At 36.8% G+C, this 50,000-nt stretch carries 50 protein-coding genes, 2 tRNA genes and 3 rRNA genes (2 of these 55 running past the window's edge); 1 reads left to right on the forward strand and 54 read right to left on the reverse strand.

Features of this window, described 5'->3' with window-relative positions:
- The 43 genes from LMD38_RS25840 to metG all read right to left on the reverse strand — a co-directional run.
- A 16S ribosomal RNA gene (locus LMD38_RS25840) occupies positions 1–341 on the reverse strand (it extends 1,210 nt beyond the left edge of the window).
- A 368-nt stretch (positions 342–709) separates the two neighbouring features.
- Positions 710–2,209, reverse strand: coding sequence for a lysine--tRNA ligase (lysS, locus tag LMD38_RS25845; RefSeq protein ID WP_016716244.1), 1,500 nt, complete (start codon positions 2,207–2,209; stop codon positions 710–712).
- A gap of 159 nt (positions 2,210–2,368) precedes the next feature.
- Positions 2,369–3,367 carry a tRNA dihydrouridine synthase DusB gene (gene dusB, locus LMD38_RS25850; protein ID WP_000912258.1) on the reverse strand — a complete coding sequence of 333 codons (999 nt, stop codon included), beginning with the start codon at positions 3,365–3,367 and terminating at the stop codon, positions 2,369–2,371.
- 23 nt (positions 3,368–3,390) lie between these two features.
- Positions 3,391–3,594 (reverse strand): helix-turn-helix domain-containing protein, encoded by a 204-nt coding sequence (locus LMD38_RS25855; protein ID WP_000387027.1) that lies wholly within the window; start codon positions 3,592–3,594, stop codon positions 3,391–3,393.
- Positions 3,546–4,061 (reverse strand): 2-amino-4-hydroxy-6-hydroxymethyldihydropteridine diphosphokinase, encoded by a 516-nt coding sequence (folK, locus tag LMD38_RS25860; protein WP_001059445.1) that lies wholly within the window; start codon positions 4,059–4,061, stop codon positions 3,546–3,548. Before folK ends, LMD38_RS25855 begins: the two co-directional genes overlap by 49 nt.
- Entirely contained in the window at positions 4,058–4,420 is a 363-nt protein-coding gene (folB, locus tag LMD38_RS25865) for a dihydroneopterin aldolase (protein WP_000358059.1), read from the reverse strand. Before folB ends, folK begins: the two co-directional genes overlap by 4 nt.
- A complete protein-coding gene (gene folP / locus LMD38_RS25870; protein WP_016716243.1) occupies positions 4,421–5,281 on the reverse strand; it encodes a dihydropteroate synthase in 861 nt (286 codons plus the stop codon).
- Positions 5,256–6,128: an aminodeoxychorismate lyase gene (gene pabC, locus LMD38_RS25875; protein WP_000909878.1), complete on the reverse strand. Its 873-nt coding sequence runs from the start codon at positions 6,126–6,128 to the stop codon at positions 5,256–5,258. The genes folP and pabC overlap by 26 nt, the downstream gene beginning before the upstream one ends.
- Complete coding sequence (pabA, locus tag LMD38_RS25880) at positions 6,122–6,709, reverse strand: aminodeoxychorismate/anthranilate synthase component II (RefSeq protein ID WP_000602301.1); 588 nt, start codon at positions 6,707–6,709, stop codon at positions 6,122–6,124. Before pabA ends, pabC begins: the two co-directional genes overlap by 7 nt.
- Positions 6,710–6,714: 5 nt before the next feature.
- Positions 6,715–8,112, reverse strand: coding sequence for an aminodeoxychorismate synthase component I (gene pabB, locus LMD38_RS25885; RefSeq protein WP_227585632.1), 1,398 nt, complete (start codon positions 8,110–8,112; stop codon positions 6,715–6,717).
- A gap of 222 nt (positions 8,113–8,334) precedes the next feature.
- Entirely contained in the window at positions 8,335–9,258 is a 924-nt protein-coding gene (gene cysK, locus LMD38_RS25890) for a cysteine synthase A (protein ID WP_001261701.1), read from the reverse strand.
- 104 nt (positions 9,259–9,362) lie between these two features.
- Positions 9,363–10,238, reverse strand: a complete 876-nt coding sequence (gene hslO, locus LMD38_RS25895; RefSeq protein WP_000656366.1) for a redox-regulated molecular chaperone HslO — start codon at positions 10,236–10,238, stop codon at positions 9,363–9,365.
- 6 nt (positions 10,239–10,244) lie between these two features.
- Complete coding sequence (locus LMD38_RS25900; protein ID WP_000578367.1) at positions 10,245–11,033, reverse strand: type III pantothenate kinase; 789 nt, start codon at positions 11,031–11,033, stop codon at positions 10,245–10,247.
- A gap of 226 nt (positions 11,034–11,259) precedes the next feature.
- Positions 11,260–13,161, reverse strand: coding sequence for an ATP-dependent zinc metalloprotease FtsH (gene ftsH, locus LMD38_RS25905; RefSeq protein ID WP_001079658.1), 1,902 nt, complete (start codon positions 13,159–13,161; stop codon positions 11,260–11,262).
- An 85-nt stretch (positions 13,162–13,246) separates the two neighbouring features.
- Entirely contained in the window at positions 13,247–13,789 is a 543-nt protein-coding gene (gene hpt / locus LMD38_RS25910) for a hypoxanthine phosphoribosyltransferase (protein WP_000981838.1), read from the reverse strand.
- Entirely contained in the window at positions 13,786–15,216 is a 1,431-nt protein-coding gene (gene tilS, locus LMD38_RS25915; protein WP_000655455.1) for a tRNA lysidine(34) synthetase TilS, read from the reverse strand. Before tilS ends, hpt begins: the two co-directional genes overlap by 4 nt.
- 224 nt (positions 15,217–15,440) lie before the next feature.
- Entirely contained in the window at positions 15,441–17,912 is a 2,472-nt protein-coding gene (spoIIE, locus tag LMD38_RS25920; RefSeq protein ID WP_001123528.1) for a stage II sporulation protein E, read from the reverse strand.
- 259 nt (positions 17,913–18,171) lie between these two features.
- Positions 18,172–18,243: transfer RNA gene (locus LMD38_RS25925), tRNA-Glu, on the reverse strand.
- 13 nt (positions 18,244–18,256) lie between these two features.
- A tRNA-Met gene (locus LMD38_RS25930) sits at positions 18,257–18,330 on the reverse strand.
- 160 nt (positions 18,331–18,490) lie between these two features.
- The gene (locus tag LMD38_RS25935) at positions 18,491–18,973 is read right to left on the reverse strand and encodes a S1 domain-containing RNA-binding protein (protein WP_000021452.1); all 483 of its coding nucleotides are present in this window, start codon (positions 18,971–18,973) and stop codon (positions 18,491–18,493) included.
- Positions 18,974–19,060: 87 nt separating this feature from the next.
- Positions 19,061–19,420, reverse strand: a complete 360-nt coding sequence (gene divIC / locus LMD38_RS25940) for a cell division protein DivIC (protein ID WP_001208736.1) — start codon at positions 19,418–19,420, stop codon at positions 19,061–19,063.
- Positions 19,417–20,070, reverse strand: a complete 654-nt coding sequence (gene yabQ, locus LMD38_RS25945; RefSeq protein ID WP_000059762.1) for a spore cortex biosynthesis protein YabQ — start codon at positions 20,068–20,070, stop codon at positions 19,417–19,419. The genes divIC and yabQ overlap by 4 nt, the downstream gene beginning before the upstream one ends.
- The gene (yabP, locus tag LMD38_RS25950; RefSeq protein WP_001059101.1) at positions 20,067–20,375 is read right to left on the reverse strand and encodes a sporulation protein YabP; all 309 of its coding nucleotides are present in this window, start codon (positions 20,373–20,375) and stop codon (positions 20,067–20,069) included. The genes yabQ and yabP overlap by 4 nt, the downstream gene beginning before the upstream one ends.
- A gap of 58 nt (positions 20,376–20,433) precedes the next feature.
- Positions 20,434–20,709, reverse strand: coding sequence for an RNA-binding S4 domain-containing protein (locus LMD38_RS25955; protein WP_001234876.1), 276 nt, complete (start codon positions 20,707–20,709; stop codon positions 20,434–20,436).
- Between the two features lie 14 nt (positions 20,710–20,723).
- Positions 20,724–22,184 (reverse strand): bifunctional methyltransferase/pyrophosphohydrolase YabN, encoded by a 1,461-nt coding sequence (gene yabN / locus LMD38_RS25960; protein ID WP_000014256.1) that lies wholly within the window; start codon positions 22,182–22,184, stop codon positions 20,724–20,726.
- Positions 22,185–22,196: 12 nt separating this feature from the next.
- Positions 22,197–23,798: a putative polysaccharide biosynthesis protein gene (locus tag LMD38_RS25965; RefSeq protein ID WP_000444152.1), complete on the reverse strand. Its 1,602-nt coding sequence runs from the start codon at positions 23,796–23,798 to the stop codon at positions 22,197–22,199.
- A gap of 230 nt (positions 23,799–24,028) precedes the next feature.
- The gene (gene spoVT, locus LMD38_RS25970) at positions 24,029–24,565 is read right to left on the reverse strand and encodes a stage V sporulation protein T (protein WP_000648302.1); all 537 of its coding nucleotides are present in this window, start codon (positions 24,563–24,565) and stop codon (positions 24,029–24,031) included.
- Positions 24,566–24,701: 136 nt separating this feature from the next.
- Entirely contained in the window at positions 24,702–28,232 is a 3,531-nt protein-coding gene (gene mfd, locus LMD38_RS25975; protein WP_000579716.1) for a transcription-repair coupling factor, read from the reverse strand.
- A gap of 106 nt (positions 28,233–28,338) precedes the next feature.
- On the reverse strand, positions 28,339–28,563 hold the full coding sequence (locus LMD38_RS25980; protein WP_000399440.1) for an anti-sigma-F factor Fin: 225 nt from the start codon (positions 28,561–28,563) through the stop codon (positions 28,339–28,341).
- 70 nt (positions 28,564–28,633) lie between these two features.
- Positions 28,634–29,194, reverse strand: a complete 561-nt coding sequence (gene pth / locus LMD38_RS25985) for an aminoacyl-tRNA hydrolase (RefSeq protein WP_001979768.1) — start codon at positions 29,192–29,194, stop codon at positions 28,634–28,636.
- A 72-nt stretch (positions 29,195–29,266) separates the two neighbouring features.
- Positions 29,267–30,220: a ribose-phosphate diphosphokinase gene (locus LMD38_RS25990; RefSeq protein ID WP_000107420.1), complete on the reverse strand. Its 954-nt coding sequence runs from the start codon at positions 30,218–30,220 to the stop codon at positions 29,267–29,269.
- Between the two features lie 18 nt (positions 30,221–30,238).
- On the reverse strand, positions 30,239–31,618 hold the full coding sequence (gene glmU / locus LMD38_RS25995) for a bifunctional UDP-N-acetylglucosamine diphosphorylase/glucosamine-1-phosphate N-acetyltransferase GlmU (RefSeq protein ID WP_000071036.1): 1,380 nt from the start codon (positions 31,616–31,618) through the stop codon (positions 30,239–30,241).
- 321 nt (positions 31,619–31,939) lie between these two features.
- Positions 31,940–32,233: a septation regulator SpoVG gene (gene spoVG / locus LMD38_RS26000; RefSeq protein ID WP_000454041.1), complete on the reverse strand. Its 294-nt coding sequence runs from the start codon at positions 32,231–32,233 to the stop codon at positions 31,940–31,942.
- A gap of 152 nt (positions 32,234–32,385) precedes the next feature.
- Positions 32,386–32,760 (reverse strand): RidA family protein, encoded by a 375-nt coding sequence (locus LMD38_RS26005; protein WP_000869804.1) that lies wholly within the window; start codon positions 32,758–32,760, stop codon positions 32,386–32,388.
- Between the two features lie 122 nt (positions 32,761–32,882).
- Positions 32,883–33,731, reverse strand: a complete 849-nt coding sequence (gene purR, locus LMD38_RS26010; RefSeq protein ID WP_000702474.1) for a pur operon repressor — start codon at positions 33,729–33,731, stop codon at positions 32,883–32,885.
- A gap of 54 nt (positions 33,732–33,785) precedes the next feature.
- The gene (gene ispE / locus LMD38_RS26015) at positions 33,786–34,655 is read right to left on the reverse strand and encodes a 4-(cytidine 5'-diphospho)-2-C-methyl-D-erythritol kinase (protein WP_000772094.1); all 870 of its coding nucleotides are present in this window, start codon (positions 34,653–34,655) and stop codon (positions 33,786–33,788) included.
- Positions 34,656–34,851: 196 nt separating this feature from the next.
- Positions 34,852–35,031, reverse strand: coding sequence for an acid-soluble spore protein SspF (sspF, locus tag LMD38_RS26020; RefSeq protein ID WP_001985066.1), 180 nt, complete (start codon positions 35,029–35,031; stop codon positions 34,852–34,854).
- Between the two features lie 91 nt (positions 35,032–35,122).
- Complete coding sequence (gene veg / locus LMD38_RS26025) at positions 35,123–35,383, reverse strand: biofilm formation stimulator Veg (RefSeq protein ID WP_000044349.1); 261 nt, start codon at positions 35,381–35,383, stop codon at positions 35,123–35,125.
- Between the two features lie 238 nt (positions 35,384–35,621).
- Positions 35,622–36,485, reverse strand: a complete 864-nt coding sequence (gene yabG / locus LMD38_RS26030) for a sporulation peptidase YabG (RefSeq protein WP_001173738.1) — start codon at positions 36,483–36,485, stop codon at positions 35,622–35,624.
- A 110-nt stretch (positions 36,486–36,595) separates the two neighbouring features.
- On the reverse strand, positions 36,596–37,474 hold the full coding sequence (gene rsmA, locus LMD38_RS26035) for a 16S rRNA (adenine(1518)-N(6)/adenine(1519)-N(6))-dimethyltransferase RsmA (protein WP_227585631.1): 879 nt from the start codon (positions 37,472–37,474) through the stop codon (positions 36,596–36,598).
- A complete protein-coding gene (gene rnmV / locus LMD38_RS26040; protein WP_000692830.1) occupies positions 37,471–38,028 on the reverse strand; it encodes a ribonuclease M5 in 558 nt (185 codons plus the stop codon). Before rnmV ends, rsmA begins: the two co-directional genes overlap by 4 nt.
- A gap of 213 nt (positions 38,029–38,241) precedes the next feature.
- Positions 38,242–39,009, reverse strand: coding sequence for a TatD family hydrolase (locus LMD38_RS26045; protein ID WP_061183155.1), 768 nt, complete (start codon positions 39,007–39,009; stop codon positions 38,242–38,244).
- A 165-nt stretch (positions 39,010–39,174) separates the two neighbouring features.
- Positions 39,175–41,157, reverse strand: a complete 1,983-nt coding sequence (gene metG / locus LMD38_RS26050; RefSeq protein ID WP_000159677.1) for a methionine--tRNA ligase — start codon at positions 41,155–41,157, stop codon at positions 39,175–39,177.
- A 517-nt stretch (positions 41,158–41,674) separates the two neighbouring features.
- Here metG and LMD38_RS26055 point away from each other — a divergent pair.
- Positions 41,675–41,959, forward strand: coding sequence for a transition state genes transcriptional regulator AbrB (locus tag LMD38_RS26055; RefSeq protein ID WP_000843036.1), 285 nt, complete (start codon positions 41,675–41,677; stop codon positions 41,957–41,959).
- Between the two features lie 20 nt (positions 41,960–41,979).
- Here LMD38_RS26055 and rsmI read toward each other — a convergent pair whose 3' ends face one another.
- The 11 genes from rsmI to LMD38_RS26110 form a co-directional block, all read right to left on the reverse strand.
- Positions 41,980–42,855, reverse strand: coding sequence for a 16S rRNA (cytidine(1402)-2'-O)-methyltransferase (gene rsmI, locus LMD38_RS26060; protein ID WP_000267806.1), 876 nt, complete (start codon positions 42,853–42,855; stop codon positions 41,980–41,982).
- Positions 42,824–43,114 (reverse strand): GIY-YIG nuclease family protein, encoded by a 291-nt coding sequence (locus tag LMD38_RS26065; protein WP_000414339.1) that lies wholly within the window; start codon positions 43,112–43,114, stop codon positions 42,824–42,826. Before LMD38_RS26065 ends, rsmI begins: the two co-directional genes overlap by 32 nt.
- Positions 43,101–43,841: a tRNA1(Val) (adenine(37)-N6)-methyltransferase gene (locus LMD38_RS26070; RefSeq protein WP_001055351.1), complete on the reverse strand. Its 741-nt coding sequence runs from the start codon at positions 43,839–43,841 to the stop codon at positions 43,101–43,103. The genes LMD38_RS26065 and LMD38_RS26070 overlap by 14 nt, the downstream gene beginning before the upstream one ends.
- 120 nt (positions 43,842–43,961) lie before the next feature.
- Positions 43,962–44,312 (reverse strand): DNA replication initiation control protein YabA, encoded by a 351-nt coding sequence (yabA, locus tag LMD38_RS26075; protein WP_000412056.1) that lies wholly within the window; start codon positions 44,310–44,312, stop codon positions 43,962–43,964.
- A 14-nt stretch (positions 44,313–44,326) separates the two neighbouring features.
- Positions 44,327–45,154: a PSP1 domain-containing protein gene (locus LMD38_RS26080; protein WP_000272429.1), complete on the reverse strand. Its 828-nt coding sequence runs from the start codon at positions 45,152–45,154 to the stop codon at positions 44,327–44,329.
- A 5-nt stretch (positions 45,155–45,159) separates the two neighbouring features.
- Positions 45,160–46,143, reverse strand: coding sequence for a DNA polymerase III subunit delta' (gene holB, locus LMD38_RS26085; RefSeq protein ID WP_000169574.1), 984 nt, complete (start codon positions 46,141–46,143; stop codon positions 45,160–45,162).
- Between the two features lie 35 nt (positions 46,144–46,178).
- The gene (gene tmk, locus LMD38_RS26090) at positions 46,179–46,805 is read right to left on the reverse strand and encodes a dTMP kinase (RefSeq protein ID WP_000677230.1); all 627 of its coding nucleotides are present in this window, start codon (positions 46,803–46,805) and stop codon (positions 46,179–46,181) included.
- 1 nt (position 46,806) lies between these two features.
- Positions 46,807–48,228: an aminotransferase class I/II-fold pyridoxal phosphate-dependent enzyme gene (locus LMD38_RS26095; RefSeq protein WP_016716238.1), complete on the reverse strand. Its 1,422-nt coding sequence runs from the start codon at positions 48,226–48,228 to the stop codon at positions 46,807–46,809.
- Between the two features lie 72 nt (positions 48,229–48,300).
- Complete coding sequence (locus LMD38_RS26100) at positions 48,301–48,480, reverse strand: sigma factor G inhibitor Gin (protein WP_000842028.1); 180 nt, start codon at positions 48,478–48,480, stop codon at positions 48,301–48,303.
- 190 nt (positions 48,481–48,670) lie between these two features.
- Positions 48,671–48,786 (reverse strand): 5S ribosomal RNA (gene rrf, locus LMD38_RS26105).
- 49 nt (positions 48,787–48,835) lie between these two features.
- Positions 48,836–50,000: ribosomal RNA gene (locus tag LMD38_RS26110) — 23S ribosomal RNA — on the reverse strand; it runs 1,758 nt beyond the window's last position.

Raw genomic sequence — 50,000 nt, forward strand, 5'->3', positions numbered from 1 at the left:
GCCGTGTCTCAGTCCCAGTGTGGCCGATCACCCTCTCAGGTCGGCTACGCATCGTTGCCTTGGTGAGCCGTTACCTCACCAACTAGCTAATGCGACGCGGGTCCATCCATAAGTGACAGCCGAAGCCGCCTTTCAATTTCGAACCATGCGGTTCAAAATGTTATCCGGTATTAGCCCCGGTTTCCCGGAGTTATCCCAGTCTTATGGGCAGGTTACCCACGTGTTACTCACCCGTCCGCCGCTAACTTCATAAGAGCAAGCTCTTAATCCATTCGCTCGACTTGCATGTATTAGGCACGCCGCCAGCGTTCATCCTGAGCCAGGATCAAACTCTCCAATAAAGTTAGTTTGTCTAGCATCTAAAATAAAAATTGACGTTTCACGTTGTTTGTTTCGTTCAGTTTTCAAAGAACTGCTTCGTCGCTCAGAAGCGACTTTATTAATATAACATTTCGTTATATTTTCGTCAACAACTTTTTTCAATAAGTTGTTTTTCGTTTGTTTTGCTTGTTACCTTTCGTGGCAACGAATATAAATATACCAGTTTGATTATTAAAATGCAATAGTTTTTCTAATAAAATTTTTAACTTAGTAAAAAAGTATAAAAACAGCACTTTTCTTCTATATAAATATAATTTCTCCCAACATCGGCATCTAATGCCCCACGTTCATACTCAAATAAAAAAAGCTTTGGAAAAATCTCCAAAGCTTAGTCTTGTTTATGACGCATAGCAGGGAATAATAGTACGTCACGAATAGATGGTGCATTCGTTAATAACATAACAAGACGATCAATACCAATTCCTAGTCCACCTGTAGGAGGCATACCATACTCAAGAGCTTCAATATAATCATCATCCATCATGTGAGCTTCATCATTACCTTGTTCGCGTTCTTTTAATTGTGCTTCAAAACGTTCTTTCTGATCGATTGGATCATTTAATTCAGTGAATGCATTTGCATGTTCACGTGCAACAATAAATAATTCGAAACGATCTGTGAATCGTGGATCTTCGTCATTCTTTTTCGCAAGTGGCGAAATTTCTACCGGATGACCGTAAATAAATGTTGGTTGGATTAATTTATCTTCTACTTTTTGCTCGAAGAATTCATTAATAATATGACCAACTTCCATTGTATCCTTAATTTCTACATTATGTTCTTTTGCAAGTTCACGCGCTTCTTCTACACTCATCGGATTCCAGAAATCTGCTCCAGAATGTTCTTTAATTGCATCTACCATATGAAGACGTGTCCATTCTGGTTCTAGATTAATTTCATAATCACCATACTGGATTGTTGTTGTACCTAGTACTTGCTTCGCGATATGAGCAACCATATTTTCTGTTAGTTTCATAATATCTTTATAATCAGCATACGCTTCATATAATTCAATCATCGTAAACTCGGGATTATGACGAGTTGATACACCCTCGTTACGGAATACACGGCCGATTTCATAAACTTTTTCTAATCCACCCACAATAAGGCGTTTTAAATGAAGTTCAATTGCGATACGCATATATAATTCCATATCTAACGCATTATGGTGCGTGATGAAAGGACGCGCAGAAGCTCCACCTGCAATTGCGTGCATCATAGGTGTTTCCACTTCAAGATAACCATTGTCATCTAAGTATCTTCTCATTTCACGAATGATTTTACTGCGAGTAACAAATGTTTCACGGCTTTCCATACTTGTAATTAAGTCTAAGTAACGTTGACGGTAGCGTTGTTCAACATCTTTTAATCCATGATATTTATCCGGTAATGGACGAAGAGATTTCGTTAATAGCGTAAAGCTCGTTGCTTTCACCGAAAGTTCTCCAACGTTCGTTTTGAAAATTTTACCTTCAATACCTACTAAGTCACCTAAATCTGCTGTTTTAAATAATTCGTACTCTTCATCTCCAACAGCATCTTTACGAACGTAAATTTGAACTTGTCCATGTAAATCTTGAATATGTGCAAATCCAGCTTTTCCTTTACCGCGTTTTGTCATAATACGACCAGCGATAGAAACAGAGATTTCTTTCTCCTCTAATTCTTCTTTAGAGAACTCTCCATATAGGCTTAATAATTCATTTGTTGCATTTGTACGTTCAAAACGTTTACCGAACGGATCGATCCCTTGCTCACGTAAGTTATGTAGCTTTTCACGACGAACAAGCAATTGGTCGTTTAATTCTTCGTGGTTCATGTTATCCATGGTATTGATATCACTCCAGCTCTATTAATTTTTACAATATATACAGTATAGCATTTTCTACTCAACTAGAAAAACTGCCAGCAACTAACTGGCAGTTCTTCTTTCTTTCACGTAATTATAGGAAGTGTATAGAAGAATGTCAATCTTCCCTCCCTATTATTAACCAACGTGAATTGTTTGTTGTTTCGCTTCTACTTCTTCTACAAATGTACCTAATACATTCGCTAAGTCTTCACGCGTATTACAAGCATTGATACCATTACGTACAGTTGCATTACCACGAATGCCCTTTAAATACCAAGCTGCGTGCTTTCTCATCTCTCTTACAGCGACATTTTCATTCTTTAAATCGATCAGACGATCTAGATGCAACATACATACGTCAATTTTCTCACGTACTGTCGGTTCTGGCATTAATTCACCCGTCTCTAAATACTTTACCGTACGATAAATCATCCATGGATCTCCAAGGGCAGCGCGGCCAATCATAACACCATCTACACCGATTTCATCAAGCATACGCTTTGCATCTTGTGGCGTTGCGACATCACCATTTCCGATAACCGGGATATTTACAGCTTGCTTTACTTGTTTAATAATATCCCAATCCGCTTTTCCTTCATACATTTGTACTCGTGTGCGCCCATGAACCGCTACCGCTTGTCCACCAGCACGCTCAACAGCCTTCGCATTCTCGATTGCGAAAATATGATCCTCATCCCAACCAATACGCATTTTAACTGTAACTGGTTTTTCTACAGCATCTACAACTGCCGCTACCATTTCATATATTTTATTTGGGTCTAAAAGCCACTTTGCTCCTGCATCACACTTAACGATTTTTGGTACTGGGCACCCCATATTAATATCAATGATGTCTGCTGTCGTATATTGATCTACGTATTTCGCAGCATCTACAAGAGTTTCTTTCTCGCCACCAAAAATTTGTAAACTTAATGGCTTTTCTCTCTCATCAATATATAGCATATCTAATGTTCTTTTATTGTTCAGTAGTATCGCCTTATCACTTACCATTTCAGCACAAACTAGGCCTGCACCGAATTCTTTTACTGTCAAACGGAATGCAGAGTTACACACTCCCGCCATCGGTGCTAATACAACCGGATTTTTCATCTCAATATTTGCGATTTTTAACACTCGATTTACTCCTTCCTTCATGGTCACTTTGGCATTAGCTCATCTATCGAGACCTTCAATGCTTTAGCAACTTCCACTACAAAGTCTTGGGAAGGCGATCGATTCCCTCGCTCAACTTCACCTAAAACAGATACAGATACCCCTAATTCTTTTGCAAAACCTTCTTGCGTATAACCTTTTAGTTTTCGAAAAGCACGAATGCGTCTTCCCCATTTTTCTGCTTCCATACCGTTACTCCCTCTCGCCTTTTCATTTCTTCTACTTGTGAACGTGAAATGTTTTGTTTTATATCTTGATTAATCTCTAACAACGGAACGATAACAAAAGCTCTTTCGAACATCCGCGGATGCGGAACAATAAGATTCTCTGCTTCAATATTTTCTTGATTATATAGTAAAATGTCAAGGTCGATAGTCCTAGGTCCCCACCTAATTTCCCTTTTTCTTCCTAGATCATTTTCTACTTTTTGCGTTACTTTCAATAATTCTTGCGGTGATAAATTGGTAGAAATTTTTATAACTAAATTTAAAAAGCAACTCTGGTCAGTATAGCCAACCGGTTCCGTCTCATATACAGACGAAACATCCTCAACTTTGATATAAGGATTTTTATTCAGAAACTGAATCGCTTCAGTTAAATACGTATAACGTTCTCCAATATTTGAACCTAATGCAATGTAAGCTATATTATTCATGGACGTTCTCTCGTAATTTCTACCGCTACAGCACGATAATGTCCCGGTATCGGCGGATCTGGTTTAATTACCTTTATCGTACATCTTGAAATACTCTCATATTGTTTCAATATATCTGTAGCAATATTTTCAGCAATACTCTCTACAAGCTTATATGTTCTATCTTCTACAACTTTCCTACATAATTCGAAAAGCTCTCCATAATTAACAGAATGCTCTAAGTCATCACTTTCTCCTGCTTGTTTCAAATCCAATTCCACCGTTAAGTCCACTTTAAATCTCTGGCCCAATTTATTTTCCTCTGGGAATACACCATGATAACCGTAAAACTCCATATCATGAATATAAATTTTATCCAATTACTTTACCCCCTTACCAATCATCGCATCCATCATCTTAGCCATACGCGCCATTTCCTTCACATCATGAACACGAACAAACTCACAACCCTTTTCAATACCAAGACAAACGGTAGCTCCCGTCCCCTCAAGACGTTCTTCTACCGGTAAATCTAGCACATGCCCAATAAAGGACTTTCTCGAAGTACCTAAGAGAACTGGATAACCTAGTACGTTTAACTGTTCTAAATTACGCATCGCTTCTAAATTTTGTTCAGGCGTTTTAGCAAAACCGATACCTGGGTCTAAAATGATATTCTCATCTCGCACGCCAGCATCTTTAGCAATTTTAATACTGTCATATAAGTCAGCAATCATATCAGCCATTAAATTACGATAATTCATATTATCGCGATTATGCATTAAGATAATAGGTACATCGTAATGAGCTGCAACTTCAGCGATTTTTGGTTCCGCCTTCGCTCCCCAAATATCATTAATAATATGAGCACCAGCTTCAATTGCTTGTTTTGCAACTTCCGCTTTATACGTGTCGATAGAAATAGGCAATTTCACCTCTTTTGAAACAGCCTGAATCATTGGAACAACTCGTTTTATTTCTTCTTCCACCGATACTTTAGCAAAGCCCGGACGAGTAGATTCGCCACCAATATCAATAATATGAGCACCTTCTTCTCGCATTTCTTTCGCATGGCGCACTGCAGCATCTACCTCGTTGTAACTCCCACCATCAGAAAACGAATCTGGTGTTACATTTAAAATCCCCATAATTAACGTTTTTTCATTTAAGTTCAATGTATATTCGCCGCAGCGCAAATCATAATCCCACTTCAAACTACACATCTCCTCTTCGTAATTCATTTCTGCTCCACAATTTCTCTCTCTGCATTTCATAAAGATCCATAAACCTTTTTGTAACCACACCTACTTTACCCGGGAAATCTCGCCCCTCTATACGATTAAGCGGAACAATTTCTTGAATCGAGTTTGTTACGAAGACTTCATCAGCTGAAAGTAATTCATCTTTTGTAAAGAGACCTTCCTTTACTTCTATACCCATCTTTTCAGCAACCTTTATAATAAACGCACGAGTGATACCATTTAAAATCCCCGTTTTTAAAGAAGGTGTATATAAAATATCACCTTTTACAAAAAAGAGATTCGAAACAATGCCCTCTGCAACATAACCTGTTTCAGTAAGGAAAATACCTTCCTTATTCACAACATTGCCTATTTCGCGTTTCCCCAAAATGTTATTTAAATAATGGTGAGACTTCAAGCGAGATGCACCCTCTGGTGTATTTCTCACTTGATTTAAGACAACCCCTTCTTTTTCCACTACATCTCCCGGGGCCGCTAAAGGTTTTATAAAAACAATAATAGACGGCTCTTCATACATTTCTGTTTGCAATCCAATTTCATCTATACCCGCCGATACATTAAAACGGACATACGCATGCTCTAATTTATTCTTAACGAGTAAATTCTTCAAAATAAGTATTACTTCATCTTTCGTCATCGACCATTTAATTTGCAACGTATCCAGCGCATCTATTAAACGGTCATAATGATCATCCAATAAGAAAGGATGACCATTATAAATACGAAACGTCTCGAAAACTCCAAGTCCATATAAATAACCGTGGTCATACGGCGAAATTCTCGCTTCACTCGCTTCTACATACTGACCATTTACGTAAATTAACATGATGTCACACTTGGACTATATTTACGAATGAAATTCTGCAACAACTCTTTTCCGTGAGAAGTCATAATAGATTCCGGATGGAACTGTACACCTTCAATCGGTAATGTTGTATGACGGAGCGCCATAATTTCCCCTTCTTCCGTCCAAGATGTTACCTCTAAGCACTCCGGTAATGTCTCTTTCTTAACAATAAGGGAATGATAGCGCGTCGCAGTAAATGGATTAGGGATATCCGAAAAAATCGTCTTCTCATCATGATGCATAAGCGATGTTTTCCCATGCATTAATCGCTCTGCACGGACAACCTCTCCACCAAACACTTGCGCAATAGATTGATGCCCTAGACAAACCCCAAAAATCGGAATCTTTCCAGCAAAATATCGAATAACCTCCATACTAATCCCTGCCTCATTCGGACTACATGGACCTGGCGAAATCATTAAAAAGTCTGGTTTCATATTCTCAATATCTGAAATAGTCACTTCATCGTTACGTTTAACAACAAGCTCTTGTCCAAGTTCTCCAAGAAACTGCACTAAATTAAATGTAAAAGAATCATAATTATCAATCATTAATATCATTTCTCTCACCTAACCGTTTCTTCGCTACGTTCTTTTGCACGCCATAAAGCAATCGCCTTTTTTAACGACTCTTTATATTCATTTTCCGGATTTGAATCAATTACAATTCCCGCTCCCGCTTGTACATGCGCTTTTCCATCTTTAGCAAGAAGTGTCCTAATCACAATATTCAATTCTGTATCTCCAGAATAACCAATCCAACCAATTGAACCTGTATAAATCCCTCGGCGAACAGGTTCTAGTTCTTCAATAATTTCCATCGTACGTATTTTCGGGGCACCAGTAATTGTCCCCCCAGGGAATACAGCCTTCACTAAATCAAAAGCATCTTTATCTTCTTCCACCTCACCACGCACATTAGAAACAATATGCATAACGTGTGAGTATTTCTCAATTACCATAAATTCATCTACTTCTACAGTGCCATATTTACAAACACGCCCTAAATCATTTCGCTCTAAATCTACAAGCATGACATGCTCTGCTCGTTCCTTTTCATTCTCAATTAATTCTCTTGCCAACTCTTCATCCTCTTGCTCATTCGCCCCTCTAGATCTCGTTCCAGCAATTGGTCTTGTACTTACTTCAGTTCCTTGTTTCTTAATTAGCAACTCCGGCGATCCACTAACAATTTGAAAATCCCCAAGCTCCAAGTAACCCATATATGGAGATGGATTAATTTCGCGAAGACTTGTATAAATTTCTAATGGGTGTGTTTGTAACGTTCTTTCTTGTCTTGTTGACAAGTTCACTTGGAACACATCACCAGCACCAATATATTCTTGAATACATTCAACTGCCTTCATAAAACCTTCTTCAGTAAAAGCAACTGCTTCACTTTTCTTTTCAGGGCACGCAAACGGCATAGTCACTTCTGGCGCTTCTGTCGTCCAAAGAACCTTCCATTCATTTAATCGTTCTTTTGCCTCTTCATGCTTATCTGCATAATGTGTAATAATCCATAATACTTTTTCTTCTTGATCATACACAAACACATCATCAAATAATAAAAAGAATATGTCAGGTATATTAATATCATCCTCGGCAAGAGAAGGAAGTTTTTCAATATAACGGATGCAATCATAACTAAAGTAGCCAATTGCACCACCTTGAAAAGGCGGGTATTCCGGATTATAATCCGTTTTCCATCGCTCCATATATTCCTGCATTAAATCTAATGGGTTTCCTTGCTTTATTGTTTCCTTACCACTTTCACTTATATGTAACGTTTCACCCTTCCCTCGGATTACCGCTACCGGGTTTAACCCCACAATGTTATAACGACCGCCACGCCCACTCTCTAACAAAATATGTTGCGGTTTATCCTTAGAAAGAAATTTATATTGCTTAAAGAAATCTAACTGATATGGAATAGAAAGCGCTAAAGATTTTCTTCGTTGCATATCAACACCCCGTCTTCTTTTATCCCACCCTCTTAGATTAATCATTTCAAACTACATGTGTTATGTATATGGAGAATGATTATACTCGAGGGCTAGTGAAAATAAATTAATTATACTACCTCTTATTTTACATGAAGTTTTCTAGTCATTCACTCTTTTCCTATTTCCAATCCAAAAAGAAAAAGCATCCTTTTTCAAGGATGCTTTTTCAATCACATATAATTAAGACTCAAATTGATAAAGTGGTGTACTTAAATAACGTTCACCGTTACTTGGGATAATAACAAGTACCTTTTTCCCTTTGCCTAACTTTTTCGCAATTTCTGTTGCTGCATAAATAACTGCTCCAGAAGAGATACCAACTAGAATACCTTCCTCTTTCGCCACTCTTCTTGCATATTCAAACGCTTGCTCCGTTTTCACTTGAACAATTTCATCATATACTTCTACATCCAATGTCTCTGGGATAAATCCAGCCCCAATTCCTTGGATTTTATGTGGACCTGGTTTCCCACCGGATAATACTGGTGAATCCGCAGGTTCTACTGCATAAATTTTAATATCTTTATACGCTTCCTTCAGCACTTCACCAGCACCAGTAATCGTTCCACCCGTACCAATACCTGCAATAAACGCATCTAATTGGTCGCCCATTTGTTCAACAATTTCTGGACCTGTTGTTAAACGGTGAATTTCTGGATTCGATTGGTTTTTGAACTGTTGTGGTATAAAGTAACCATTCTCTTTTGCTAATTCAGTCGCTTTACGAATTGCTCCACCCATTCCTTCAGGCCCTGGAGTCAATACTAATTCCGCACCGTAAGCACGTAATAAATTACGACGTTCAATACTCATTGTTTCTGGCATTACTAAAATTGCCTTATATCCTTTAGCAGCCGCTACCATCGCTAAACCAATTCCCGTGTTACCACTTGTCGGTTCAATGATTGTATCGCCTTCTTTTAATAATCCTTTTTTCTCAGCATCTTCAATCATAGCTAATGCGATACGATCTTTAACGCTGCTCCCTGGATTCATAAATTCTAATTTTAAGTATATATCTGCGCTGTCTGATTCTACGATGCGGTTCAACTTAACGATCGGCGTTTTCCCGATTAATTCTGAAACTGATTGTGCCACTCGCATTCCTGTCACTCCTAACACCGAGTATTTTTATTGGTTTTATCTATATTTAGATTTTGTCAGAAAATTCCCTGTTTGTCAATGTATTTAGAGGGCGAATTCCCTTATTACAAATTCTCAATTAAATTTGTAATATCTTCTTTAGAGAACTTGTATCGCTCATTACAGAAATGACAATGAACTTCTGTTTCTTCTTCTTCTTCACGAACTTGCTCTAACTCCGTTTTACCTAAACTAATTAACACACTCTCGATACGTTCGCGAGAGCATGTGCAATTAAATTGAACATCCATCGTTTCTAATACTTTTACCTTATCTTCTCCAAGGACTGCATACAGTAACTCTTCTGGAGAAAGCCCTTGTTCGATCAATGTTGATACAGGAGGAATCTTCTGTAAACGCTCTTCAATGAATGAAATTGTTTCTTCCTGTGCACCTGGCATAATTTGAAGAATAAATCCACCCGCTGCTAATATGCTATCATCTCCATTTACAAGGACACCAACACCTACAGAAGAAGGCGTCTGCTCAGAAACTGCAAAATAATACGTGAAGTCTTCTCCTAATTCTCCTGAAACAATTGGAGATTGACCAATAAACGGCTCACGCATACCAATATCTTTAATTACCGTTACAAATCCTTCAGTACCTACCGCCTGATATACACGTAATTTCCCTTGTTCTGTTCCTTCAAAGTCAACATGTGGATTCGTTACATAACCACGCACATCCCCATTTGCATGAGCATCTACTAAGATCGGACCAATCGGGCCATTACCTTCTACCTTAATCGTTAGCTTTTGGTCACCTTTTAACATTGCACCCATCATTGTACCTGCAGTTAAAGAACGACCAAGTGCTGCTGAAGCTGTTCTCCATGTATCATGACGTCTTTGCGCCTCACTTACCGTATTTGTAGTACGTACACTATACGCACGCACTTCACCATCAAACGCTAACGCTTTTACTAAATAATCTTTCATATTTATTTATTCACCTTTCTCATGCTGTAAATTTGCATTACGCTCATATAACATATACAAACCTTTTAATGTTAAGAATGGATCTACAACATCAATTACATTCGATTCTTCTGAAATTAATTTCGCTAATCCACCTGTTGCAATAACTTTTGGTTCTTGTTTAGCTTCCTCTTTCATGCGCTTAACAATACCTTCCACTTGTCCAACATAACCATAAAGAATACCAGATTGCATCGCACTTACCGTATTCTTCCCAACAACACTGCTTGGTTTTGTAATTTCAATACGAGGAAGTTTTGCCGCTCTACTATATAAAGCCTCTGCTGAAATCATAATTCCCGGTGTAATAACGCCACCCATATAATGCTTTTCTTCGTTAATATAACAATATGTAGTAGCCGTACCAAAATCGACAATAATAAGCGGACTTCCATATAAGTGAATTCCTGCTACTGCATTTACGATTCGATCCGCACCTACTTCACGTGGATTTTCATATTTAATATTTAGCCCCGTTTTTATTCCAGGGCCTACTACAAGCGGCTTAATTTTAAAATACTTTTCACACATGCGCTCTAAAGCAAACATAATTGGTGGTACGACTGAAGACACGATAATACCTTTCACATCTTCAAACGAAAGACCCTCATGCTCAAGCAACTGTTTTACAAGCATTCCATATTCATCTTCTGTCTTATGACGATCTGTTTCCATGCGCCAATGTTGACGAAGTTCCCCCTCTTCAAACACGCCCAGTACAGCATTTGTGTTCCCTACATCCAATACAAAAATCATATTCTCACCACTTATCTTATTTAATCTATATTTGTGCAGTATGTATAAAACTTATAAAAACATCATATCACACATACTTATATAATCAGCTTTTCTGTCCTCATCATTTTACAAAAAGATTACTCCCTATTTCAATTTTTAATACCAGATTTATTTAAATTCTTTTTCTACTTCATTTCGTTACACAAATAAAAAAAAGGAGTGACCACCGTCACTCCTTCATTTCTTACTTATCTTCTGATTCTTCATCATCCTTCTTCATGTTGATGTTTACTTTCACATCAGCTGAAGATGTTGGACGTTCTGGCAATCTGCCATAATCACATAAATGATTGATTTGCTCAGCATCTAACGTTTCTACTTCAAGTAACGTTTTTGCAATAAGATCTAACTTATCACGATTTTCAGTAAGAATGTCTTTTGCACGAGCATAACATTCTTTCATAATCGTTTGCATTTCCACATCGATGTCGTGTGCAATTGCATCACTGTAGTTTTGTTCTGAATGGAAGTCTCTTCCTAAGAACACTTGACCACCTTGTGAGCTACCAAATTGCATTGGTCCAAGCTTATCACTCATACCAAATTCCGTTACCATACGTCTTGCAATGCCAGTCGCACGTTGGAAGTCGTTGTGAGCACCTGTACTCACTTCACCAAATACAATCTCCTCGGCTACTCGACCACCAAGTAAACCAGTAATTTTATCAAGTAACTCTGGCTTTGTCATGAAGTAACGATCTTCTTTCGGAAGCATTACTGCATATCCACCAGCTTGACCACGAGGGACAATTGTTACTTTATGAACGACATCTGCTTCATCAAGAACAACACCAATTACAGTATGGCCTGCTTCATGGAAAGCAACGATATTACGTTCTTTTTCAGAGATAACACGACTTTTCTTAGCCGGACCTGCAATAACACGATCCGTTGCTTCATCAATGTCACTCATATCAATTTTCTTCTTATCTTGACGCGCAGCTACTAACGCAGCTTCGTTTAATAAGTTTTCAAGATCGGCACCAGAGAATCCCGGTGTACGAGTTGCAATTGCTCTTAAGTTGATATTCTCATCAAGCGGTTTATTACGAGCATGTACTTTCAGTACAGCTTCACGGCCATTTACATCTGGACGATCTACTGTAATTTGACGGTCAAAACGACCTGGACGTAATAATGCTGGGTCAAGAATATCAGGACGGTTTGTCGCAGCGATGATAATAATACCTTCGTTTGCACCGAAGCCATCCATTTCAACAAGTAATTGGTTCAACGTTTGCTCGCGCTCATCATGGCCACCACCAAGACCCGCACCACGTTGACGTCCTACTGCATCAATTTCATCAATGAAAATGATACAAGGAGCATTTTTCTTTGCATTTTCGAATAAATCACGTACACGTGATGCACCGACACCGACGAACATCTCTACGAAGTCAGAACCACTGATAGAGAAGAACGGAACGCCTGCCTCACCTGCAACAGCACGTGCTAATAAAGTTTTACCTGTACCTGGAGGTCCAACTAATAGAACACCCTTCGGAATACGGGCACCAACTTCAGCGAACTTACGAGGATCTTTCAAGAATTCAACTACCTCAACAAGCTCTTGTTTCTCTTCATCCGCCCCAGCAACATCTCTGAAACGAACCTTTTTCTTTTCGTCATTATATAACTTCGCCTTACTTTTCCCGAAGTTCATAACACGGCTACCGCCGCCCTGAGCTTGGTTTAACAAGAAGAAGAATAAAATGAAGATAATAACAAACGGAATGATAGAAGTAAAGAATGTTACCCAAGCACTTGTTTCTTCTGCTGGTTGATACTTAACTTCAGCACCTTGCGCTTTGTCATTAATTTTCTTTTGTAATTCCTCAGTATTTGGTGCGTAAGTAACAAATTGTTCTCCTTGGCTAGAGTTGTTAAATTGTCCTTTTACCTCAAACACACCATTTTTCGGTTGAAGTTGCACATTACGAACTTCACCTTTTTCTAGTTTAGTAATGAATTTATCGTAGCTAACTGATGTCGTTTTTTGTGTCGAACCATTAAAATAGCTCACGATTCCAATTACTACTAGGAATATCAGTAAATAAAAGATGGTATTACGGAAGATACGATTCATTCCTAACCTCCTCTCACGGCATAAACACTATAGTAAATCGTAACATAGAAAAACTTTCCTATACAATTGTGACGCCTGTATTTAATTAATTTGAGTAAACGCTTGGTTTTAGTACTCCTACATAAGGAAGATTACGGTACTGCTCTTTATAATCTAATCCATACCCTACAACAAATTCATGCGGTACAGTAAATCCAACATAATCCGCTTTCAAATCTACCTTACGGCCTGTTGGTTTATCTAATAACGTAACAATTTTTACAGACTTCGCTTTACGATATTTAAATAGGTCTACTAAGTAGCTTAGCGTAAGACCACTATCAATAATATCTTCAACGATTAAAATATCGCGACCTTCTACAGAAGTATCAAGGTCTTTTAAAATTTTCACTTCGCCTGTTGAAACAGTTGAGTGACCGTAACTAGATACAGCCATAAAATCCATTTCAAGATATGTATCTGTTCTCTTTAATAAATCTGCCATGAATGGCATTGCACCCTTTAGTACACCAATCGCAAGAGGTACTGTGTTTTTATAATCCTCTGCAATAATCGCGCCTAATTCGAGCACCTTTTCTTGTATTTGCTCTTCAGAAATTAATACTTTTTCGATATCTTGATTCATCATTTCATTATCCTCCCGGAAGACTCCTTGCTTTTGTAGTGAATAATCATATATTTATCCTTCTTTGCTGTCTCTTTCGAGATAGCAAATGCAGATCGCTTCAACAAGGGTAACCAAATAACATTCCCTCTTGCATCACAAACGACCGGCCATTCTTCTCTTTTTTCTCTTGGTACTTTCGCTTCGATAAAAATAGCTTTTATCTTTTTGGTGCCATTCATACCTTGTATTGACATGCGATCTCCATTTTCTCTAGAACGAACACGAAGTGGATATGATATATCATTATACTTAGCAACAAAAACTGTTTCATTCATGTTACTTGGTATATCTTCGCTCACCTCTGTTACAAGCTTATCCCCGTTCGATAGCGTAATTGTCCCGGGCACTGATAAATCTTGTAAAAAAGGGGAAACAATTTCTTGTTTAAATCCAAAGCTGCACTCCTCGTATGCGCGAACAATTTTTAAATCACCTGGGAAATCAAGTGAACCCGAAGGTTGTGTCCGCTTAAAAAACTCAATCACTTTGTCAATATGTATAGAGGAAAGAGAAGATGGAATCTTATATTCATAAAGATAGTTTAATATTAGTTGAATCCCTCTTCTTTGTAAAGGCATAGACATGGATTCAAAGGCAGGAATTGATAAGCTAATTTGTTTATCACTTTTTTTTGTAATTACTTTATTCATTTTCTCAAAAGCTAATTCCTGCAAATACGCCTCATCCTCTTGCATCTGCATGCTAAATTTTTGGAATTTCTCATGCACTTGTGGATTTTCTTCTTTCAAATGAGGAAGAACATATTTACGTAATCGATTCCTTGTATATACTTCCTTTTTATTACTTGGATCTATACGAGGAATTATTTTTAACTTATGACAGTAATCAACAATCTCTTCCTTCGTTACTCCAAGTAACGGCCTAATTAAATACCCATTATGAAAAGGACGCTTCACTGCAATGCCTGCATATCCTTTCGGAGTACTCCCTCGTACAAGGCGCATTAAAATTGTCTCTACTTGATCATCACCATGATGTCCAAGAGCTACATACCTCGCATCATATTTCTTCATTATTCTTTCCAAAAATGCATATCTGCATTCTCTAGCAGCAACTTGTGCATTCATCCCGTATTGCTGTTGATATTGCGACACATTAATCCTTATCGTTTCGCAAATAACTCCTAGCTCTTTACAAAGGTCTTGCACAAACTGTAGGTCCTCATGAGATTCATCACCTCGAAACATATGATCCACATGCGCCACTACAATCTCAAACTGTTTTGCTGCTCTTTTTTCTAACAAATAATATAGAAGAGCCACAGAGTCAGGACCACCAGAAACACCCACAACAATTGTTGAGCGTTCCTTTAATACATCATGCTGCTTTACAAAGTCATCTACCTTTTCAACAAATGTATCTTTCAACTTCGTAATCACCTTTCATTAAACAAGAACAGCAACGTTAGTTACCTTGTTTATAATGGTACAACTTTTACAAACATTGTGCAAAAAAAAGATATACAAAAATTACATTTTTATCTTACATCATTCGTACATATTCACAAAAATAATAATATTATCTTTTAAAGCAAAAAACCTAGGCATCCACCTAGGTTTTTAGAAAGAAACATCATATTTCAAGTTTCACTTTATTGCGCTTGCATTCCTACAATTGGAATGGTAGCCCACTTCGGCATATTTTTCTTCACTTTCGCTACTACAATAGTCATATCATCATTTATATAACCATCGCCAGATCGAATCACCTCTTCCATAATGATATCAGCAATTTCTTGCGGATCTTCAGTTTGTAATTCTTTAATTTTCCGCTTCATCCATAATTCATGATTCTCCACATGCTGCGCGCCCTCAAAAATCCCATCACTCATCATAATAAGAATATCACCTGTTTTTAATTGCTCACCCACTACATCAACTTCAACATCCTCAATAATTCCCATTGGTAAATTACTTGCTTCAATTTTCAAAATATTATTTGCGCGTTTAACAAAACTCGGCGTCGATCCAATCTTTAAAAACTTCGCACTCGCATCCCGCAAATCTACCATAGCTAAGTCTAATGTCGTAAACATCTCTTCTGTTGTTCTTAAAGAAAGAATAGAGTTAATAGATTTAATCGCTATCTCCTCATCAATGCCTGACTGAAGTATTTTTTGTAATAATTTCACTGTTTCTTTACTCTCCATATGAGCTCTTTGCCCATTTCCCATGCCATCACTAATTGCAAGGGCATATTTCCCAACACTTAAATCCATCATTGCATAAGAATCACCCGAAACAAACCCACCGCCTTTCGCGGCTGTGGCCAAGCCGGTATCAAGGGAATACGTTTTTGCTGAACCAAATGATATTAAACTGTGGCCGTTCGGATAAGAAGATTTTTCTTCATGTTTCACAACTATGTTTTCCTTCAGGATATCAGAAAGCATTGGTGCAACTAATTTTTCACACTCTCCATGTTCATTAGATGCAACTGGAATCAACATTTCAATATCAATACTTCCTCTATCTAAACAATAAATATCAACATGCTCTATTTCTACACCAAAATCACGAAATGCTTGCAGAATCTGCTCTTCCTGTACTTGATGATTTTCTCTTTCCCTTTGTATCTCCTTGGCAAAATCCTCCATAACTTTTGATACACCTAACAATTGCTCTGCTACTATTCTACGATTTTCTTTCATTTGTTTTCGTAATTTTTGTCCCTCATAGAAGTGATCTAATTCACCTGCTACTAAATCCGTCACTTTCTTTCCTCTCACACAATGCTTGTCCCATTCACGAACTAACTTCCGATTATGCTGCAGAGTTCCTTCTTCTGTTTCGCTCATTATTTGTTTCATATAATCGTACGTTTTATCGAAATTAACTACCCAGCATTGGTCCTTTTTAAAACATGTTTGACATGTTTTTGCAGTAATTGTACTTAAAAACAAATCTGCCTCCGTCTCTTTATCTTCCTCCTCCACATATCCATATACAGAAAAGCTATTAGATAAAGCAGCAAATACATTGGCAAATTGATTGATTTTATTCGCTGTAACATCACGCATCCTTCTTAAATACTGTTGTTGATCTTGCGAATGCTCCTGTGTACCTGGCATAAATTTAGCAATACGATCCATAACAAGTTTCGGTGTTAATAAAAAGAAAGCAATCGCCACACCAGATTCAATTAAAGTTGTCACAATGTTTGTTTGCTTGTCTACATATAGCGTAATCAAGCTTGTCCCAATTAATAAACCTAAACTAACACCTAAGCGTTTCCCTTCTTTTAACAAACCACCAAGCAATCCAGAAAAAGCAAGCAGACTAAGTTGGGACAAACTAGAGACATTTGCTAAGCTTAATATTAACCCAGTGACGACCCCTACTGTAGATCCTGTAGCCGCTCCTGCGATAAACGCAAACACAAGCACTAAATACCTAGTAAAAATATGTTGAATAGAAGCGTCATATATGAACCAATCTGTTGTACCAGTTAAAACAGATGCTAGTAATATAATTAAACAAACAATTTCTTCTGTCTCTAACGCTTGTTGTTTCCCTTTTCTTTCTACTAAAAGCGGGACACTTTGTAAAAATATCATAGTTAATACGAAGCTAAGCCCTGCCTCAATCGTACTAACGAGTAAATCGTACATGGTAACAGTTTGTTGTGCAAAATATACGACAACTAAATGTGCAGTTAATGCGGAGATAAATACTTGGAATGGTACAAGTCCAACAGTTTTACGTGTAAACCGACTAAAGAAGATATTATAAATGAAGAAAGTAAAAATAGATGCAAAGGTAAAGAATAAATTATCTATCGAAACTGAAAGTGCGCCCCCCATTAGAGCCAAGAACGCGAGCGGCATTTTATCCCGCTTCATAACATAAACAGCTGCAAAAAACGGCAGTGCAAACGGTAAAATGTTTGTTAATATATATGCTCGTCCCAAAAGAAAACCAATAACAACAATAATAAATCCCCATCTAAAGAAAACTTGCTCAAACTTCATTCGCAACTTACTCGTCCACTTTACTCCTCCAAGCTGACCTTCATTCATTGCCAATGCACTTGTATTCATAGTATTCCTTCCTGCTTTAGGCATATTTTTAACACCACCTGCATAGTTTAATTACTGTCATTATAAAAGATGATTATTGGGATTTTTGTCAAAACAACAGTTTTCACTTTTATAATCGTTCGACTTTTTATTCGAAATAACTCTACATATATACACAGTATGTATTTTATTTTTAATATTTTAATCGAACATTCAGAAAATATAGGGTGATTTTGTAGAAGTGTTGTATGTCTTAATTTATTTAACAAAAAAAGATCATGCGCATTTGCATGATCTTTTTAGATGACCCGTACGGGATTCGAACCCGTGTTACCGCCGTGAAAGGGCGGTGTCTTAACCACTTGACCAACGGGCCGTTAAATTAAATATAGCGGCGGAGGGGATCGAACCCCCGACCTCACGGGTATGAACCGTACGCTCTAGCCAGCTGAGCTACACCGCCATGTCGTCTTATTTAACGGACAATTAGTATCTTACCTCAGATATAATTTAAAGTCAACACATCTTGAAAACTTTTTTAAAAATATATTTTCACATATAAAAAAGCACCCTGAGCAATCGCCCTGGGCACCTCTCTATATTCTAAGAATTAAACGTTCTTATTATCCGCGACGTGCGCCACGGCCACCACGTTTAGATTCAGTGTTACGCTTTAAAGAAGTTAAACGATCTTCACTGTCCTTTAAGAAACGTGCCATCTTTTGCTCGAATGTTTCTTTTGGAGCGCGGTCGTTACCGCCACCACGGTTATCTCTGTTGAAAGAACGATTACGTTGTGGACGTCCAGAACGTTGTTGATCACCACCGCGTTGGTATTCACCACGTGGACGATCTCCTTCTGTTTTTTCACGCTCTTTCGCTTTTTTAATAGATAGACCGATCTTACCATCTTTTTCAACGTTAATAACTTTTACTTCTACTTGGTCGCCCACTTTTAAGTGATCGTTAATATCTTTCACATAATTATCAGCAACTTCACTAATATGAACAAGACCCGTTAAGCCTTCTGGCAGCTCCACAAAAGCCCCAAAATTTGTAATACCTGTTACTTTACCCTGTAACTTGCTGCCTACCTCGATTGACATAAAAAAAATGCTCCTCCTTAGTGGTTAAAAAGTCAAATTTTACTTTATTATATATAATCCTAAAATATAGTGTCAATAAGACATACTCTACTTAGAAACAGGAAAAATTATCTCCCCTTTTCCAGAGAAGAAATAATCCCTTCTAGCAATCTTTAATACGTACTCTTCATCATTTAACTTTTGAACTTCGTCTTTTAGACTCTTTTCTTTGTTCGTTAATGAATCCAGTTCTTTTTTCATGTCCTTAACTTTTGCTTCTTTTGCTTTAATGGAACTGTTTTGTTGATAAAACGTTACACTAATACTCGCAATAATTGTAAAAGCAAAGACAAGAAAAACCGCTAAACGGCGATAAAGTCGCTTCCTGTTCTCATCCGTTTGTATTATATGCTCTTTAACAGGATTTGGACTCTGTTTTTCGATTGTTCTTTGTCTCAGTTCCCTCATTTCCGAGGTCCCCCTAACTTCTTTTTTATACGCTCCCATAATTGGAAGATATGTCCCTTCAATTTTGCTATATATTGCAGGAACCCTACATGCTTCATTATAAAAAGTTTAACACGATTAGGGAGAAGTTTCCATATGAGCGAAGCAATAAATCGAACAGGCCAGAAAAAAACTTTCCATATGAAAAGTAATATCCAAATCACCATTTTCCATAACACATGTCCAATTGAAAGCAGTATACGAAATAAGAATAATATAAATGCAATAAATAGCTGCGCTATAATAATAACAGGTTTTATCATGAGTAGCTGTATAATTTGAACAAAAAAGTGTGTTGTTTGCACAAAAATATAGATGAGAAAATTTAACAGTCTCATGTATATTGCTTTCAACATGCTTTGATATGCCGCAAAACCACATAATAATGCTAAAAATACATATATACGTAGTTCAGCTTCATTTACAAGAAGCAATACGTAAAAAACGAATAATGCTTGGACAATCCAAAATAGTATATCATGTATAAATACAATCCAACGCTTACGTTCTTGACGTTTTAAAAATCGTTGGTATGTATCTAAAGACGCTCCAATCCAAGCACCCATTCCGATCATTGAGAGCATCGTATACAACTGAATTGTTAGACTCATTTAAACAACTTACTAAAGAAGCCTTTAGTTTTCTCCCCTTGATTCTCATCAATATACAGCATCTCATGAACTTTCCCTTTAATCGATACAACACCTTTTTCTACATCTAAATTTTTCATTTGCAAATTTTGACCACGAATTGTTAAAAAGCCCATTACAGTCTCAAGTAAAAACTCTTCGCTATCAAAACTCTCTACCTGCTTTACACCGGTAATATCAATTACACGTCTGCCACGCATAATAATATCATGCTCTACAGAAACATTTTGTTGATTAGAAGACATAGGTGAGTAACCATTATTCACGTAAATCCCCCCATACATTTATACTAGCTAATAGTAATGTATGAAGGGATAATCGATTTTAGAACAAGCCTTCTTCGGCCTTTACTTTTTCTTCACGAACTAAGCTATACATATTTGCTGCATCTTCTTTTTTAGTCGTTTCTTTCAATTCATTTATTTTTACAGTTACTATTTTTTGACCAAAACGAATTGTTAATTCATCAGCTACTTTCACATCCGAACTCGCTTTTGCCACTTGACCGTTAATGGATATTCTTCCTTGATCAGCTACTTCTTTCGCCAATGTTCTTCTTTTAATTAAACGTGATACTTTTAAAAACTTATCTAGACGCATATTAAATCCCCCTATTAACGCTCTGTTTGTTTTGCCTCTTCCCAGAAAACATCTAACTGCTCTAATGATAAATCTTGCATCTCTTTATTCATTTCAGCTACCTTTGCTTCCATGTATAAAAAACGACTGACGAATTTCTCATTTGTTGAACGTAACGCTTCTTCTGGATCTATTTTATAATGACGAGCTATATTAACAAACGCAAATAGTAAATCGCCAAATTCACTTAACATCTTCGCCTCATCCATGTTTGCGACTTCTTGTTGGAACTCTTGCCATTCTTCTAAGGCTTTCTCTATCATCGGCTGTACATCCACCCAATCGAAACCAACCTTACCAGCTTTTTTCTGGATTTCATAAGCGCGTAGTAACTGCGGCAAACTTTTTGGAACTCCATTTAAAACAGATTCTTTTACAAACCCTTTTTCTTGTTTTTTAATTTCTTCCCAATTGGCAATTACTTCATCGGCATTATTTACATCCGTATTCCCAAATACATGCGGATGACGACGAACCATTTTCTCAGATAAAGTTCGAATAATATCATCTATAGAGAACCAACCTTCGTCCTCTCCGATTTGGGCATGAAGCATAACTTGTAATAATACATCACCCAGTTCTTCTACTAAGTGATCATCATCCTCTTCATCAATTGCTTCTAACACTTCATACGCTTCCTCAATTAAATACTTCTTTAAAGATTGATGTGTTTGCTTTTTATCCCACGGACAACCATTTGGACCACGAAGGTCTGCAATAATTTCTCGAAGTACATCAAACTGTTGATATAAGGACGCACGTTCCTGAACTGGTGGTACATATACACTCGTTAAGTTATTCAACTCCGTTTCATGATCTAACATGTACAACGGCACCTTTTTCACTTGCTCAAATGAAGTCCCCGCAGCTGTTACGATATACACTTCATAATCATCTGGCAGCATCTCCATTAATGTTAATTTCACATCTGATGCAACGAATGCGTCATATACTTGGCAAAAGATTAAGTGTTGACGTAATTCTAATTGTCCTCTTTCAAATGATGTGGCGTCAATTAATTGGAACCCTTCAATCGGATCAATCTTAAGACTTGCAAACATAGGATCAAGGAAACTTTGCCCACCTTCAATTCGCACTTCAACATTCGCTACTTCACTTTTTTCCAATAGTAGCTGAACCGTTCTTTCCGCTACAAGCGGATGCCCTGGAACAGCATAGATGATTTCTGTATCTTCAGCTTGTTCTAACAATGTATTCGCAATTGTTTCATATACAATTTCAAATGTATCATGTGCTTCATATACATTGTCAAAGGCAGTATATTGTATACCTTCTTTCTCCAACTCTTCTATAACGGGATGTTCCTTCGTTCTAACAAACATGTGATCTGCTTCTTTTATTTTTCGATATACACCCATCGTTAACTGATCTAATTCACCAGCACCTAATCCTAAAATAGTAATGATTCCACTCACAACCTGCCACCTCTATCCACTCTTCTTCAATGAACCTTCTTTTTTCTCTTTTTTCATAACGGTTCCTATTTCCGCTTTTGTAAATACACGTAATTTTAAAATGAAAAACATATATGCCAATCCGCCGATGGCTACACCTAACAACGCCTCAAGTGTTGCAACACCTCTATGACTTGTATCCATCACTAATCCAGACATTTGCAATACACGCATAAACATTATTAGTACAAATCCCATACCGATACCACTAATAACTACACCTAACATATTCCGTTTGTCGATAAGCGATTCGGATACAGCTCGCATAAGTAATACACTATTTAGTATAGAAATTACAATTAACGCAACTAGCGTCGCAATTGCAGCTCCCTTCACACTAAAATATGGCATTAATATATAATTTAAAGCTAACTTTAAACAACCGCCAAATATAACGAATATTGCTGGTTTTAATGTTTGTCCTAACCCTTGCAAAATAGAAGCAGTTGTAATCGACAATGAACTAAATAGAATAGATAAAGATAAAATAGATAAAACATCTGACCCATCACTATTTTCAAACAACATAATATTCGTAGGTTGGATAATACAAGTTAATCCAATGGCTGCTGCAAACCCGATAACAAATGTTATTTTCATCGCTAACCTTACCTTTTCTCGAATAAAGGTAAGATCTCCTCTTTCCTTCGCTGCTGTAATAATTGGAATAAGCGACAACGAGAAGGAAGTTGTCACGACAGTACCTAATTGCATAAGCGGGATACTTCTGTCATAAACACCTTTTAACACCTTTGCACTTTCAGCTGGCTCTCCCGCTCCAATAAGTAGAGAATAGAAAGAAATAGAATCAGCCATTTGTATAAAAATAAGCACTAAGTTACTAACACAAATCGCTAACCCCTGCCAAAACAGGATTTTTATAATCTTCTTTTTCCCTTTAATCCTCTTTACACTTTTGAAGAATATAGAACGAAAGTCATGACGCATATAAAGTATAAGTACGATAATCCCAATCAATCCACCTGCGATTGAACCGAGCATAGCACCTGCACCAACTGTATATAAATCAAATTCGTGAGCAATTAGGAATAGAGATAAAAATACAATAATAGAAACACGAATCGTTTGTTCTATCACTTGCGAAACAGCTGTTGGCATCATATTATTGAATCCCTGGAAATATCCTCTTGCTACAGATAAAAACGGCATCAATATGAATGAAAAGGAAATAACGCGTAATAGCTTATCTAAGTGTATATCGCCCATAGCTATCGCAATTGCTTCGGCACCAAAGAACAATGTAAAAAATCCTATGAAACCAATACCTAATAAAAACCAAAAAGATACACAAATAATTTCCTCTGCTTCTTGTTTTTTCCCTCGCTCTAATCGTTCCGCAACCATTTTTGAAATTATAATAGGGAACCCATAAGTAGCTAAAATTAAACAAAATCCATAAAATGGATAAATTTGTTGATAAATATAAAAACCAACGTCACCCGCTATATTTTGATATGGAATACGGTAAAAGGCGCTTAATACCTTTGTAACAAAACTTGCGATTGTTAATATAATAGCCCCACGCCAAAAGGCTTGATACTTCTTCGATTCCATGCAAGAAAACTCCTTTTTCTATTCTCACCCCTCGTATTATATCATAAAGAAAAGGACAAGCTTCCTTACCTACACAAGTAAGAATACGTTCGTGCAACGCTAGAAATATTCAATGAAAAAAGGTAGCAAAGCGCTACCTTCATTCAATATACATATATCTCCAAATAATTGATTTCTCAAGAAGAAATATCATAATTAGGAAAGATTGCTACTTCTAAAACCATACACCTTTACTGTTCCATTTGTTTCGCTAAGAAACTGGCAGCAGTATTGACCGCCTTGTGCTCTATTTCGCTTATAATCGCTTCTTTTGAAAAAATAATGACAGCCCCAATTGGGTCTCCATTTGCAACAATCGGCCCAACTGTATAAGAATGAACCTTTTCTGTTACACCATCAATAATGGAAATATCACTTTCGTCCGTCATAATAACAGACTTTCTTTCTTCCATCGTTTTTTCAATTAGATCGCCAACGCTTTTATTTAAGTATTCTTTTTTTGATACACCTGATACTGCGATAATAGAATCTCGATCACATACAAGCACATTATGTCCTAAGCTATCATATAAAGCATCTGCATATTCTTTTGCAAAATCACCTAGCTCGCTAATTGGAGAATATTTCTTTAAAATTACTTCTCCATCGCGATCTACAAATATTTCTAGTGGGTCCCCTTCTCGAATACGTAAAGTTCTACGAATTTCCTTCGGGATTACTACCCTACCTAAATCATCAATTCGACGTACGATTCCAGTTGCTTTCATTCTAATGCTGCCTCACTTTCTACTGATGATCAAAGTGGTGAATTTACCTGTTCATGTAAAAATCACCAACTGTTAGACATAGTATTTTACACATTAGTTCTTCTATGCACGTCGAATTGCATTTTTTTATCTAATATTAGGCATTTATGACTTCTTTTTTTACATCTGGCAAGCCTTTTAATAAATTTTCAGCAATTGTTAACCACTTCGATGTCTCTAAGCCATTTGTTTTCATGACGATTTTCAATTGTGATCCTTCCATTCCTAGACCGATCATTCGTCCAAAACTATTTCCAAGCATGAATAATTTTCCGCCATCAATGTTTTGACTCGCTTGTTCTGAGAACAGAATTGTTACTTCAAATTTATTTTGCTTAATTAATTCAATTTGTTCTTTCATTGCTAATACTTTAATATTTGCGATTTGTAATAAGTAACCAACTTCTTGCGGGTAATCACCAAATCTATCTATCATCTCTTCCTGCAACTCTTCAATATCCTCAATTGCAGAAACACCTCTAAACTGTTTATACATCATAATTTTTTGTTTACTATCAGAAATATAAGCATCCGGTAAATATGCATCTACTTCTAAATCAATTTCAACATTAACTGTATTTTCAACTCCGTCTGTTCCTCTACGCTGTTCAATTGCATCTTTTAACATTTGAGAATATAAATCAAATCCGACAGAATCAATAAATCCATGTTGTTCGGCTCCTAACAAGTTACCAGCACCACGAATTGATAAATCTCGCATCGCAATTTTGAAACCAGATCCAAGCTCTGTGAACTCCTTAATGGCTTGCAGGCGCTTCTCCGCAACTTCCGATAACACTTTATCCCGTTTGTATGCAAAGTAAGCATATGCAACACGATTAGAACGTCCAACACGCCCACGAAGCTGATACAACTGCGATAATCCCATACGATCTGCATCAAATACAATTAATGTATTTACATTTGGAATATCTACACCCGTCTCAATAATCGTTGTACTTACAAGAACATCATGCTGTCCTTCTAAAAACGATAGCATAACAGACTCTAATTCACTCTCGTTCATTTTCCCATGTGCATAAGTTACACGCGCATCTGGAACTAACATCGAAATTTCATCTGCTTTTCGTTCGATATCCTCTACACGATTATATAGGAAGTAAACTTGACCACCTCTTGCAAGCTCCCGTTCTATCGCTTCTCGCATTAATGCTGGATTATACTCTACTACATATGTTTGAACCGGGAAACGATTTTCCGGCGGCGTCTCAATAACAGATAAATCACGCACACCAAGCATAGACATATGGAGCGTACGCGGAATCGGAGTTGCCGTTAGTGTTAATACGTCAACATTTGCTTTTAGTTGTTTAATTTTTTCTTTATGCGTTACACCAAATCTTTGTTCTTCATCAATAATAAGAAGACCTAAATCTTTATAAGTAACATCTTTAGATAAAATACGGTGCGTTCCGATTACAATATCTACTGTGCCATCTTTTAAACCTTTAATTGTTTCATTTTGCTGCTTTCTCGTACGGAATCTACTTAATAATCCTATATTGATTGGATAATCTTGAAAACGCTCTCGAATTGTTTCATAGTGTTGTTGTGCAAGGATCGTTGTCGGCACTAAAATTGCAACTTGTTTTTCATCCATAATTGCTTTAAACGCCGCACGAATAGCTACTTCCGTCTTTCCATATCCTACATCACCACAAAGAAGCCTATCCATCGGACGTCCGCGTTCCATATCCTTTTTAATCTCTTCAATAGAACGTAATTGATCCTCTGTCTCTTGATACGGGAAAGAGGACTCGAATTCTTGTTGTTCTGCCGTATCCGGTGTATATGCATAACCCTTTGAAGCTTCGCGCTCAGCATATAGTTTAATTAGGTCATCCGCAATGTCTTGTACAGATTTTTCAACTTTCGTTTTGACCTTCTTCCAATCATTTCCACCCAGTTTATAAACTTTTGGATCCTTACCCTCAGATCCTACATATTTTTGCACTTGGTCAATTTGTTCAATTGGAACGTATAACTTATCATTACCTTGATATTTAATATTCAAATAATCTTTATGAACACCGTTAATCTCTAATGTTTCAATACCTAAGAATTTACCTATACCATGATTTACATGAACTACATAATCCCCAACTTTTAATTCCGAATAACTTTTAATACGTTCAGCATTCGATAACTTTTGCTTACGTTGTGATTTTTTAACTTTCTTATGAAAAAGCTCTTTTTCAGTAATGACAACAAGCTTTTGCATCGGCATTTCAAATCCTGCATGTAAATCACCTACAGCAATTTGTAACCTTCCAGGCAATAATATATCTGTGCCTTCTACAATATCTGCCTCAATATCATAATCACTTAAAATATGTTGTAGTTTTTTCACACGTTCATCATCTGTACCTAACACAACAGTCGTAAAATGCCCTTCGTTCCATCTATCAATTTCAGTTTTCAACAACTGCATCTGCCCATGGAAATCTTGCATTGTTTTACATGTCACATTCACAATGTTTTGCGGATGTGTATGTGCTATATGACGTAAGAATAACGTTAAATATACAAAACTTCTTTTTTTATGATGAAGAAATTCTTCAAACGAATGAGAGAAAGATAAATCTTGAATAATTGTTCCCTCACCGAGAAGGGATATATACCATTCCGCCTCTTCCGTTTCAAGATGTGATGCTGTTTCTTGAATACGTGAAATCTCATCTAAAATAACAACACCATCTTCTGGTAAATAATCTATCAGACTAGCAGGTTCGTTATAGAAAATAGATAAATATTTAAACATCTGTTCTATACTTTGCCCGTTTTTTAACATCTCAATTTCATGACTTACCGTCTCAAGCACTGTAGTCTTCAACTTATCATCAGAAAGTTTTTGCATCGTCTTAGTCAGACCTTCTTCAAGATGCTTAATTCCTGATTTCAATTCTTCCTGCGAAAATAAAAACTCTGTTGCTGGACCAAATCTAACACTTTCTTTTTTATCTTGAGAGCGCTGTTCATCCACATCAAATAATCGAATAGAATCGACTTCTGTATCGAAAAATTCAATACGAAATGGTAACTCTTCAGTTAGTGGATATATATCTAATATTCCCCCACGCAAACTAAATTCTCCAGGAGCTTCTACCATAGACTTACGCTCATAGCCGATATGATGTAAAGTATGCAAAAATGTATCTAAATCAATCTCTTGCCCTAGACTGATTTCGATTTGCCTTTGCTTCCACAACTCTTTCATTGGTAAAAATCTGCGTAGTCCTGCAACTGGTGCTACAATAATCCCGTGCTCTCCTGCAGCTAAGCGATTTAACACTTCAATACGTTGCGCCTTCAATTCTGGGCTTGCAACACCAAGTTCTGATGCTATCAATTCATTTACTGGATATAGCCATACATCTTTTTCACCAAGTAACGCCACTAAATCTTCATGTACTTTTTGTGCTTGATATAAATTATGCGTCACAATAAGTTGTGATTTTTTTGTTTTTTTATATAAGGCCGCCATTAATAACGAACGAGAAGAGGTTGCCATACCTGATACAAGTTGCTCTTTTAAACCATCTTCTAATCCATTAATGACCGATTGGATCTCTTCATTTTTATAAAATTGCTCTAATAAACCTATCATTTTCAAAACCCCTCTCAACATAAAAGAGCAAGCCACTATATTTTATGCAAATATTTCGGAAAAAGAAAACAGAAAAATGCTTTGGACATGCCAAAGCGACAACATTTTATTGCAGAAATTTTTCATATTCATAATACTCAGGATAAGATGCGAGCGTTTCTTGACACAATTCACAAATCGTTTTTATATATATATTTCCATTCTCATGAAAATGAATCATTTCTACTACTTCTTGCTCTGTTAGTTGAAATAAAACGTCGCTATATACTTTTTCTGCGGTAACGGAGCCTACATTACTCCCGCAATGTCTGCAATAATAATACCCTTCCATACTAGCCTCCTAAAAATCCAATTACTGCTAGTATGGGTAAAAATAAAATAAAATATTCCCAATCGTACCCTTAACTATTGAAAGTATTCATAATTTGAAGAAAAGGTTTATTTAACCATTCTTCACATGCATCTGCTGCTTTTTCAATAGAATGATTTACATCAGGAATCTCTTCTGATGTAAAACGTCCTAATACGTAATCTACTACCTTCATTCCATTTTTCGGACGATCGATCCCCATGCGGATACGTTGAAACTCTTGTGTTCCTAAATGTGAAATTGTTGATTTCACACCATTATGTCCACCCGCACTGCCTTTCATACGAAGACGTAATTTACCTACAGGGATGTCTAAATCATCGTACAGAACAACGAAGTCCTCTACATCAATTTTATAGTAATCCATTAACGGACGAATACTTTCCCCAGATAAATTCATATATGTAAGTGGCTTTAATAAGATTACTTTTTCTCCATTAACAAATCCTGCACCAAATACTCCTTTAAATTTTTGTTCGTTCAAAGAAATATTCCAACGCTTTGCAAGTTCATCAATCGCCATAAATCCAATATTATGCCTTGTTAATTCATATTCTCTACCTGGGTTCCCAAGTCCTACTATCAATTTCATTCTTGTACCACTACTTTCTTTTTTCGATACGAAAAGACGTAACCAATCTTGGTTACGTCTCATTCTATCCAATTAATTGAATAATACACTTACAGATTCTTCTTCGTATACACGAATGATTGCTTCTCCGATTAGTGGAGCAACTGAAAGTTCATGTACTTTGTCGATTTTCTTCTCTTCTGGTAATACGATAGAGTTCGTTACAACTAACTCTTTAATATTTGAGTTTTGGATACGCTCAATTGCTGGACCAGATAATACTGGGTGTGTACAGCAAGCATATACTTCAGAAGCACCGTTCTCAACAAGAGCGTTTGCTGCTAATGTAATTGTACCAGCTGTATCAATGATGTCATCAATTAAAATTGCTGTTTTACCTTCAATATTACCGATAATGTTCATTACCTCAGATACGTTCGGACGAGGACGACGCTTATCAATAATAGCGATTGGTGCTTTTAGGCGATCTGCCATTTTTCTAGCACGAGTTACTCCACCGTGGTCAGGTGACACGATTACGATATCTTTAAGACCTTTTGTTTCAAAGTAATCTGAAAGAATCGGTACACCCATTAGGTGGTCGATTGGGATATCAAAGAACCCTTGAATTTGTGGAGCATGTAAATCTAGAGTGATTACACGAGTTGCACCTGCTGTTTCAAGCAAGTTTGCTACAAGTTTCGATGTAATTGGTTCACGAGAACGCGCTTTACGGTCTTGACGCGCATAACCATAGTAAGGAATAACAATATTAATTGTTTTTGCAGATGCACGCTTTAATGCATCGATCATAATAAGTAATTCCATGATATGTTCGTTTACTGGGAAGCTTGTAGATTGAATAATGAATACATCGCAACCACGGATACTTTCTTCAATGTTAATTTGAACTTCTCCATCACTAAAACGATCAACAGAACATTTTCCTAGTCCTACTCCAATATGCTTTGCAATTTGCTCAGCAAGTTCCTTATTAGAGTTTAAAGAGAATACTTTCAAATTAGAATTTAGATATTGAGTCGACATCTAGATTAACCCTCCACATTATGATTTTTTCTTATTCAGCAATTGATCAACATAGTCTTCTTTGTTAACTTGACGTGCACGTGCTACAGACAATGCTTTTGATGGAACATTCTCTGTAATTGTAGAGCCTGCTGCCACATAAGCACCGTCTTCAACTGTTACAGGAGCCACAAGGTTTGAATTACATCCAATAAATACCCCGTTACCAATCACAGTTTTGAATTTATTCTTACCGTCATAGTTCACCGTAATTGAACCACAACCAAGATTCACGTCTTCTCCAACTTGTGCATCCCCGATATAACTTAAGTGTGAAGCTTTACTTCTATTACCAAAAACAGTTTTTTTGATTTCCACGAAGTTTCCAACGCGTACTTCATCTCCAATAACTGAATCTGGGCGAATATGTGCAAATGGGCCAACCGATACTTCTGTACCAAGCTTACTATCATGTACAGTAGATTGACGAATTGTCGTACGATCTCCAATTTCACTATCGCGAATTACTGTATGCGGTCCAATCTCACAATCAGAACCAATTACAGTGTTCCCCTCAATAATTGTTCCTGGATGAAGAACTGTATCACTACCGATAATTGCATCAGCAGAAATATACGTGTTACTTGGATCAATAATAGTAACACCATTTACCATGTTCTTTCGGTTGATACGGTTTTTCATAATAATTTCCGCTTGCGATAGAGCGACTCTGTCGTTAACACCTAACGTTTCATCGAAGTGCTCTGTTTGATAAGCTGATACAATATGACCTTCATTTTTTAAAATTTCAATAACATCTGGCAGGTAATATTCACCTTGTACGTTATCATTTGAAACTTTAGAAAGTGAAGCGAATAAAGCTTTATTATCAAAACAATACGTACCTGTATTGATTTCTTTAATAGCTAATTCTTTCTCATTTGCATCCTTATGCTCAACAATCTTTTCAACGTGACCATTCTCATTACGAACGATACGACCATATCCAGCAGGTTCTTCTATGTAAGCTGTTAATACCGTTGCCATTGCCCCTGCTTCTTTATGTTGCTGAAGTAATGCTTCCATCGTTTCAGCAGTTATTAGCGGTGTATCACCACAAATAACTAAAGTTGTTCCTTCTTCGTTTGCAAGTACACTTGCAGCTTGATCTACAGCATGTGCTGTGCCAAGTTGTTCTGCTTGTAATGCAAACTCACTTACGTTTCCTAGCTGTTCTTGTACCATTTCAGCACCATGTCCTACGACTGTTACAAGTTTCTGCAATCCTAATTGAGATACTTGATCGACAACATGTTGTACCATAGGTTTTCCACATACAGGATGAAGCACCTTGTATAGCTTAGACTTCATACGTGTGCCTTTACCTGCCGCTAGAATCACTGCAAATCTGTTTGACATATAGACCCTCCATCGCAACCTATTTATCCATTAACGATATTATCCTAAATCATCATATATTTCAAGAAACACATTTTAACTATTAAATTTTACCATAATTCTTATAAGATGTTTTACTCTTTAGTATCTTTTTTAAGAAATAAGCTATACTATTTAAAATGATTTTGAAAAAATTAGAAGTTCCCACCCTTCTTTTTCTTAATTTAGAATTTTCCGAATAAAATATATGTATAAACACAAAAAAACAAACCCCTGTAAATGCTTACAGGAGTTTGTTGCAAAATTATAGGGCTTCTCTAAAAAGCCCTTTTCATTCGAATTTTACGAAGCACCCGCTTCTTCAAACTCAACCTCTTCTAACTCGCCTAAACGATGATACTCTGTTAAAACCGCATCTTGAATTTTAGAGCGTGTACCAGAATTAATTGGATGTGCAATGTCACGGAATTCTCCATCTGGAGTACGTTTACTTGGCATTGCTACAAATAATCCATTATTACCATCAATTACACGAATATCATGAACAACAAATTCATGGTCTAGAGTAATAGAGGCAATTGCTCTCATGCGGCCTTCTGTGTTTACGCGGCGTAATCTTACGTCAGTCACTTCCATCTTGTGTTCACCACCCTTTTCTAAATAAGCGATATATTTGTATAAATTCCACAAAATTTCTATTTTCCCTTTAATTTTTTAAAAATTTTTAAGATAAAAATTTTTAATGTAATTGAATATAGAGATTAGTAGAGGTTATCGCTTACAAAGAATTACTTAACTAGGGCAATTACTTCGATTTCAACTGAAACATCTTTCGGTAATTTTGCTACTTGTACACAAGAACGAGCTGGCTTATGAGCAGAGAAATAAGATCCATATACTTCATTAACAGCATTAAAATCATCCATATCTTTTAAGAATACTGTTGTTTTTACTACCGTATCAAATGAAGCACCTGCTTCTTCTAATACTGCTTGTAAATTTTGAAATACTTGCTCTGTTTGTACTGTTACGTCTCCTGCTACAAGCTCTCCACTTGCAGTTAACGGAATTTGTCCTGAACTGTAAAACATATTATTTACAATAATCCCTTGTGAATATGGTCCAATTGCTTGTGGTGCATTTTTTGTTTGAACAACTTTCATACTTTTCACCCTTTTATTATTTATTTTTACTCTTTAAAAATAGTGCACGAAAAGCAGTTTGTCCATCTATTTTGTAACTTATAAATAGAATAAAAAAAGATAAAGCTATTTGCTTTACCTTTTTACTCAGCCTCTACAAGCCCTTCATCAAATGGTGCCAGTGAATAATTTCCCTTTTCCACTTGAATCGCTTTTTCTTTCACATCAACTTCCGATAGACGAATCAATGATACATAGTTATTAATTAGTCTTTCTTCAATATCCGTGGATTCTACTAATACACCAATACCAACAACATTAGCCTTAAACTCTTCTAACATACTCATCATACCTTGAATTGTCCCGCCAGCTTTCATGAAGTCATCAATAATTAAAACATTTGATCCTTCCGGAAGACTACGCTTTGCTAACGTCATTGTTTGAATTCGCTTAGAAGAACCTGATACATAGTTAATACTAACAGTGGGTCCTTCTGTTACCTTATTATCTTTTCTTGCAATCACTACCGGTACATCTAAGTAGTTCGCCACTGCATATGCAAGTGGAATCCCCTTCGTTGCCACCGTCATAACTGCATCAATTGGTTGCCTAGCAAAAACAGAAGCAAACAAACGACCTGCGCCATTAATATGACGAGGATTACTTAAAAGATCTGTCATATATAAGTAACCACCAGGCAAAATACGATCTGGATTTTCGAATAAGCTACAAAGCTCACCAATAATTAGATCTGCCTCTTCTTCACTTATATATGGTATATATTTCACTCCTCCTGCTGCTCCTGGTATCGTTTGCAATGTGCCGACCCCTTGTTGTTCAAACGTTTGCTTAATAATAACTAAATCTTCACTAATAGAAGATTTAGCTGATTGATACCTTTCAGCAAAAAAAGTGAGAGAAACTAGCTGACGAGGGTTTTGTAACAAGTAATAAGTCATATCGACTAATCTTGTACTTCGTCTAATTTTCATACTCTCACCTCAAATCACGAATATTCTAAACAAATCATAACGTATTATACGTCTTTATTCAAGCGTTTCTCGCTCTCCTAATAAACGTACTGCGTATACTTGTTCACAAAATCCTTTTAACCCGTTATATATACGATGCATTCGCGAATCATGGTGCACCAGACCGAATACAGTTGGACCACTACCACTCATTAATACAGCATCTGCCCCAAATCGCTTCATCTGTGCCTTAATACGTGCAACTTCAGGATGCATCGCAAACGTTACATCTTCTAAAACGTTACCGACAGTATCACAAATCCCTTTGTAGTCTCCAGCATTTATGACATCCACCATTTTATCTACATTTGGATGTGTAACTCGATTTAACTTTAAATTTCCATACACATCAGCAGTAGATACACCAATATGGGGTTTTGCTAAAATAACCCAACAAGAAGGTGGAGTTTTTATGTGCTCAATCTGCTCTCCTCTTCCAGTGGCAATTGCTGTCCCACCATATACGCAAAACGATACGTCTGACCCAATTTCTGCGCCAAGCTCTGCTAACTGATCAATTGTAAGCCCTAAATTCCATAATTTATTAAGACCACGTAATGTTGCTGCTGCATCACTACTTCCACCCGCTAATCCAGCTGCTACTGGAATCGTTTTTTCAATAGTAATAGATACACCTTTTTTTACATTAAACTTCTCTTTTAATAATTTCGCTGCTTGATAAGCCAGATTTCTTTGGTCGTCTGGGACATACCGATTATGGGATAAAATTTCAATACGGTCTTCTGCTAATTCCATTAGTTCTAAACGATCCGCTAAATCAATTGTTGTCATAATCATTTTCACTTCATGATATCCGTCTTGTCTTTTTCCCAGTACATCTAACGACAGATTAATCTTTGCTGGTGCTTTCACTAGTAGCTTCAATCTATTCACCCACTCTATGTACTCAATCTTTTATCGTTTATTTTACCATAAATTTATAGTAAGACGATGACACTTCCCTAATTATAACGAAAAGCATTCAGAATGAAACTACTTATGTAAAATGATGGCACCTTTTATAGTACAAAAAGCCGAGGAATCACTCCTCGGCTACCGTAGCATAGAAAGTATCTTACAACTACTGGTTTTGTTTCATTAATTGCTGTTCTGCAATTTCTATAGCACGTTTCACCATGTTACCAGCATCTTTCGCACGAATTCCGCCCCATCCTTCTTTCTGAACAACATCATAAAAGCCCAACTCTTTTGCAAGCTCTTCTTTAAATTGATTTGACATGACACCTCTTCGTCTACTCAATGCAGAGTCCCTCCTTATTTTGCTACGGTATCATTAGTATGCAAAATAATATAGCTTTTCATTTGTGGGAATATATGTAACGATACATGAATTATAAAATCACTTCATTATGAGGTTCACCATAAAATGTTAACTCTACTGTCTCTGTTAAAACATCCGCATAGCTATACGATACACGTTGTAACGCATCTTCTTGTTGATCCAGTTGTACAACAAAAACAGAACGGTACGTTTCTGCAAGTACACCTGATTGTTCTACAGTTTTTCTTCTCCCACTGTTCGCCTTTAACATCAGTCTCTGTCCAAGATGGTGATCTAATTCGCTTTTAATTTCATCTAAACGTTTTGACATATACTTCGTTACACCTCGCTGTAATTTAGATTGAACACTTAAAACACGATATATCTATCCCAATTATTAACCGCAACTCACAGACAATATCATTATAAAAGCATCATGCGTTCGAATAGATAGAAGAAATACTATATTGTAAAAGTATCATTATGTAGTCTGTGCGTTCTTGTCTCTTTTTATCCAAACTGATTTAAATCCTTTCCATACAAAAAAGCAAGATACATATGTACCTTGCTTATTCTTCATAATGTTGAAAAGGTAATCCAGTTCGTAAAATCCCCCTTGTTTCAATCCCGCCAAGTCCCTTTTCACCAGTAATCGTATTACGTACAACATCCCATACATTAACCCTTTCCATAAATGACGTAAAACTAATTTTACCAACCACATATACAGGGTCTAGTGCGTGAATATTAATTCTAGATGGGGAACTAGCAAAATTAGCGCCTGCTCGAATTAATGCTTCAAAGTGTGATTGACATGCCCCAGCAAAAATAACGAGTTGATCCAACGATGGATATTTTTTTCGCACTTCTCGAACAGCCTGTACAAAATGCCTTGAATGCCTATATGCTGCTAAATCTCCCTTTACTCCTTTTGATTTTGTATACGCATCGTGCCCTGTAATAACTAAAATGTCCGGACGAAAATGATCTATTAAATCTACTACCTTTTCATGCATCTCTGTTTCTTTACAATGAATACCTTGTACAGGAACACCAATTTTATTATATAAATCTAGGCACTTGCGCAAATATAACGGGTCTCCATCTATGTGCAAGACACGCCCTGGCATTTGAAAATAATTCACTTCACTTGTATATCCACCAGTTGAAGTGTGTTCATGCCTTTGTTTCATTAATACGTAATCTTGTTGAAACAAACGATACGTCCGCTCCATCGTTTCTTTCTCACGCTTCGCTCTCTTTTTATGTTCTCGTTGATCTATACTAATTAAATCTTCAAGTGGCGCATCTGCCACCAATCTAATTTCCTCTCCAAACAATATAGCTATCTCGCCTTTTATTTCTATAATACGAAAAAGAATATCCCTATTATGAGAGTATCGTTCCACTAATTCTCCAACATGTAAAGCCATTCTCCTACCTCCAAACTCATTAGGCCATCTTACCTGTTTTTAAAGTATGAATGTAAGAGGGGAAAGGTGACAAAAGGGACAGTTCAAGTTGAACTGTCCCTTTTATATTCTTATGATAACTTATGAAGAACTAATGCATTACTTAATGTTGCAAACTCCTCGATAGATAGCGTCTCGCCTCTTCGTTTCGGATCAATTCCTACTTCTGTTAAAATTCGATCCAACAGCTCTTTATCTTTCGGGAAACCATTTAAATTTTTTGATAAATTATTCATTAAAGTTTTACGACGCTGTGCAAAACTTGCTCGTACTACTTCAAAGAAGAATGTCTCATCTGTTACCTCTACCACTGGTTTCGGACGCTTTAGGAGGCGGATAATTGCAGAATCAACATTTGGTTGTGGTACAAACACCGTACGCGGTACAGTCATAACTGTTTCTACCTCTGTATAATACTGAATAGCAATGGATAAAGAACCATACTCTTTCGTTCCAGGTTTAGCCGCTAAACGATCCCCAACTTCTTTTTGCATCATAACAACGAATCCACGAACCGGTAATTTCTCTTCCAGCAATTTAAATAAAATTGGCGTCGTAATATAGTATGGTAAGTTAGCTACTACCATTACATCTTGCCCTTCTTCAAATTGCTCACTAAACACCTCATGTACATCTGCCTTTAGTACATCTTTATTGATAACAGTAACGTTGCCATATGGAGCTAACGTCTCATCTAAAATCGGTAATAACCTTTGATCAATTTCAAAAGCCACTACTTTTTTAGCACGCTTCGCTAATTGTTCTGTTAATGCACCGATACCTGGCCCAATTTCAATTGCACCACTTTCTGAACCAATTTCAGCGTGATCAACGATACGATTTAATACATTCGTATCAATTAAAAAATTTTGTCCTAAACTTTTTTTGAATGAAAATCCATACTTTTCAACAATGTCTTTCGTACGATTTGGCGTTGCGATATCCTTCATTTTCTTTCCTCCTGTATGACTTGCTTATACGCTTCTGCAAATGATTCTTTTGAAACTTGAAACATTTGTAAACGTTTATGTAACTGTTTTGCGTTTGTATAACCAATCTTTAATAGCTTACCCATTCTTTCTCTGCGACTCTTTGCCATTTCTCCGCCCACTAAACCTGCATCGACTAAATCGCTCCAACTGATTTCACTTGTGTAAGCTTCCATTTCTTCATGTATATTCTCTAAAGCACGGCGAATTGATTCATTAGAAGCATGTTCAATTCCGACACCTTTTTTCCTCTTAGCAAGTGCTTCTTCCTTCGGTAAAAACGCATGTTTACATCCAGGCACCTTATCAGAAATAATTTTTCGAATACGCTCTCCAGGATAATCCGGATCTGTGAAAATAATAACGCCTCGTTTTTGCAGCGCTAATTTAACTTGTTCAATAACATGATCACCGATTGCTGAACCGTTCGTTTCAATTGTATCCGCATCAACAGCACGCTTAATCGCAACTGTATCATCTTTACCTTCTACAACGATAATCTCTTTAATTTTCATGCTTGCCTCCACACTCGTTTCGTCTCTACTTAGTAAAACAAAAAAATGACGACTTTTCCATTATTATTTTCCCCATTGTTACATTTTAAAAAGTAGAATGTCCAAAACTTTGTTCTCTCTCCTTATTGTACCACTTACTCATTCGCCCTTATCTTCTCTGTCACGCCTGCTATTTTTTCACAAAAATAAAAAAGAATGGGTTCTCCCACTCTTTTATTCAACGCCAAATAAAGCTTTTGCATTTTTCGTTGTCATTTCTGCTACTTCCTCATAAGAAATTCCTTTTAAGTTCGCAATTTCTTCTGCTACGAGTTTTACATAACTTGGTTCATTTCGTTTCCCGCGAAATGGATGCGGTGTTAAATACGGACAATCCGTCTCTATTAATAATTTCTCTAATGGAATCTCCGTAGCAACTTCTTTCGGTTTCTTAGCGTTTTTAAATGTAACTGGTCCACCTAACGAAATTAAAAAGTTCATATCAACACATCGCTCCGCTACCTCTACGCTACCGCTAAAGCAATGCATAATGCCTCCTACTTCAGCTGCATTCTCTTCTTCTAGAATATCCACAATATCTTGAGTTGCATCGCGGTTATGTATAATAATCGGCAATTTTACTTTTTTCGCTAATGCAATTTGTTTACGGAATACTTCTTTCTGTATTTCTTTTGGAGACTTATCCCAGTGATAATCTAAGCCCATCTCTCCAAGTGCAACGACCTTAGGATGAGAAGCAAGTTCTTCTAACCAAGTTAAATGCTCTTCTGTCATGTCGATTGCATCAACAGGGTGCCATCCAACCGCAGCATAAATAAAATCATAGGCTTCAGCTAATTCAATCGCCTTTTTTATCGTTACTTCATCAAAACCAACAACAACTGTATAAGTAACACCCGCTTCTTTCATTCGGACAATCACTTCTTGCAAGTCTTCTTCAAATTGCTCTGCATTCAAATGTGAATGTGTATCAAACAACATCATACATAACTCCTTTTATATTGAAATCAAATTTATTCTACGCAAATAAGCTCTTTTATAACTTAACGATAACAATACTACAATCTTAATGCAAAAATTGAGGTGTAAAAAGAAAAAAGACGCTTCACACATGTTACACGTGAAACATCTCTTTTCTTGTCTTAATTACTTAATTTTTGTACCGTTTGGTAGATTTTGGTCGATTGATGCTAATGACAATACGCCATTCTCTTCACCTGCTAAAATCATACCTTGTGATAATTCACCGCGTAATTTTACAGGTTTTAAGTTTGTTACACAAATAACTTTTTTACCTTTTAAATCTTCCGGCGAATAGAACTTTGCAATGCCAGAAACCACTTGACGTTTTTCTGTGCCTAAGTCTAGTTGAATTTTTAACAACTTGTCTGCTTTTTTCACAGGTTCCGCAGATAGAACTTCAGCTACGCGTAATTCTACTTTAAAGAAATCATCAATTGTAATTTCTTCTGCCTTCGGTTCTTCTTCTTTTTTCTCTTCTACTTTAGGAGCAGAGGCTTTCATTTGTTCTTTAATGTACGCTACCTCTACTTCCATTTCTAAACGAGGGAAAATCGGGTTTCCTTTTTCTACTTTTGTTCCAGCTGGAATGCATCCAATTGTAGACAGGCTTTCCCAAGATGTATGTGCTTCTTCAGTAAGGCCAAGCTGAGCAAACATCTTGCTTGGTGCTACTGTTAAGAATGGCATAAGCATAATACCTGTTTGACGAAGTACTTCTGCTAAGTGAGCCATTACAGAGGCTAACTTTTCACGATCATTCTCATCTTTCGCTAATACCCACGGTTGTGTTTCGTCAATATATTTATTCGTACGGCTAATCAATTGCCAAATTGAGCTTAGAGCTACAGAGAATTCCATGTTCTCCATTGCTTCTTCCACTTTTTTCAATGTATCCTGTGCAAACGTTACTAATGTTTCATCAAATTCCGTTACATTTGCTTTAAATGCAGGAATTTCTCCGTTAAAGTACTTATCAATCATAGCTACTGTACGATTTAATAGGTTACCTAAGTCATTTGCTAAATCGAAATTAATACGCTCCACAAATCCTTCTGGTGTGAATACGCCATCAGATCCAAATGGAACTTCACGAAGTAAGTAATAACGTAATGCATCTAATCCGTAACGATCGATTAATGTAACTGGATCTACTACGTTTCCTTTTGACTTACTCATCTTTCCATCCTTCATTAGAATCCAACCGTGAGCAAAGACTTTTTTCGGAAGAGGTAAATCTAATGCCATTAAAATGATTGGCCAATAAATCGTATGGAAACGAACGATTTCTTTTCCAACTAAATGCACATCTGCTGGCCAGAACTTCTTATACATCTCTTCATTTTCTGTTCCATAACCTAATGCTGTAATGTAGTTAGATAATGCGTCAACCCATACGTAAATAACGTGTTTCGGATTACCTGGAACACGAACTCCCCAGTCAAATGAAGTACGAGAAACTGCTAAATCTTCTAAGCCTGGTTTAATAAAGTTATTAATCATTTCATTCTTACGAGACTCTGGCTGAATGAAATGTGGATTCTCTTCATAGAACTTTAATAGTCTGTCAACATATTTACCCATTCTAAAGAAATATGATTCTTCACGAACAAGTTCTACATCATGACCACTGTCTGGACTTTTTCCCCCAACTACTTTGTCACCTTCCATAATTGGATCTACTAATTGATGCTCTGTATAGAATGTCTCATCTTGTACAGAATACCAACCTTCATACTCATCAAGATAAATATCACCTTGATCTACTAGTTGCTTGAAGATTTTTTCGACAACATCTTTATGACGATCTTCCGTTGTACGAATAAAATCATCATAGGAGATATCCATCTTCTCCCAAAGTTCTTTAATTCCTGCAACGATGTTATCCACATATGCTTGTGGTGTAACATTTAATTCTTCTGCTTTCTTTTGGATCTTCTGTCCATGCTCATCAGTTCCTGTTAAATAATGAACATTATATCCTTGCATACGCTTATATCGTGCCATAGCATCCCCTGCTACTGTTGTATAAGCATGTCCAATGTGTAATTTTCCACTTGGATAATAAATTGGGGTAGTAATATAAAAGGATTTGTTTTCCTTTGTCATTGTTTTGGACCTCCCGGATAACCTCATATGTATTTATAAATAGTATATCAAAAACTTATATATAAAGTGAAACTTTAATCTGTGAGGATCTTGTTCATTCCCACGGATTATCAACCCACACCAATCGGACTTTTACGAGCAATCCGACTTCCACTTAACTTCTTTGGCCCAGCCGAATTTAAAATTTAGAATCTTACTACTCGTTAATGCAGGATAAAAACAACTTCATATTTTTATATTTATCATCTATTACTCATATTTCAAGAAAATATACAGTCATTACCTATAATTTCTGAACTTTTCTGAAAATAAAGTGAAATAATAGTAGAAATTACTCAAATTCTATTATATATAAGAAGTAAGAAATCTATAAATCTTTTTAAAAAATATAGAATTAAAGAATTGACGGAAATGTAAATGATTGGTATCATATGTCCATAGGGTATTTTGTCGAAAAATGACGAATCTAAAAATAGACTCGAAACTTATAAACTATTTCTTTAGGAGGAAAAGAATTATGAAATCTACTGGTATCGTTCGTAAAGTTGATGAATTAGGTCGTGTAGTAATTCCGATTGAATTACGCCGTACTTTAGGTATTGCAGAAAAGGATGCTCTTGAAATCTATGTTGATGACGAGAAAATCATCTTAAAAAAATATAAGCCAAACATGACTTGCCAAGTAACTGGTGAAGTATCTGATGGTAACCTATCTTTAGCTGAAGGTAAAATTATCTTAAGCAAAGAAGGCGCTGAGCAAATCTTAAACGAGCTTCAAGATTATATCGAAACAGCAAAATAAGCTTCTCAATTATGAGAAGCTTATTTTTTATCGACATGATAGATTTGATATACATCGCGTTTCGACAAATCTCGATCTTTAGCAACTGTTTTTATCGCCTCTTTTGAATTCATACCTTTTTCGTTTATATAATGTTCAATATGGTCATATACCGAAATAGTTTCCCACCATTGTTCCTCTGGAGCAGGTTCTTCCGTTGAACCAGCTACTAAAATACAAAACTCACCACGAACTTCATTTTGTTTCGTCCACTCAATTGCTTCTTCAACTGTTCCACGAATAAATTCCTCGAATTTTTTTGTTAACTCTCGGCACAATACAATTTCTCTATTTCCCAATACTTCTTGCATCGAGATTAAAGTATCATCCAAACGGTGAGGTGCTTCATAAAACATCATTGTAGTTTGTATATAACGAAGCTTCTCTAACTCCATTTTTCTTTCTTTTTTATTTCTTTGTAAAAATCCATAGAAATAAAACTGTTTTGTTTCAAGGCCTGATGCAATTAATGCTGTAAGGGCTGCATTTGCCCCAGGAAGCGGGATAACATGATACTGTTCCGCTACAGCCTCTACAACAATATCGTAACCTGGATCGGAAATACACGGCATACCAGCATCACTAACAAGTGCTACTGTCTTTCCTTCGTCTAACTTATCTAATATTTTCTTCCCACTTACTTCCTTATTATGCTCATGGTAACTCATAACAGGCGTTTCAATTTCGAAGTAATTACAAAGTTTTTTCGTTTGTCTCGTATCTTCAGCAGCAATTAAATCCGCTTCTTTTAAAATTCGGATTGCACGAAATGTCATATCTTCTAAATTCCCAATAGGGGTTGGTACTAAATATAAAACGCCCTTTTCATTTTGTTGAAAACTTTTTTGTTGCCACATAAGGTTCTCCTTTTTGCATATATTCTTCTTTTTGTTTTCTATTTAATTGCTTAAAATAGTACTCTGCTTGCATAGCTGTACGCTTATCTTCATGAAACTCTACGTATTTTAAAGCAACAGGAAGTCTAGCACGCGTATACTTAGCCCCTTTTCCGCTATTATGGGTCTCAATCCGCTTCTCTATATGATTTGTATATCCAGCATAGTAACTTCCATCAGAGCACTCCACTACATAAAAACAATGCTTATTCTTCTCCATATAAAATAGAACGAATCTCCTTTGTATATTCATTATTTTCTTCATATACAAAAAGAGGTGGCAATATTTTTAAATCTGCGTTTCCGTCCTTAATTCCTTCAATTAACAATGTATTCGCTTCTTTTCCTGCCTTAGGATAAACAAATCGTACACGCTTCGGTTCAATTTTATACTTACGCATTAATGTAACAATGTCTAGTAAACGACCTGGACGATGTACAAATGCTACTTTCCCGCCTTGCTTTACTAGCTGACTACTTGCAGATACAACATCCTCTAGTGTACACATAATTTCATGACGAGCTATTGCTAAATGTTCATTCATATTTTTTTCAGAAGTTGCAGGTGTTTGGAAATAAGGCGGATTACATGTGACAACATCATATTGATGACGTCCAAGTTTCTCCGGCATATCTTTCAAATCCCCGTGTATTAAGTGAATTCTTTCTTCCAACTTATTGTATTGAACACTTCTTATTCCCATATCATATAAGCGTTCTTGAATTTCTACACCAGTAATATTCCCTTTCGTCCTTGTACTTAATAGAAGGGGCACAACGGCATTACCTGTACACAAATCAAGTAAATTACCTTTTTGAATTGGCACCCAAGCAAAGTCTGCAAGTAAAACAGCATCTAACGAGAAATTAAATACTGATGGGCTTTGTATAATCTTCAAATCTTGTGCTAATAAGTAATCTAAACGTTCATCTTCATATAAATTCATATGTTGCTCCTTTTCTTACACTTAACCTACCCTATTTCATCTTCTACTAATAAAAAACATATTCGATTCTACTCTCATGTATAAAAAATTACCTTTCCAATTATTATTGGAAAGGTAATTTCACTTTTTATTTAAAAATGACAGGCAGAATAAACAATCTCCCTCTTTACGTACACTTCCATAATGCAGATTACAAATATGAAAACCTTCTTGATATAGTCTTGCTAAATTATCGTAGCCTTCACCAATATCTGTCTTCGGCTTCACTTCTTTACGTTTTTGAGTTTTTTGTTTTTCTTTAATCTGCACTTCTTCAAAGCGGTGTCGCAAATTTTCATTTTCCATTTTTATATGTTGGTTTTCTTCCAGTAACTCTGCAAGATGTTGTTTTAATTCTCCCAACTGTTTGTATAAATGTCCAATTTGCTCTTCCATACTAGAAACCGATGCAAAAATATCTTTTTTCTCCACAAGCACCCACCTCATTAATCTGTGGTTTGACTCGAAACGACCCCTTTATTCACTAACTCATCTAACGTATATTCTACTATCCGTTCCTTGTCTACTAGTTCCACTTGAATTAATCTTTCTAAAATATTTAATCCGATAACACGGCCAGTACCATGCGGGGTTTGTATACGTTGATCTAAATCAGGAAGTTGTTCCTTTGCTGCCTCATATTCATCGTTCTCATATTTTAAGCAACACATTAAGCGACCACATAAACCAGAGATTTTTGCAGGATTTAATGATAAATTTTGATCCTTTGCCATCTTAATGGATACAGGTTCAAAATCCCCTAAAAAAGTAGAACAACAAAGCATACGACCACATGGACCAATACCACCAAGCATTTTCGCTTCATCACGAACACCAATTTGTCTTAGTTCAATTCTTGTCCTAAAAATTGCTGCTAAGTCCTTCACTAGTTCGCGAAAATCAATCCGACCATCCGCAGTAAAGTAGAAAATAATTTTATTGCGATCGAACGTATACTCTACATCTACAAGTTTCATATCAAGATTATGTTCTACTACCTTTTGCTGACAAACTTGATATGCTTCTTTTGCAGCATGTTTGTTCTCTTCAACAATGGTACGATCGTTTTCATTTGCAATGCGAATAACCTTTTTTAGCGGTAATACAACGTCGTTTTCATCAACTTGCTTTTTGGTAATAACTACTTTTCCGTATTCAATACCTCTTACCGTTTCTACAATTACAAACTCATTTTCAGAGATATCGAACTGATTCGGATCAAAGTAATACACCTTTCCGGCCTTCTTAAAGCGAACACCTACTACATCATACAAAACGGTCATCCCTCCTGCAACCGCAACACTAACTGTTCGAACACAAGCTGCGCATTTACATTAGCGTTGATTCTATTTTTTGCCTCTAATATATTAAAGAGAGCTGATACAATGCGCTTCTGAGCGTAGGAGAAAGATTCAAACATCTCTTTCTGCTCATGAAAAACAAGACGATCTTCTTCTCCAAGTTGAACATATAATAAATCCTTATAAATAAGGAGTAACATATCTAAACCTTGCTGTAATTGTTCTTTCTCTCCAAAGTGTTTTCCCCATTTTTCTTGTACAAAAAAAATAGAGGCTTTATCTTTTTCGAGCGCTTCACATAATTTTATCACTAAAGCTCGTGCTTGTGCAAACCATTCATCACTACATAAAGCTAAAGCTTCATCAAAACTATTTGTGAGTTGTGCAGCAAGTGTCGATAAAGATGTCGTAACACCTTCATCCTGTAATCTTCTAATTAAAGATTCCGTAGGTAACGGTCTAAATGTAACAACTTGACAACGAGATAAAATCGTATTTAAAATTTGATGACTTTGTTCAGTAAGTAAAATAGCTGTTGTATCACTACTTGGTTCTTCTAAAAATTTTAACAGTGTATTCGCCGCATTTGCTGTCATACGGTCTGCGTGCTCAATAACATATACTTTTTTATTTGCTTCTAATCCTGTTTTTGAAAACTCTTCTTGTAAATCATGAATTTGCTGCTTCTTAATAGATAATCCGTCTGGTTTTACAATATGTAAGTTTGGGTGGTTACCTGAATCAATTCGCTTACAATTTGTACATACATGACAAGGCTCTACCCCATTCCGCTGAGAACAGAGGAAACTCTTTGCCATTTGAATTGCTGTCGCAAACTTTCCTGTCCCTTTCCCTCCCTCTAACAAGTAAGCGTGGGATATACGCTCTTTTGCGATGCTATTCATCAACATTTTTACACCGATGGGTTGTATAGCAGAAAGCTGCTCCCACGTCTTCGTCATAATGCATACCTCACTTATTTCATTCTTTCCTTCTATTATAACAATTTATCTTCTATAACTTGAATAACTTCTTCTATAAGTTTTTCCATTGGTTGATCAGCATTTACTAATACAATACGATCCGAGAAACGTTCTACAACTTGTAAATACCCTTCACGCACACGTTTATGGAAAGTGATATCTTCCATATCTAACCGATTCACTTCACGTCCTGCATCTTTTGCAATTCGAGCTAAACCAACCTCTGGTTCAATGTCTAGGTAAATTGTTAAACTAGGCATGCAATCTTCTGTTGCGAAACGATTGATTTCAAATACTTTATCCATACCTAACCCTCTTGCATAGCCTTGATACGCTAAAGAGCTATCTATAAAACGATCACATAATACAAGGTAATCCTCATTAAGTGCCGGCATAACTTTTTCCACTAAATGTTGTCTACGTGCAGCGGCATATAGAAGTGCCTCTGTACGTGCTTCCATCATCGTATATTCTTGCTTATGTAAAATCGTTCTAATATCCTCAGAAATTGCAATACCACCTGGTTCTCTCGTCGCCATTACCTTTTGTTCCTTTTGTTCAAAGTATGGCAATAAACCTTGAATTAACGTTGTTTTACCCGAACCTTCTGGCCCCTCAATTGTTACAAATAATCCCTTCATCCTAAAACCTACTTTCTATATCATACACTTTCATATATTTCGTGCTACCTTGAAAACGGGCGCCTGCTCTCTCTAAATGCATAATTTGCTCTTTATGTTCTGAAGTAATTCTTTCCCCATACATAATCAATGGAATACCAGGTGGATATGGAATTACCATTTCCGCCGCTATCATCCCAACTGCTTCTTCTACAGATACTACTTTTGTTTCATATCCTTCCAGTTGTTTATATGTATACGGTAAAGGAGAAATTTCTCCTTTATAAGTATAACGAATAGATTCTGTCTTGTCTTTCACCTCATAAGATTGCAATGCCGCCCGGATCATCTCTATAGCCTTCATATACGTCTTATTTACTTGCAAAGGCAAAATAAATAAGACATTATATGGATCTGCCATTTCGGTATATATACCAACCTTTTCTAATACAGATTGTAATTCGTATCCTGATAACTGACAACGTGTCTGTACGGTAACTTTTAGCTCGTCTTGTAATGGATATTGTAAAATAGCTATTTGTGGGATAGAAGACAATTCTTCTTTAAATTCCCGTAAAAACTCGACAATTTCATCATGTCCCTTTTCTTTTATACGCGCTATCGTAAAGCGTGCAATATCAAGAGAAGCCATAATTGGATACGATGGACTACTAGATTGTAGCATACTTAAATAAGTAGAAACTCTTTCTTCTTTCACTAAGCGGCTATTTATATGTAAATAGGATCCCATCGTCATCGCAGGTAATGTTTTATGTGCGGAATGAACTACAATATCTGCACCATATGCTAAAGCTGACTTTGGAAATGCCCCGCCTAAACAAAAATGAGCTCCATGCGCTTCATCTACTAACACAGGAATTTTATGTGCATGTGCATAAGCAATGCTTGCCTCTAAATCCATCCCCATACCATAATAATTAGGATGTGTTAAAATAAGTGCTTTCGCATTTGGATATTTTTCAATTGCTTCCTTAATAATCTCATCATGAATTCCCACGGGTACGTTATAAGCTTCATCAATCCATGGATCTAAAAAAATTGGATTTGCTCCTGCTAATTTTAAACCATTAATAATTGATTTATGACAATTTCTTTGTACAAGAACAATATCATGTTCCCTACAGCAAGACAAAATCATTGCTAAGTTCCCGACTGTTGAACCATTAATTAAAAAATAACTTTTTTCCACTTCATATACATCAGCTAATAATTGTTGTGCCTCATCTATACATTCAAACGGACTATGTAAATCATCTAACCCTGATAACTCAGTTACATCGATAGATAGTATATCTTTAAACCCCTCTACTGCCCCTTGAGGGAAGTTTAAACCATTTTTATGACCTGGAACATGAAAAGATAACGGCCTTCTTTCTTTAAACTCTATTAATGCTTCATATAAAGGTATGCGATTTTGATTCATCTATATCTCTTCCTTATTATTTCATTCTTTATCTATTATACAGAACAAAAAAAATAATAGGCATATGCCTATTTAAAAATATGATACTTCTAATTTCCGAAGCTGTTTTAAATAATATATATACTTCGGATCATTTGTTTCTGTATTCACCATGTCCTTTTCACATTCATAACATATTAAATTATTATAAACATATATCCCTTCTTTTCTTTCTGTCTCACAAACAATACAAACTTCGTTTTGTGATTTCATATCTTTTCCTCCCTATTTAAATGGACATATTTTATACTTCTATTCCTTAACAATTTACAGAAAAATATACATCGATTTCTTATATAATATGATTCATCCTTGGGCAACGTGTTTGTATTACCATTACTTCTTTTTGCATACTGTTTGAAAACACAAAAAAACACAAGTCAAAAGACTTGTGTTTTTAGTTGCTTGGCGACGTCCTACTCTCACAGGGACAAGGTCCCAACTACCATCGGCGCTAGAGAGCTTAACTTCCGTGTTCGGTATGGGAACGGGTGTGACCTCTCTGCCATCATCACCAAACTATGAAGGCATATTCCTTCAAAACTAGATAACATTTGCTACATATTATATGGTTAAGTCCTCGATCTATTAGTATTCGTCAGCTCCACATGTCACCATGCTTCCACCTCGAACCTATCAACCTGATCATCTTTCAGGGATCTTACTAGCTTACGCTATGGGAAATCTCATCTTGAGGGGGGCTTCATGCTTAGATGCTTTCAGCACTTATCCCTTCCGCACATAGCTACCCAGCTATGCCCTTGGCAGAACAACTGGTACACCAGCGGTGCGTCCATCCCGGTCCTCTCGTACTAAGGACAGCTCCTCTCAAATTTCCTACGCCCACGACGGATAGGGACCGAACTGTCTCACGACGTTCTGAACCCAGCTCGCGTACCGCTTTAATGGGCGAACAGCCCAACCCTTGGGACCGACTACAGCCCCAGGATGCGATGAGCCGACATCGAGGTGCCAAACCTCCCCGTCGATGTGGACTCTTGGGGGAGATAAGCCTGTTATCCCCGGGGTAGCTTTTATCCGTTGAGCGATGGCCCTTCCATGCGGAACCACCGGATCACTAAGCCCGACTTTCGTCCCTGCTCGACTTGTAGGTCTCGCAGTCAAGCTCCCTTATGCCTTTGCACTCTACGAATGATTTCCAACCATTCTGAGGGAACCTTTGGGCGCCTCCGTTACACTTTAGGAGGCGACCGCCCCAGTCAAACTGCCCACCTGACACTGTCTCCCGGGTCGATAAGACCCGTAGGTTAGAATTTCAATACAGTCAGGGCGGTATCCCACCAGCGCCTCCACCGAAGCTAGCGCTCCGGTTTCAAAGGCTCCCGCCTATCCTGTACAAACTGTACCAAAATTCAATATCAGGCTACAGTAAAGCTCCACGGGGTCTTTCCGTCCTGTCGCGGGTAACCTGCATCTTCACAGGTACTATAATTTCACCGAGTCTCTGGTTGAGACAGTGCCCAAATCGTTACACCTTTCGTGCGGGTCGGAACTTACCCGACAAGGAATTTCGCTACCTTAGGACCGTTATAGTTACGGCCGCCGTTTACTGGGGCTTCAGTTCAGAGCTTCGCTTACGCTAACCCCTCTCCTTAACCTTCCAGCACCGGGCAGGTGTCACCCCCTATACTTCGCCTTACGGCTTCGCAGAGAGCTGTGTTTTTGCTAAACAGTCGCTTGGGCCTATTCACTGCGGCTTTCCGTTAAGAAAG

Source organism: Bacillus pacificus, from assembly GCF_020861345.1.
In the GTDB taxonomy this organism is placed as follows: Bacteria; Bacillota; Bacilli; order Bacillales; family Bacillaceae_G; genus Bacillus_A; species Bacillus_A pacificus.

Bases quoted from the DNA above. Each gene is read 5' to 3' on its own strand.
- lysS (WP_016716244.1), bottom strand. From the start codon at position 2,209: ATGGATAACATGAACCACGAAGAATTAAACGACCAATTGCTTGTTCGT.
- LMD38_RS25855 (WP_000387027.1), bottom strand. From the start codon at position 3,594: ATGGAAGCAGAAAAATGGGGAAGACGCATTCGTGCTTTTCGAAAACTA.
- folK (WP_001059445.1), bottom strand. From the start codon at position 4,061: ATGAATAATATAGCTTACATTGCATTAGGTTCAAATATTGGAGAACGT.
- folP (WP_016716243.1), bottom strand. From the start codon at position 5,281: ATGAATTACGAAGAGGAGATGTGTAGTTTGAAGTGGGATTATGATTTG.
- pabC (WP_000909878.1), bottom strand. From the start codon at position 6,128: ATGTTAATTTACGTAAATGGTCAGTATGTAGAAGCGAGTGAAGCGAGA.
- pabA (WP_000602301.1), bottom strand. From the start codon at position 6,709: ATGATATTAATGATTGATAATTATGATTCTTTTACATTTAATTTAGTG.
- pabB (WP_227585632.1), bottom strand. From the start codon at position 8,112: ATGCAACGAAGAAAATCTTTAGCGCTTTCTATTCCATATCAGTTAGAT.
- cysK (WP_001261701.1), bottom strand. From the start codon at position 9,258: ATGCGAGTGGCACAATCAGTTTCAGAATTAATCGGGAAAACGCCGATC.
- hslO (WP_000656366.1), bottom strand. From the start codon at position 10,238: ATGAAAGATTATTTAGTAAAAGCGTTAGCGTTTGATGGTGAAGTGCGT.
- LMD38_RS25900 (WP_000578367.1), bottom strand. From the start codon at position 11,033: ATGATTTTTGTATTGGATGTAGGGAACACAAATGCTGTACTGGGCGTG.
- ftsH (WP_001079658.1), bottom strand. From the start codon at position 13,161: ATGAATCGTATCTTCCGTAATACCATCTTTTATTTACTGATATTCCTA.
- hpt (WP_000981838.1), bottom strand. From the start codon at position 13,789: ATGATGAATCAAGATATCGAAAAAGTATTAATTTCTGAAGAGCAAATA.
- spoIIE (WP_001123528.1), bottom strand. From the start codon at position 17,912: ATGCCTAAAGCAGGAAGGAATACTATGAATACAAGTGCATTGGCAATG.
- LMD38_RS25935 (WP_000021452.1), bottom strand. From the start codon at position 18,973: ATGTCAATCGAGGTAGGCAGCAAGTTACAGGGTAAAGTAACAGGTATT.
- divIC (WP_001208736.1), bottom strand. From the start codon at position 19,420: ATGAGGGAACTGAGACAAAGAACAATCGAAAAACAGAGTCCAAATCCT.
- yabQ (WP_000059762.1), bottom strand. From the start codon at position 20,070: ATGAGTCTAACAATTCAGTTGTATACGATGCTCTCAATGATCGGAATG.
- LMD38_RS25955 (WP_001234876.1), bottom strand. From the start codon at position 20,709: ATGCGTCTAGATAAGTTTTTAAAAGTATCACGTTTAATTAAAAGAAGA.
- LMD38_RS25965 (WP_000444152.1), bottom strand. From the start codon at position 23,798: ATGGAATCGAAGAAGTATCAAGCCTTTTGGCGTGGGGCTATTATATTA.
- spoVT (WP_000648302.1), bottom strand. From the start codon at position 24,565: ATGAAAGCAACTGGAATCGTACGTCGAATTGATGATTTAGGTAGGGTA.
- mfd (WP_000579716.1), bottom strand. From the start codon at position 28,232: ATGATAGGTTTATTAGAGCAATTTTATAAAAATGAAGAGATCCAATCG.
- LMD38_RS25980 (WP_000399440.1), bottom strand. From the start codon at position 28,563: ATGGAAGGGTATTATTATTGCAGACATTGCGGGAGTAATGTAGGCTCC.
- pth (WP_001979768.1), bottom strand. From the start codon at position 29,194: ATGAAATTGATAGTAGGACTTGGGAACCCAGGTAGAGAATATGAATTA.
- LMD38_RS25990 (WP_000107420.1), bottom strand. From the start codon at position 30,220: ATGTCGACTCAATATCTAAATTCTAATTTGAAAGTATTCTCTTTAAAC.
- glmU (WP_000071036.1), bottom strand. From the start codon at position 31,618: ATGTCAAACAGATTTGCAGTGATTCTAGCGGCAGGTAAAGGCACACGT.
- spoVG (WP_000454041.1), bottom strand. From the start codon at position 32,233: ATGGAAGTGACTGACGTAAGATTACGCCGCGTAAACACAGAAGGCCGC.
- LMD38_RS26005 (WP_000869804.1), bottom strand. From the start codon at position 32,760: ATGAAAGTTGTTCAAACAAAAAATGCACCACAAGCAATTGGACCATAT.
- purR (WP_000702474.1), bottom strand. From the start codon at position 33,731: ATGAAAATTAGACGAAGTACAAGATTAGTCGATATGACTTATTACTTG.
- veg (WP_000044349.1), bottom strand. From the start codon at position 35,383: ATGTCAAAACGTTTAGATGAAATTAAAAGCGAATTAGATCACCATCTT.
- yabG (WP_001173738.1), bottom strand. From the start codon at position 36,485: ATGGCTTTACATGTTGGAGAATTAGTGGAACGATACTCTCATAATAGG.
- rsmA (WP_227585631.1), bottom strand. From the start codon at position 37,474: ATGAAGGATATCGCAACGCCAAATCGTACGAAAGACATTGTTGAAAAG.
- rnmV (WP_000692830.1), bottom strand. From the start codon at position 38,028: ATGAAAATTAAAGAGATTATCGTTGTAGAAGGTAAAGATGATACAGTT.
- LMD38_RS26045 (WP_061183155.1), bottom strand. From the start codon at position 39,009: ATGTTGTTTGATACACATTCACATTTGAATGCAGAGCAATTTGAAGAA.
- metG (WP_000159677.1), bottom strand. From the start codon at position 41,157: ATGACAAAGGAAAACAAATCCTTTTATATTACTACCCCAATTTATTAT.
- LMD38_RS26055 (WP_000843036.1), top strand. From the start codon at position 41,675: ATGAAATCTACTGGTATCGTTCGTAAAGTTGATGAATTAGGTCGTGTA.
- rsmI (WP_000267806.1), bottom strand. From the start codon at position 42,855: ATGTGGCAACAAAAAAGTTTTCAACAAAATGAAAAGGGCGTTTTATAT.
- LMD38_RS26065 (WP_000414339.1), bottom strand. From the start codon at position 43,114: ATGGAGAAGAATAAGCATTGTTTTTATGTAGTGGAGTGCTCTGATGGA.
- LMD38_RS26070 (WP_001055351.1), bottom strand. From the start codon at position 43,841: ATGAATTTATATGAAGATGAACGTTTAGATTACTTATTAGCACAAGAT.
- holB (WP_000169574.1), bottom strand. From the start codon at position 46,143: ATGACGAAGACGTGGGAGCAGCTTTCTGCTATACAACCCATCGGTGTA.
- tmk (WP_000677230.1), bottom strand. From the start codon at position 46,805: ATGAAGGGATTATTTGTAACAATTGAGGGGCCAGAAGGTTCGGGTAAA.
- LMD38_RS26095 (WP_016716238.1), bottom strand. From the start codon at position 48,228: ATGAATCAAAATCGCATACCTTTATATGAAGCATTAATAGAGTTTAAA.
- LMD38_RS26100 (WP_000842028.1), bottom strand. From the start codon at position 48,480: ATGAAATCACAAAACGAAGTTTGTATTGTTTGTGAGACAGAAAGAAAA.